58 protein-coding genes, 1 tRNA gene, 3 pseudogenes and 1 riboswitch (1 of these 63 running past the window's edge) are annotated in these 55,238 nt (G+C 72.7%); of the genes and pseudogenes, 24 read left to right on the top strand and 38 right to left on the bottom strand.

Annotated features, from left to right (window positions below; translation table 11 throughout):
* From ACWD6N_RS04835 to ACWD6N_RS04845, 3 genes are all read right to left on the bottom strand, one after another.
* Positions 1-438, bottom strand: a 438-nt coding sequence (locus ACWD6N_RS04835) for a GNAT family N-acetyltransferase (RefSeq protein ID WP_450004517.1), incomplete at its 3' end; no start/stop codon positions are given.
* Positions 439-735: 297 nt separating this feature from the next.
* The gene (gene thrC / locus ACWD6N_RS04840) at positions 736-2,022 is read right to left on the bottom strand and encodes a threonine synthase (RefSeq protein WP_354963541.1); all 1,287 of its coding nucleotides are present in this window, start codon (positions 2,020-2,022) and stop codon (positions 736-738) included.
* Between the two features lie 10 nt (positions 2,023-2,032).
* Positions 2,033-2,168, bottom strand: a riboswitch (SAM riboswitch).
* A gap of 123 nt (positions 2,169-2,291) precedes the next feature.
* The gene (locus tag ACWD6N_RS04845; protein ID WP_354963540.1) at positions 2,292-3,260 is read right to left on the bottom strand and encodes a DMT family transporter; all 969 of its coding nucleotides are present in this window, start codon (positions 3,258-3,260) and stop codon (positions 2,292-2,294) included.
* A 91-nt stretch (positions 3,261-3,351) separates the two neighbouring features.
* Between ACWD6N_RS04845 and ACWD6N_RS04850 the strand changes: the two genes are divergently transcribed.
* Together ACWD6N_RS04850 and ACWD6N_RS04855 are read left to right on the top strand one after the other, a co-directional pair.
* Positions 3,352-3,657 (top strand): ArsR/SmtB family transcription factor, encoded by a 306-nt coding sequence (locus ACWD6N_RS04850; RefSeq protein ID WP_354963539.1) that lies wholly within the window; start codon positions 3,352-3,354, stop codon positions 3,655-3,657.
* 70 nt (positions 3,658-3,727) lie between these two features.
* Entirely contained in the window at positions 3,728-4,405 is a 678-nt protein-coding gene (locus ACWD6N_RS04855; protein WP_354963538.1) for a DUF4232 domain-containing protein, read from the top strand.
* Here the strand turns inward: ACWD6N_RS04855 and ACWD6N_RS04860 are convergent.
* On the bottom strand, positions 4,400-5,296 hold the full coding sequence (locus tag ACWD6N_RS04860; protein ID WP_354963537.1) for an ABC transporter permease: 897 nt from the start codon (positions 5,294-5,296) through the stop codon (positions 4,400-4,402). The genes ACWD6N_RS04855 and ACWD6N_RS04860 overlap by 6 nt on opposite strands.
* Entirely contained in the window at positions 5,296-8,160 is a 2,865-nt protein-coding gene (locus tag ACWD6N_RS04865; protein WP_387324386.1) for an alpha/beta fold hydrolase, read from the bottom strand. Before ACWD6N_RS04865 ends, ACWD6N_RS04860 begins: the two co-directional genes overlap by 1 nt.
* A gap of 373 nt (positions 8,161-8,533) precedes the next feature.
* On the opposite strand from ACWD6N_RS04865, the gene ACWD6N_RS04870 reads away from it, so the two are divergent.
* From ACWD6N_RS04870 to ACWD6N_RS04915, 10 genes and pseudogenes are all read left to right on the top strand, one after another.
* The gene (locus tag ACWD6N_RS04870; protein ID WP_387324384.1) at positions 8,534-9,727 is read left to right on the top strand and encodes a hypothetical protein; all 1,194 of its coding nucleotides are present in this window, start codon (positions 8,534-8,536) and stop codon (positions 9,725-9,727) included.
* Positions 9,714-12,107, top strand: a complete 2,394-nt coding sequence (locus ACWD6N_RS04875; protein WP_387324381.1) for a sensor histidine kinase — start codon at positions 9,714-9,716, stop codon at positions 12,105-12,107. Before ACWD6N_RS04870 ends, ACWD6N_RS04875 begins: the two co-directional genes overlap by 14 nt.
* Positions 12,026-12,400 (top strand): hypothetical protein, encoded by a 375-nt coding sequence (locus ACWD6N_RS04880; RefSeq protein ID WP_387324378.1) that lies wholly within the window; start codon positions 12,026-12,028, stop codon positions 12,398-12,400. The genes ACWD6N_RS04875 and ACWD6N_RS04880 overlap by 82 nt, the downstream gene beginning before the upstream one ends.
* Positions 12,397-12,873 (top strand): roadblock/LC7 domain-containing protein, encoded by a 477-nt coding sequence (locus ACWD6N_RS04885; protein WP_354963533.1) that lies wholly within the window; start codon positions 12,397-12,399, stop codon positions 12,871-12,873. Before ACWD6N_RS04880 ends, ACWD6N_RS04885 begins: the two co-directional genes overlap by 4 nt.
* Entirely contained in the window at positions 12,870-13,349 is a 480-nt protein-coding gene (locus tag ACWD6N_RS04890) for a DUF742 domain-containing protein (RefSeq protein ID WP_354963532.1), read from the top strand. The genes ACWD6N_RS04885 and ACWD6N_RS04890 overlap by 4 nt, the downstream gene beginning before the upstream one ends.
* Complete coding sequence (locus ACWD6N_RS04895; protein ID WP_387324373.1) at positions 13,327-14,091, top strand: GTP-binding protein; 765 nt, start codon at positions 13,327-13,329, stop codon at positions 14,089-14,091. Before ACWD6N_RS04890 ends, ACWD6N_RS04895 begins: the two co-directional genes overlap by 23 nt.
* A gap of 38 nt (positions 14,092-14,129) precedes the next feature.
* Positions 14,130-14,651, top strand: coding sequence for a hypothetical protein (locus ACWD6N_RS04900; protein WP_354963530.1), 522 nt, complete (start codon positions 14,130-14,132; stop codon positions 14,649-14,651).
* Between the two features lie 35 nt (positions 14,652-14,686).
* Positions 14,687-15,281 (top strand): annotated as a pseudogene (locus tag ACWD6N_RS04905) (AAA family ATPase); the annotation flags it as partial.
* 92 nt (positions 15,282-15,373) lie between these two features.
* A pseudogene (locus ACWD6N_RS04910) lies at positions 15,374-16,933 on the top strand (AAA family ATPase); the annotation flags it as partial.
* Positions 16,934-17,038: 105 nt separating this feature from the next.
* A complete protein-coding gene (locus ACWD6N_RS04915; RefSeq protein WP_387324370.1) occupies positions 17,039-17,971 on the top strand; it encodes an SMP-30/gluconolactonase/LRE family protein in 933 nt (310 codons plus the stop codon).
* Between the two features lie 50 nt (positions 17,972-18,021).
* Here ACWD6N_RS04915 and ACWD6N_RS04920 read toward each other — a convergent pair whose 3' ends face one another.
* The 19 genes from ACWD6N_RS04920 to ACWD6N_RS05010 form a co-directional block, all read right to left on the bottom strand.
* Positions 18,022-18,375, bottom strand: coding sequence for a gas vesicle protein K (locus tag ACWD6N_RS04920; RefSeq protein ID WP_354963527.1), 354 nt, complete (start codon positions 18,373-18,375; stop codon positions 18,022-18,024).
* Entirely contained in the window at positions 18,372-18,584 is a 213-nt protein-coding gene (locus ACWD6N_RS04925) for a gas vesicle protein (RefSeq protein ID WP_354963526.1), read from the bottom strand. Before ACWD6N_RS04925 ends, ACWD6N_RS04920 begins: the two co-directional genes overlap by 4 nt.
* On the bottom strand, positions 18,581-19,408 hold the full coding sequence (locus ACWD6N_RS04930; RefSeq protein ID WP_387324368.1) for a GvpL/GvpF family gas vesicle protein: 828 nt from the start codon (positions 19,406-19,408) through the stop codon (positions 18,581-18,583). The genes ACWD6N_RS04925 and ACWD6N_RS04930 overlap by 4 nt, the downstream gene beginning before the upstream one ends.
* A complete protein-coding gene (gene gvpJ, locus ACWD6N_RS04935) occupies positions 19,392-19,775 on the bottom strand; it encodes a gas vesicle protein GvpJ (protein ID WP_121657174.1) in 384 nt (127 codons plus the stop codon). Before gvpJ (ACWD6N_RS04935) ends, ACWD6N_RS04930 begins: the two co-directional genes overlap by 17 nt.
* A 1-nt stretch (position 19,776) precedes the next feature.
* Positions 19,777-20,109, bottom strand: coding sequence for a gas vesicle protein GvpO (locus ACWD6N_RS04940; protein WP_354963524.1), 333 nt, complete (start codon positions 20,107-20,109; stop codon positions 19,777-19,779).
* Complete coding sequence (locus ACWD6N_RS04945; protein WP_354963523.1) at positions 20,075-20,398, bottom strand: gas vesicle protein GvpG; 324 nt, start codon at positions 20,396-20,398, stop codon at positions 20,075-20,077. Before ACWD6N_RS04945 ends, ACWD6N_RS04940 begins: the two co-directional genes overlap by 35 nt.
* A 3-nt stretch (positions 20,399-20,401) precedes the next feature.
* A complete protein-coding gene (locus ACWD6N_RS04950) occupies positions 20,402-21,157 on the bottom strand; it encodes a GvpL/GvpF family gas vesicle protein (RefSeq protein WP_354963522.1) in 756 nt (251 codons plus the stop codon).
* Between the two features lies 1 nt (position 21,158).
* Complete coding sequence (gvpJ, locus tag ACWD6N_RS04955; protein ID WP_449941336.1) at positions 21,159-21,509, bottom strand: gas vesicle protein GvpJ; 351 nt, start codon at positions 21,507-21,509, stop codon at positions 21,159-21,161.
* The gene (locus tag ACWD6N_RS04960) at positions 21,506-22,729 is read right to left on the bottom strand and encodes an SRPBCC family protein (RefSeq protein WP_354963521.1); all 1,224 of its coding nucleotides are present in this window, start codon (positions 22,727-22,729) and stop codon (positions 21,506-21,508) included. Before ACWD6N_RS04960 ends, gvpJ (ACWD6N_RS04955) begins: the two co-directional genes overlap by 4 nt.
* 2 nt (positions 22,730-22,731) lie before the next feature.
* Positions 22,732-23,151, bottom strand: a complete 420-nt coding sequence (locus ACWD6N_RS04965) for a hypothetical protein (RefSeq protein WP_354963520.1) — start codon at positions 23,149-23,151, stop codon at positions 22,732-22,734.
* Between the two features lie 275 nt (positions 23,152-23,426).
* A complete protein-coding gene (locus ACWD6N_RS04970; protein WP_354963519.1) occupies positions 23,427-23,936 on the bottom strand; it encodes a GNAT family N-acetyltransferase in 510 nt (169 codons plus the stop codon).
* 140 nt (positions 23,937-24,076) lie between these two features.
* Positions 24,077-24,883, bottom strand: a complete 807-nt coding sequence (locus tag ACWD6N_RS04975; protein WP_354963518.1) for a hypothetical protein — start codon at positions 24,881-24,883, stop codon at positions 24,077-24,079.
* 51 nt (positions 24,884-24,934) lie between these two features.
* Positions 24,935-25,534: a DUF3618 domain-containing protein gene (locus ACWD6N_RS04980; protein ID WP_354963517.1), complete on the bottom strand. Its 600-nt coding sequence runs from the start codon at positions 25,532-25,534 to the stop codon at positions 24,935-24,937.
* Positions 25,535-25,556: 22 nt separating this feature from the next.
* Complete coding sequence (locus ACWD6N_RS04985) at positions 25,557-25,952, bottom strand: phage holin family protein (RefSeq protein ID WP_354963516.1); 396 nt, start codon at positions 25,950-25,952, stop codon at positions 25,557-25,559.
* On the bottom strand, positions 25,949-26,635 hold the full coding sequence (locus tag ACWD6N_RS04990; RefSeq protein WP_354963515.1) for a hypothetical protein: 687 nt from the start codon (positions 26,633-26,635) through the stop codon (positions 25,949-25,951). The genes ACWD6N_RS04985 and ACWD6N_RS04990 overlap by 4 nt, the downstream gene beginning before the upstream one ends.
* A 192-nt stretch (positions 26,636-26,827) precedes the next feature.
* On the bottom strand, positions 26,828-27,232 hold the full coding sequence (locus ACWD6N_RS04995) for a DUF3263 domain-containing protein (RefSeq protein ID WP_354963514.1): 405 nt from the start codon (positions 27,230-27,232) through the stop codon (positions 26,828-26,830).
* Positions 27,233-27,337: 105 nt separating this feature from the next.
* The gene (locus ACWD6N_RS05000; RefSeq protein WP_354963513.1) at positions 27,338-28,354 is read right to left on the bottom strand and encodes an ABC transporter permease subunit; all 1,017 of its coding nucleotides are present in this window, start codon (positions 28,352-28,354) and stop codon (positions 27,338-27,340) included.
* Positions 28,351-29,361, bottom strand: coding sequence for an ATP-binding cassette domain-containing protein (locus ACWD6N_RS05005; RefSeq protein WP_354963512.1), 1,011 nt, complete (start codon positions 29,359-29,361; stop codon positions 28,351-28,353). The genes ACWD6N_RS05000 and ACWD6N_RS05005 overlap by 4 nt, the downstream gene beginning before the upstream one ends.
* Positions 29,362-29,481: 120 nt before the next feature.
* Positions 29,482-30,267 (bottom strand): DeoR/GlpR family DNA-binding transcription regulator, encoded by a 786-nt coding sequence (locus ACWD6N_RS05010; RefSeq protein WP_354963511.1) that lies wholly within the window; start codon positions 30,265-30,267, stop codon positions 29,482-29,484.
* Positions 30,268-30,465: 198 nt separating this feature from the next.
* On the opposite strand from ACWD6N_RS05010, the gene ACWD6N_RS05015 reads away from it, so the two are divergent.
* From ACWD6N_RS05015 to nagA, 3 genes are read left to right on the top strand one after another with little or no spacing between them, the layout of a single operon-like run.
* Positions 30,466-31,395 carry an SIS domain-containing protein gene (locus ACWD6N_RS05015; protein WP_387324358.1) on the top strand — a complete coding sequence of 310 codons (930 nt, stop codon included), beginning with the start codon at positions 30,466-30,468 and terminating at the stop codon, positions 31,393-31,395.
* 55 nt (positions 31,396-31,450) lie between these two features.
* The gene (locus ACWD6N_RS05020) at positions 31,451-32,416 is read left to right on the top strand and encodes an ROK family protein (RefSeq protein WP_387324355.1); all 966 of its coding nucleotides are present in this window, start codon (positions 31,451-31,453) and stop codon (positions 32,414-32,416) included.
* Positions 32,413-33,522: an N-acetylglucosamine-6-phosphate deacetylase gene (gene nagA, locus ACWD6N_RS05025; RefSeq protein ID WP_387324352.1), complete on the top strand. Its 1,110-nt coding sequence runs from the start codon at positions 32,413-32,415 to the stop codon at positions 33,520-33,522. The genes ACWD6N_RS05020 and nagA overlap by 4 nt, the downstream gene beginning before the upstream one ends.
* 120 nt (positions 33,523-33,642) lie before the next feature.
* Here nagA and ACWD6N_RS05030 read toward each other — a convergent pair whose 3' ends face one another.
* On the bottom strand, positions 33,643-34,866 hold the full coding sequence (locus tag ACWD6N_RS05030) for a DUF4032 domain-containing protein (protein WP_387324349.1): 1,224 nt from the start codon (positions 34,864-34,866) through the stop codon (positions 33,643-33,645).
* A gap of 120 nt (positions 34,867-34,986) precedes the next feature.
* Between ACWD6N_RS05030 and ACWD6N_RS05035 the strand changes: the two genes are divergently transcribed.
* Both ACWD6N_RS05035 and ACWD6N_RS05040 read left to right on the top strand, forming a co-directional pair.
* Positions 34,987-35,703 carry a phosphatase PAP2 family protein gene (locus ACWD6N_RS05035; protein ID WP_387324635.1) on the top strand — a complete coding sequence of 239 codons (717 nt, stop codon included), beginning with the start codon at positions 34,987-34,989 and terminating at the stop codon, positions 35,701-35,703.
* Between the two features lie 9 nt (positions 35,704-35,712).
* Positions 35,713-36,951, top strand: a complete 1,239-nt coding sequence (locus ACWD6N_RS05040; RefSeq protein WP_387324346.1) for an APC family permease — start codon at positions 35,713-35,715, stop codon at positions 36,949-36,951.
* Here the strand turns inward: ACWD6N_RS05040 and ACWD6N_RS05045 are convergent.
* Positions 36,832-38,850 carry a potassium channel family protein gene (locus ACWD6N_RS05045; protein ID WP_387324343.1) on the bottom strand — a complete coding sequence of 673 codons (2,019 nt, stop codon included), beginning with the start codon at positions 38,848-38,850 and terminating at the stop codon, positions 36,832-36,834. The genes ACWD6N_RS05040 and ACWD6N_RS05045 overlap by 120 nt on opposite strands.
* Positions 38,851-38,943: 93 nt before the next feature.
* Here ACWD6N_RS05045 and ACWD6N_RS05050 point away from each other — a divergent pair, with 93 nt between their 5' ends.
* Together ACWD6N_RS05050 and ACWD6N_RS05055 are read left to right on the top strand one after the other, a co-directional pair.
* Positions 38,944-39,426, top strand: coding sequence for an MSMEG_6728 family protein (locus ACWD6N_RS05050; protein WP_354963504.1), 483 nt, complete (start codon positions 38,944-38,946; stop codon positions 39,424-39,426).
* 30 nt (positions 39,427-39,456) lie between these two features.
* Positions 39,457-40,983, top strand: coding sequence for an FAD-dependent oxidoreductase (locus ACWD6N_RS05055; protein WP_450004518.1), 1,527 nt, complete (start codon positions 39,457-39,459; stop codon positions 40,981-40,983).
* Between the two features lie 893 nt (positions 40,984-41,876).
* On the opposite strand, the pseudogene ACWD6N_RS05060 reads toward ACWD6N_RS05055, so the two are convergent.
* The 3 genes and pseudogenes from ACWD6N_RS05060 to ACWD6N_RS05070 form a co-directional block, all read right to left on the bottom strand.
* Positions 41,877-42,755 (bottom strand): annotated as a pseudogene (locus ACWD6N_RS05060) (serine/threonine-protein kinase); the annotation flags it as partial.
* Positions 42,756-42,767: 12 nt separating this feature from the next.
* Positions 42,768-43,541, bottom strand: a complete 774-nt coding sequence (locus ACWD6N_RS05065; RefSeq protein WP_387324633.1) for an enoyl-CoA hydratase/isomerase family protein — start codon at positions 43,539-43,541, stop codon at positions 42,768-42,770.
* Positions 43,542-43,670: 129 nt separating this feature from the next.
* Complete coding sequence (locus ACWD6N_RS05070; protein WP_387324338.1) at positions 43,671-46,064, bottom strand: M4 family metallopeptidase; 2,394 nt, start codon at positions 46,062-46,064, stop codon at positions 43,671-43,673.
* 168 nt (positions 46,065-46,232) lie between these two features.
* Here ACWD6N_RS05070 and ACWD6N_RS05075 point away from each other — a divergent pair, with 168 nt between their 5' ends.
* Positions 46,233-46,793 (top strand): protealysin inhibitor emfourin, encoded by a 561-nt coding sequence (locus ACWD6N_RS05075; RefSeq protein WP_354963500.1) that lies wholly within the window; start codon positions 46,233-46,235, stop codon positions 46,791-46,793.
* 23 nt (positions 46,794-46,816) lie between these two features.
* Here the strand turns inward: ACWD6N_RS05075 and ACWD6N_RS05080 are convergent, their stop codons facing one another.
* From ACWD6N_RS05080 to ACWD6N_RS05095, 4 genes are all read right to left on the bottom strand, one after another.
* Positions 46,817-47,455 (bottom strand): histidine phosphatase family protein, encoded by a 639-nt coding sequence (locus ACWD6N_RS05080; RefSeq protein WP_354963499.1) that lies wholly within the window; start codon positions 47,453-47,455, stop codon positions 46,817-46,819.
* Between the two features lie 68 nt (positions 47,456-47,523).
* Positions 47,524-48,189 carry a DUF998 domain-containing protein gene (locus ACWD6N_RS05085; protein ID WP_387324335.1) on the bottom strand — a complete coding sequence of 222 codons (666 nt, stop codon included), beginning with the start codon at positions 48,187-48,189 and terminating at the stop codon, positions 47,524-47,526.
* Positions 48,190-48,200: 11 nt separating this feature from the next.
* Positions 48,201-48,620 carry a VOC family protein gene (locus tag ACWD6N_RS05090; protein WP_354963497.1) on the bottom strand — a complete coding sequence of 140 codons (420 nt, stop codon included), beginning with the start codon at positions 48,618-48,620 and terminating at the stop codon, positions 48,201-48,203.
* A 35-nt stretch (positions 48,621-48,655) separates the two neighbouring features.
* A complete protein-coding gene (locus tag ACWD6N_RS05095) occupies positions 48,656-49,054 on the bottom strand; it encodes an AraC family transcriptional regulator (protein WP_354963496.1) in 399 nt (132 codons plus the stop codon).
* Between the two features lie 378 nt (positions 49,055-49,432).
* Between ACWD6N_RS05095 and ACWD6N_RS05100 the strand changes: the two genes are divergently transcribed.
* Positions 49,433-49,876 (top strand): HIT family protein, encoded by a 444-nt coding sequence (locus ACWD6N_RS05100; RefSeq protein ID WP_354963495.1) that lies wholly within the window; start codon positions 49,433-49,435, stop codon positions 49,874-49,876.
* Between the two features lie 883 nt (positions 49,877-50,759).
* On the opposite strand, the gene ACWD6N_RS05105 is transcribed toward ACWD6N_RS05100, so the two are convergent.
* Positions 50,760-51,092 (bottom strand): hypothetical protein, encoded by a 333-nt coding sequence (locus tag ACWD6N_RS05105; protein WP_387324330.1) that lies wholly within the window; start codon positions 51,090-51,092, stop codon positions 50,760-50,762.
* Positions 51,093-51,112: 20 nt separating this feature from the next.
* Positions 51,113-51,625 carry a membrane lipoprotein lipid attachment site-containing protein gene (locus ACWD6N_RS05110; protein WP_387324328.1) on the bottom strand — a complete coding sequence of 171 codons (513 nt, stop codon included), beginning with the start codon at positions 51,623-51,625 and terminating at the stop codon, positions 51,113-51,115.
* Positions 51,626-52,459: 834 nt separating this feature from the next.
* Here ACWD6N_RS05110 and ACWD6N_RS05115 point away from each other — a divergent pair.
* The gene (locus ACWD6N_RS05115) at positions 52,460-52,864 is read left to right on the top strand and encodes a hypothetical protein (protein ID WP_354963492.1); all 405 of its coding nucleotides are present in this window, start codon (positions 52,460-52,462) and stop codon (positions 52,862-52,864) included.
* 86 nt (positions 52,865-52,950) lie between these two features.
* Here the strand turns inward: ACWD6N_RS05115 and ACWD6N_RS05120 are convergent, their stop codons facing one another.
* The gene (locus tag ACWD6N_RS05120) at positions 52,951-53,199 is read right to left on the bottom strand and encodes a hypothetical protein (protein WP_354963491.1); all 249 of its coding nucleotides are present in this window, start codon (positions 53,197-53,199) and stop codon (positions 52,951-52,953) included.
* A 37-nt stretch (positions 53,200-53,236) separates the two neighbouring features.
* Positions 53,237-53,884, bottom strand: a complete 648-nt coding sequence (locus ACWD6N_RS05125) for a 2'-5' RNA ligase family protein (RefSeq protein ID WP_354963490.1) — start codon at positions 53,882-53,884, stop codon at positions 53,237-53,239.
* A gap of 88 nt (positions 53,885-53,972) precedes the next feature.
* On the opposite strand from ACWD6N_RS05125, the gene ACWD6N_RS05130 reads away from it, so the two are divergent.
* The gene (locus ACWD6N_RS05130; protein ID WP_354963489.1) at positions 53,973-54,200 is read left to right on the top strand and encodes a hypothetical protein; all 228 of its coding nucleotides are present in this window, start codon (positions 53,973-53,975) and stop codon (positions 54,198-54,200) included.
* A gap of 73 nt (positions 54,201-54,273) precedes the next feature.
* Here ACWD6N_RS05130 and ACWD6N_RS05135 read toward each other — a convergent pair.
* A tRNA-Thr gene (locus ACWD6N_RS05135) sits at positions 54,274-54,350 on the bottom strand.
* Between the two features lie 351 nt (positions 54,351-54,701).
* On the opposite strand from ACWD6N_RS05135, the gene ACWD6N_RS05140 reads away from it, so the two are divergent.
* Positions 54,702-55,238 carry the beginning of an ABC transporter ATP-binding protein gene (locus tag ACWD6N_RS05140; RefSeq protein WP_354963488.1) on the top strand. The gene runs 555 nt beyond the window's last position, so only the first 537 of its 1,092 coding nucleotides appear in the window; the start codon lies at positions 54,702-54,704; its stop codon lies beyond the right edge, outside the window.

Here is a 55,238-nt window from a genome sequence, read left to right on the forward strand (position 1 = left end):
GTTGCCGTCGGCGACCCGGTGTGGCTTGACGACCGATATGGTCCATAAAGAACCGCCGGGCAGCGCGGAGACCGCCATGCCGAGCACCCGCTTGCGACCGCGCTCGCGCAGCAGACGTACGCCGTGCGCCAGCAACTCCCGGCCGACGCCCCGCCGCCGCAGCGCCGGGTCCACCACCACCTCCGCCGTGGCGTTGTCGGTGTTGTCCAGTTGCGGAAGCTCGAGCTGGAGGTATCCGGCCGGCACGCCGTCCAGCCGGGCCAGCGCCCAGAGGGTCTCGGTGCCGGGCATCGGGGTGTGGAAGAACGCGTCGAAGCGCCGCCGGCAGAAGGGCGGGAAGTCCGGCAGGTCGGCGTCGTTGGCCGCCGCGCCGATCCGGAACGCCTCGTCGACCGCGGCCCGGTCGGCGCCGTCGAATGACGCGATGGTGATGTTCATGCCGCCGAGCGTGCACCTCGGAAACGCGATCGGGCCAGCGAATTAATCGCTGGCCCGATCGGACGTGGTCGGGAGGGACACTCGCACAACGCCTCCGGCGTTGGGTCGCAAGAACTTCAAAAGTCTCCGGCGAAATGCCCTCCCGCACGGAGCATCTTGCGCCGTCCGGTTCCTGCCGTCAAGTCCAGAGCGGCGGGTTTTCCACACTCACAGCTAAATGCCAGTTACCCGGCGGATCGGCCCGATCCCCCATCCGGGCGATCCCCCATCCCCGGCACGGGTGGGAACGAACCTGGGTCAGCCCAGGAGGCCGGCGTCTCGGGCGGCGCGGAGGGAGGGCTTGATGTGGTGCGTCGGGCCGACCTGGTTGGCTACCGCGTCGATGGTCTTCAGGCCCTCGCCGGTGTTGAACACGACCGTCTCCGCCGTGGGGTCGAGCCGGCCGGACTCGACCAGCTTGCGCAGCACCGCCACGGTGACCCCGCCCGCGGTCTCGGCGAAGACCCCGGTGGTACGTGCCAACTGTCGGATGCCGGCGCGGATCTCGTCGTCGTCGGCGTACTCCATCCAGCCGTCCGTGCGGCGGACCGCCTCCAGGGCGTAGAGGCCGGCGGCCGGGTCGCCGATGTTGAGCGACTTGGCGATGCCGGTGGGCTTGACCGGGGTGATCGTGTCGGTGTCGGCGTGCAGGGCGGTGGCGATCGGGTTGCAGCCGGCGGACTGGGCGCCGAAGACCTTCCAGCCGCCGGCCGGCGCCTCGACCAGACCGATCTCGACCAGCTCGGAGAACGCCTTGTCAATCTTGGTGAGCAGCTCGCCGCTGGCCATCGGGATGACCACCTGGGCCGGGATCCGCCAACCGAGCTGCTCGGCCACCTCGTACCCGAGTGTCTTGGAGCCCTCGGCGTAGTACGGCCGGACGTTGACGTTGACGAACGCGGTGTCCTCGAACTCGTCGGTCTCCACCAGCTCGCCGCAGAGCCGGTTCACATCGTCGTACGAGCCGTCGATGGCGACCAGGTCACCGCCGTAGACCGCGGTGGTGATGACCTTGCCCTGCTCCAGGTCGCTCGGGATGAAGACCACCGAGGGCACCCCGGCGCGGGCGGCGTGCGCGGCCACCGAGTTGGCCAGGTTACCGGTGGAGGCGCAGGCGAACCGGGTGAAGCCGAGCGCCCGGGCGGCGGTGAGCGCCACCGATACGACCCGGTCCTTGAACGAGTGGGTCGGGTTGGCGCTGTCGTCCTTGACCCAGAGCGGCGCGGTGATGCCCAGTTCGGCGGCGAGGTGCGGGGCCGCTACCAGCGGGGTGAGCCCCGGGTTCAGGGTGACGCGGGTGGACGGGTCCTGACCGGCGGGCAGCAGCGCGGCGTACCGCCAGATGTTGTCCGGGCCGGCCTCGATCCGCTCACGGGTGACCGTGGCCAGGGCTGTGGCGTCGTAGTCGACCTCCAGCGGGCCGAAACACTCGTAGCAGGCGTGCTGGGCGGCGAGCGGGTAGCGGGCCGAACAGGCGCGGCAGACCAGGGCGCGGGCGGGGCTGGCGGAGGTGTCGATGCCGGAGGCGGCGAGCGTCGACGTCATGTCGAGGGTCCTCTCATCTTTCCCCGCATCGCACGGTGCGGCGGGGACGGAATTGGCACCTGCCCCGCGGGGCGCTCAGCGGTGAGCGCGCGGGGTGGTTGCCGGGGCGTCGTCGGGCCGTATCCCTCAGCCCCTCTGGATGAGGTATTCAGTTGTGCCGCCGAGTCTAGGCAATGCGGCGACGGGAGGCTCCCGGCGTCCCGCCAGGTGAGCGATCGGCCGGCGGCGGCCGGGACGACCTGCGCCGTCGATCTGACTCGGCCGGCCGGTTAGCGGGCCACCACCGCGACCGGGTCGACGACCGCCGTCCGGTCGACGACGGCGGTCGCCTGGTCCGCGGGCACCGCGGCGGTGCGGGCGCGGGTCGCCACGTTGGCGGCGACCAGGGCGGCGATGGTGATCGCGGCCCCGACAAGCTCGACCGGCTCGGGCCGGTAGCCGCGGGCGATCTGCACTGCGAAGGTGGTCACCGGGACCAGGTTCATGAAGAGCGCGGCGTTGGCGGTGCCGAGCCGCTGCACGCCGGTGTTCCAGGCCAGCACCGCGACCACGGCGCCCACGATCACGGCGTACGCCAACTGCGGCGCGACCGCCACCAGGTCGGCGGCTCCCGGCGCGTGCTGCCAGCCGATGCCGTCGGCGAGCACGCTCGCGGCGAGCATGGCGGCCGTGCCGGCGAGCGCGGTGAGGGTGGTGTACCGCAGCGGCGACCAGCCGCCGAACCGGCTGGCGCCGTGGGTGTAGATGGCCCAGCCGAACACCGCGCCGATCATCATCAGACCGCCGAGGCCGAACTGACCGAGCCCGGCCAGGCTCCCGCGCGTGATCACCAGGCCGACGCCGAGAAGCGCCACCAGGGAGAGGGCCAGCAGGAGCGGCTTCGGGCGTACGCCGTCGCGGACCCAGCGGACCAGCTGGGTGATGACCGGGGTGGTCGCCACGAAGAGGGCGACCTGCTGCGGTGCGGCGTGTTCGAGCGCCAGGTTGGTGAGCACGTTGAAGCCGGCGAAGCCGACCGCGCCGAGCACCGCCACCTCGACCGCCCGGCCGCCGAGCCGCAGCGCGCCGGCGCCCTCGCGGAGCAGCAGGATGCCGACCAGGATGACAGTGGCCAGCAGGTAGCGGGCGGTGGTCAGGTTGAGCGGATCGACCCAGGTCAGCGCACTGGCCAGGATCGGGAACATCACTCCCCAACTGAGCACGGCGAGTAACGGGTAGGCGGCGGCGCGGGATCGCATCGTCAGCTCCAATGTTCGAGTACTTTCGAACCAACGACACCGACCCTAGGGAGATGTTCGACGATTGTCGAACAACGGTTACACTGGTCACATGGAGCCGCACGAACCCGACCTGGCCGCCGTACCGGTCACCGCCGTGCTGGCCGCACTCGCCGACGACGTGCGGCTACAGATCGTGCGGGCGCTCGCCGAGGGCGGCGAGCGCGCCTGTGGCACGTTCGAGATCGGCGTCTCCAAGGCGACCCGCAGTCACCACCTGAAGGTGCTGCGCGAGGCCGGCCTGACCCGCACCCGCGCCGCCGGCACCAGCCGCTACGTCCGCCTCCGCCGCGACGAACTGGACCGCCTCTACCCCGGCCTACTGGACGCGGTCCTCACCCAGTCCAACCGAGGCTGACGTCCGCGAGAGCTGCCGATAGCGAGGGGCCGGGCGGCGGTGGGAAGCCCACATGGGCAAGGATCGGTGAATGATCTTCCACGACGCTGCGACAGCGCGACGGACCAGCGCGGCGGTCGTCATGGTGCTCGCGCTCGGCGCCTGCGCCCCCGCCGACCATCGCGGCCAGGCCGGGGACGGCCCGAGCCCGCCGCCGGCGGTCACGAACGGCCGGCCGGGCGCGCCCAGCCCGACGGCGAGCGTCGACCCGCTGGCCGGTTGCCCGGAGTCCGGTGTCCGGATCCGGTCGACCGGGTCGGACGCCGCCATGGGGCTGCGCGCCCTCGGCCTGGAGCTGGTCAACTGCGGCGACCGCCCCTACCGGATCAAGGGATACCCGGCGCCGCGGGTACTGGACGAGGACCGCAAGCTGATCATCCTGCGCGTGCTGCCCGGGGCGAAGGGGATCACGTCGGGCTTCGACCAGCCGCCCCGGGAGGTCACCCTGCAGACCGGGGAACGGGCCACCGCCGCGGTGCTCTGGCGCAACCTGGTCACCGATTCGAAGGTGGTGGCCACCAACGGGGAATACCTTCGGGTCGCACCCGCCGCCGGGCAGCCGGCCGAGGACGTCGACCCGGACGGCCCGATCGACGTGGGCAACACCGGCCGGATCGGCGTCAGTGCCTGGAAGAAGGCAGAGCCGTCCACGCCGGTGCCGACGCGGCCCGCCCCACCGCCGGTGAGCCCATCGGACAGCCGGCTATGAGGTGATGTCCTTGCGGGTGAAGCGCCAGAACGCCAGCCCCCAGAACAGCGTCGCGTAGCTGATCGCCGAGATGCAGCCGCGTACCACGTCGTCGGTCTGCACCGGGGTGGAGAGCAGTCCCAGCCAGGCGGTGCTGAAGTGGGTGGGCAGAAAGTCGCGCAGCACGCCGAGGGCGGTGATCTGGTCCAGGATGCTGGACAGGATCCACAGCAGCACCGCGCCGCCCACCGCGCCCAGCGCGGCGTCCGTGGTCACCGACAGCAGGAACGCCAGGCCGGCGACCACCAGCAGGACGACCGCCAGGTAGCCGAGCACGGCCAGCAGCCGGAGCAGCCCCTCGGTCGGCTCCAGCTCGGCGGCGACCGTGCTGCGCAACGGCGACCAGCCGTACCGCAGGGTGCCCGCGGCCAGGGCCGTGCCGGCCAGCAACAGCAGGGCCAGCCCCGAGTACGCGAGCGCGACCACCAGCTTCACGGTGAGCAGCCGGGCCCTGGGCACCGGGATCGCCAGCAGGTAACGCAGGCTGCCCCAGCTCGCCTCGCTGGCCACCGTGTCGCCGCAGAACAGCGCGACGACGACCACGAGCAGGAACGACGCCGACACGAAGATCGAGAACAGGGTGAAGTTGAGCCCGCCGGACGTGGCCAGGTCGACCAGACTGGCGAACTCGTTGTTGCCGTTGTCGTCGTCGCCGCCCGAGTTGAACTGGAAGGCGACCAGGATGATCAGCGGCAGCAGGACCATGAACCCGAGCGCCAGCTGAGTCCGCCGCCGGGACGCCTGCCGGCGGAACTCCGCGCCGAACGGCATCGTCGCCGACGGCCGGTAGCCCCGGGCCGCACCGGCCGGATCGGTGACGCCCATCGGCGTCTCGACGGAAGAGCCAGCCATCACCGGTCACCGCTTCCCCGAGAGTTCTCGCCCACCAGGGCGAGGAACGCGTCCTCCAGGCGGCGCCGGGGCACCACCCGGTCCACCCCGATGCCGGCGCGCACCAACTCGGCCACCACGTCGCTGCGGGCCGTGCCGTTGGTGTCGACCACCAGCTGACCGTCGCTCTCCGGCAGCACCCGGACCCCGTGCAGCCGGTCCAGCACCGCCCGCGCCGCCACCGGGTCGGTGACGTCGAAGAGGACGCTCGGCGACTCGCCCACGATCTCCTCCACCGGCCCGGACGCCACGATCCGGCCCTTGTTCACCACCACCGCGTGCGTACAGGTCTGCTCCACCTCGGCCAGCAGGTGGCTGGAGACCAGCACGGCCCGGCCGTCCGTGGCGTACCGCTGGAGCACCCGGCGCATCTCGGCGATCTGCGGCGGATCGAGCCCGTCGGTCGGCTCGTCCAACACCAGCAGCTCCGGCAGGCCCAGCATGGCCTGCGCGATGGCCAGCCGCTGGCGCATCCCGTGGCTGTAGTTCTTGATCTTCCGGTGCACCGAGTCGCCCAGGCCGGCGATCTCCAGTGCCGCGTCGAAATGCGCGTCCTCCCACGGCCGCCCGGTGGCCCGCCAGTACGCCTTCAGGTTGTCCAGACCCGACAGGTGCGGCAGGAAACCGGGCCCCTCCACCAGCGCGCCGATCCGGGACAGCACCGGCGAGCCGGGCACCAGCCGTCGGCCGAAGACGTAGATCTCCCCGGCGGTCGGCTGGGTCAGCCCCATCAGCACCCGCAGCGTGGTGGTCTTGCCGGCGCCGTTCGGCCCGAGCAGGCCCACCACCTGACCCGGATGGACCTCGAAGTCCACGTTCGACACCGCGACGAAGCCGTCCGCGTACTCCTTGCGCAGCCGGCGCACGGCCAGCGGCGTGCCCGCGTACTCCGGGTGCACGGAGCGGTCCTGCCGGCGGTGCCGGCGGCGGACCACGGCCACGACCACGACGAGGCCGATCGCGATGGCGGCGAGCAGGCCGGCGAGCACCCAGCGCCAGATCGTCGCCGTGGTGGGGATCGGCTCCCCGCTGACCGTGGGCAGGCTGACCGCGCCGTCCGCCGCCACCGTGTAGACGGTGGGCTGGGCCGGCGTGGTGTACGCCTGGTCGGAGCTGGCCACCACCAGCCGCAGCTGGTGACCGGCCTCGACCCGGCGGACGATCCCGGGCAGCGTCACGGTGACCGGGCGGGCGTCCTGCACCCGCTGCGGCAGGCCGGTGAGCCGGACCGGGGCGACCAGCCCGTTCGGCAGGGTGGCCGCGCCGTCCGGGTCGACGTCGTAGAGCTTGACGAAGAGCACCGCCTCGCCGGTCGGTGAGGCGGCCCGCAGGGTGACGGTGGGGGCGCCCGCCACGTCGACCGCATCGGTCAGCGGCGCCGACTCGAAACGGGCGTGCTGGCCGGGCACGTCGCCGGCCACCCCGTCCAGCAGCGAGGCGAGGCCGCCGGCGAACGGCACCGAGGAGATGGCGGCCGGGTTGCCGTTCGGGGGGTTCGCGATCGGCTGGGCCGGGCCGGCGACCGTGACCTCCCGGCGGGCAGTGCCAACCAGGCCCGGGTAGTCGGTGCGGCGGAAGCCGGTCGCGACCAGGCCCCGGTCGAGCGCGTCGAAGCCGGCGATCCGCGACCAGGTGAAGTCGTCGCCGGGCGCGTCGCCCTCGCCCTTGACGTAGTGGTCCAGCCACTGGACGGTCAGGAACTTCACCCGGTCCGAGTCCGAACGGGGGCCCGCACCGCCGTCGTGCCCGCCGGTGAACCAGGCGACCCGTACCGGCGTGCCGGCGGCGGCGATGCCCTTCGCGTTGGCGTCCGCCTCGCCGAGGGGGAAGAGGGTGTCCGCCTCGCCCTGCACCAGCAGGGTGGGCGCCGCGATCCGGTCCAGCACGCCCGCCGGGCTGGACCGGCGCAGCAGGTCCACGGCGGCCTGGTCGGCCCGGCCGGTGGTGGCGATCCGCAGGTACGCGGCGCACACGTCGGCGGCGAACCGGCCGCAGGACGGGTCGGCGGCACCCGCCGGAACGCCACCGGGACCGGTGCCCGGGCCGGCGCCCGGCCCCGGGCTGGGCGGGCCGGCTGACGCGGGTGCTCCCTCGGGCTGGGCGGCGGTCCCTCCGGAGAGCCCGGCCGGGCCGGTGCCCACGTTGCCGCCCCCACCGAAGAAGAGACCGGCCCAGCCCTTCTTGAACACGCCCTCGGTCGGCGCTCCGCCGGTGCTCTCCGGCAGGAACGCCCGGGACAGGTCGTTCCAGGTGATCATGGGGACGATCGCGTCCACCCGGCGGTCCTGGGCGGCCAGCAGCAGCGCCAACCCACCGCCGTACGAGCCGCCAACCACACCGACCTTCGGGTCGCCGGCGCCGTCGGTGCGCACCTCCGGCCGGGCGGCCAGCCAGTCCAGCAGTCGTTGCGCGTCGCGTACCTCGTAGTCCGGGCTGTCCAGGTGGATCTCGCCGCCGCTGCGGCCGAAGCCCCGCGCGGTCCAGGTGAGCACCGCGTAGCCGCGCCCGGCGAACTCCTCCGCGTCGGAGCGCACCGACTCCTTGGTGCCGCCGAACCCGTGCGCCAGCAGCACCGCCGGCACCTTCCGACCGGACGAGGCGTCGGTCGGCAGGTAGAAGGTGGTGTCCAGGTCCACCGGCTGGTCGCCGGCCGGTCCGGAGCGGACCGTGAGCATCGCGCTCTCGGTGCGTACGCCCGATCCCCGCGGCCACACCGCCCAGGTCACGGCAGCCGCCAGGAGCACGACGACCGCTGCTGCGGCGATCGCTCGGCGGCGGGTGGGCAGGGCACGCCGGAACCACGCGGCCGGCGACGGCGATCTCATGCGGCACACGGTACGGGCCGCAGGCTGAGCGTTGGCTGAGATCCGCCGTACGTCCGTCCGGTTGCCCCGATCGGCGATTCGGCTAGATGCGACCGCGCACCGTCGAAGGCTGCGCAGTGAGTTGAGTTCGGATCACGTGAATTCCGATCTTCGGCGGATATCCACCTCGATCCCTTCATGTCACACCCCCGATGGAACACAACGTGCCGGCGACCCGGACGAACGGTGACATCGCTCGAAGTGACGCAAACCTGACTGAGCAGCACCCGGTTCGCCCACGGACGATTCGGCTAGTTTTCCGGTCCGGTGCACGGGACTCGTCGGCGAACCCGACACCGCGCCGATCCCCCGCCCGACGCCGGAGGAGACACACATGACAGTCCCCGCGCCACGGGCCCGTCGACGGCCGTCCATGTGGGGCCGACTGCTGCCGCTGCTGCTCGTCGCGGCGCTGCTGGCGCCGGTGGGTCTGCTCCTCACGCAGACCTGGCGGCAGACCGGTGACAACCGCGACCTGGCCGCCCGGGAACGGCTCGGCGTGCAGTACCTCCGCGCCCTCGCCCCGGTCACCGACGCCCTGGTCGAGGCCCAGTCCGCCGCGGTCAACGGCCGCCCCGCTCCCGGCGAGGCGCTGACCCGCGCGGTCGAGGACGCCGCCGCGGTGGACGCCCGGATCGGCACCGAGCTGCGCAGCCAGGAACGCTGGGCCGGGCTGCGGGCCAAACTGGAGGCGCTGCGCGATCGCAGCCCCACCGACCCCGAGTCCGCCTACACCGCGTACGGCGAGGTCAGCGATCTGCTGCTGGCGCTGCATCGCAAGGTCCGGGAAAGCTCGGGGCTGGTTCGCGACCCGGGTGCCGACTCCTTCTTCCTTCAGGACAGCGCCGGCCAGGAGCTGCCGGAGGCGGTGGTGTTCGCCGGCCGGCTCGCCGACCTGGGCACGCTCGCTCCCCGCCGGCCGGCCGCCGAACAGACCCGCAGCCTGATCGAGCTGACCGGCCTGCGGGTGGCCGCCCTGGCGCCCGCCACCGACCTGGTCGACAACCTGCGCTCCGCGGTGGACAGCTCGGAAAGCACCGACCTCGGCGCGAACGTGCTCACCCCGCTGGACACCTACCAGCGCTCGGTGGAGGCGCTGGCCGCGCACTCCGCCCCGGCCCCCGGCACGGGCGCGGTGCACCCGGCCCGGCTGGCCGCCGCCCGGCTCGACACGCACACGGCCGCCCTCCAGCTCCAGCCGGTCATCCTCAGCGAGCTGGACGCCCTGCTGGTCGAGCGGATCGACGGGCTGGACCGGGACCGCTGGCTGACAACCGGCGCCGGGGTCGCCGCCGTGCTGCTGCTGGGTTGGCTCGCCGCGCTGCTGCTCGCCGCCGGCCGTCGGGCCCGTCGCCGAGCCGCGATGCCCGCAGCGCCCATGGTGAGCCGCGACATCCCGCCATCGGGCGACGCCTGGCAGTCGGCGATCCGCACCGGCCGGCCCGGTGACCCGCGATCGCTGCAACCGGTCGGCGCGACGCGCGACCCGGAATCCGCCCAGTGGGGGCCGTCCGATGCTGCTCGGTAGGCTCCGGATCCGCGGCAAGCTCGCGCTGCTCGTGGTGATCCCCCTGCTCAGCATGGTCGGCCTCGCCGTGCCTGTGGTGCTCGACCGGGTGGCCGCGGCCCAGCGCTCCAGCGACATCGCCGAGCGGGTGCGACTCGCCAGCCGGGTCGGCAGCCTGGTGCAGGACCTCCAGCAGGAACGCATCCTCTCGGTCGGCTTCCTGCTCGGCCGAGTGGAACGCGCCGAACTGGTCCGCAAGACCGCCGACGTGGACGACCGGGTCGCCGACCTGCGGGCCGAAGGGAGCGACGCGCTGACCGACCAGGTCGAGCACGCCCTGTACGGGGTGTCCAGCCTCATCGACCTGCGGACCGCCGTCCTCGCCCGGGCCGCGAACCCGATCCAGGTGATGGACGCGTTCGGCCCGGTCAACCGAGGAATGATCGAGTCGCTGCGGCTGGCGTTCAGCGTGGACACCGACACCCGGCCGGGCCGCCAGGTGCTGGCCCTGGACGGGCTGCTGCGCGCCGACGAGGGGCTGGGCGCGTGCGCCACCCTGATCGTGCTGGTCAAGGCGACCGGCAGCGCGCAGGCCAGCGCCGGGTACGTGGCGTGCATGGCCGCCCTCCAGGTGGACAGCCAGCGCTTCCGCAGTCTGATCACGCCCGAACAGTTGACGGTGGCCCGGCTCAACGACGTGGCCGTGACCGCCCGTACCAGCGCCGACTTCCTGGTCACCAGCGCCCGGGACCCGGCCGGTGCGATCCGCGACGTTCCACTGGACGTGCTCTTCCCGTCCGTCCGCTCGATGATCCGGCTCGGCCAGTTCGTGGAGAAGAAGCTGGTCGCCGACGTACTCGCCGAGGTGACCGCCGAGCAGCGGCGAGCGCTGACCGCCGCGTACCTGGTCGGAGGCGCCGCGGCGCTGATCCTGGCGTTGGTGGTGCTGCTCAGCACGGCCGTCGCCCGTACGGTGGCCCGGCCGTTGACCCGGCTCACCCGCTCCGCCGACCGGGTCGCCCGGGTCGCCGAGGCGGAACTGGTCCGGGTCACCGACGACGAGGCGGAGAGCGCCCAGCCGGTCCGGCTGGATCCGGTGGACATCCGGGCCAACGACGAGATCGGCGACCTGGCCCGCGCCTTCGACCGTGTGCAGAGCACCGCGGCCCGGCTGGTCGAGCGGCAGGTCGCCGGTCGGCGCAACGTGGCGCAGATGTTCGGCCACGTCGGCCGACGTACCCAGAACCTGGTGGGGCGGCAGCTCGCGCTGATCGACCGGCTGGAGCAGCAGGAGGTCGACCCGGGCCGGCTGGAGCACCTGTACCGGCTCGACCACATCTCCAGCCGGCTGCGCCGCAACGCCGGCAGCCTGGTGGTGCTCTCCGGCTCGGCCGGGGCGGACGCGCACACCGCGCCGGTGCCGCTGGCCGACGTGGTGCGGCTGGCGCTCGGCGAGATCGAGGACTACACCCGGGTGGAGGTGCGGGTGCCGGCGGGCATCTCGGCCGCGCCGGCCGTGGTCGGCGACCTCGTTCTGGCGCTGGCCGAGCTGATGGAGAACGCCACCATCTTCTCCCCGCCGCACACGCGGGTGCTGGTGGCCGGTGAGGCGTCCGGGCTCGGTGCCCGGATCACGGTGGTGGACCGCGGCATCGGGATGACCGAGCAGCGGCTGGCCGAGGAGAACGCACGGCTCACCCGGCGGGAGCGCCTCGACCTGACACCGACCGAGGTGCTCGGCCTCTTCGTGGTGGGCCGGTTGGCCCGCCGCCACGGCTGGGCGGTGAGCCTGACCGCCACCGACGGCGGCGGGGTGACCGCCCAACTGGAGATCCCACCGGCGTCGCTGGTGCTCCGCCGCGCCGACCGGGCCGGGGCCACCGTCGCCCGGGCCACCGTGCCGGACCGGGACCGGCGCTCGCCGGCCGCGCTCGGCCACAGCCGGGGCGCACGATCCCTCACGGCCACCGCGGCACCGGCCGGCTTCGACTCGGACGTGCTCAGCCGGGCCACCCGCAGTCTGGAGTCCGGTGCGTCCTGGGACGCGTTCGGCGCCGGGGAACCGGTCGGCACCGGCGCCAACACGACGTCACCCGCACCGGTCGACCTCCCCACCACCGAGTCGGGCCTGCCCCGACGACCGGGGCGTGGGGCGACCGGTGGCGGCCCGGGCATCGCCGCCGCCGGCATCCGCCACCCGGGCCGCACCGTGCCGGCGCCGGCACCGGCACCGGACCATCGGGCACGCCGACCGGCCCGCGGGTCCGGCAGCGGCTGCCCGGGGCCAGCCTGCCCGCCGCCTCCGCGCCGGTCGGCCCGGTGGACGCCACCGGCGCCGACCCGGCCGCCGCCCGCGCGCTCGTCGAGGCGTTCCAGTCCGGCGTACGACGGGCGGAGCTGAATGCCGCCCCCGGCAACGGCCACCCGGGCGTCACGGTCGACCCGCGCACCAGTCCGGGTGGTCCCGCCCCCGCGGTGGCCGACAGCAACGGGGCGACGCCGGGCCGGCCACTGCTGAGCCGGCGGGTGCCCGGGGCGAACGTCACCGCCACCGCGCCCGCCCAACCGGCCAGTCCGCACCTCGGCGACCCGGCCGAGGTCCGCGATCTCATCACCGATTTTGAGGCGGGCGTCGCCCGCGCTCTCCGCGAAGTCAGCCCAGACCGCCGGAACGAAGAAGGATCAGCCCAGTGACCAGCCCCTTCCTGCACGACAACGTCGACCACCAGAGCCAGTCCGGCAACGGCGGGGACCTCAGTCCGGAGGCCCGCACGTTCAACTGGCTGCTGGACTCCTTCACCTCCAGCACGGCCGGGGTGCTGGAGGCGATAGCGGTCTCCTCCGACGGGCTGTTGATGGCCATGTCGGCCATCAAGGACCGGTCCAACGCGGAGCGGTTGGCCGCCGTGGTCTCCGGCATGACCAGCCTCGCCGGCGGGGCGGCCAGCTGGTACGCGCTCGGCGGCCTCAACCGGGTCATCGTCGACATGGCCGACGGTTACCTGCTGATCAGCGCGATCAGCAGTGGATCAGTGCTCGGCGTGGTCGCGGACCGGTCGGCGAACCTGGGCACGGTCGCGTACGAGATGACGCTCTTCGCCGGGCGTGCCGGCGGCGCCCTCACGCCGCGGCTGATCGTCGAGTTGAAGAACGCCGTCCAGCAATGACCCGCGACGTCGCCGGTGAGGACCCGGACCCGGGACCCGGGGCCCGGATCCGTCCCTACCTGCGAGCGGCGCCCCCCACCGACGGCGGCGGGTCCCCGGAACCAGCGCCGGAGGCGGGTGTCGGCTGGCCGGCCGGTCCCCGACCGTTCGTGCTCACCTCCGGACGGGTGGCGGGCGCGGACCCGGCGATCGGGCTGGAGTCGCAGGTGACCCTCCGCCCGGACACCGGCCCGTGGATCACCCCGCCGGCCGTCCCGCTGGCACCGGAGCTCCAGGCGATCATCGCGCTCTGCGCCGAGCCGATCTCGGTGGCCGAACTCTCCGCCCGGACCCGGCTGCACTTCGGCGTGACCCGGGTCCTGGTCGGCGACCTGCGTGCCGCCGGGCACCTGGATGTGCACGTCACCGAAGCCGACCACGCCTTCGACCCCGACCTCATCCTGCGAGTGATTGATGGACTCCGTGCGATCTCCTGAATGGCCGGTCGCCCCGCTCGGGGGACTCGCCGGCAACAGCGCCGCCGCCCGCTACGGCACGTCGCCGGGCATCGGCCCCGCGCTCGGGCGCACCGGCCAGCCACCGGCCGCGCCACCTCCGCCGTACCGGCTGCCGACCAGCACCGGGGCGACGCCACCACCGGCCCACCGTTCGCCGGCCGCACCGCCCGTCCCGGTCAAGATCCTGATTGCCGGCGGGTTCGGGGTGGGCAAGACCACCACGGTCGGGGCGATCTCCGAGATCGCGCCGCTGACCACCGAGGCCGAGATGACCAGCGCCGGGATCGGTGTGGACGACCCGGGCGGCCGGTCGACCAAGACCACCACCACCGTGGCGATGGACTTCGGTTGCGTGACCATCGACCGAAGCCTGAAGCTGTACCTGTTCGGCACTCCGGGGCAGGCCCGGTTCGGCTTCATGTGGGACGACCTCGCCCGGGGCGCGCTCGGCGCGCTGGTGGTGGTCGACAGCGCCCGGCTGGACGACTGCTTCCCGGCGATCGACTTCTTCGAGCGGGCCGGTCTGCCGTTCGTGGTCGGGGTCAACGCCTTCGACGGGCGGCTGGCCCTGGAGCTGGGTGAGATCCGGTGGGCACTGGCCATCGGAGATCATGTACCTCTGGTGCAGTTCGACGCCCGGGATCGGCTCTCGGTGCGGGACGCCCTGCTGGTCGTCCTGGATCGTGCGCTGGACCGGGCCACCCGGGACAGGAGGGCCTGAGCCGACCGGCTCCGGCCGTGGCGGGAAGGGGTGATCTGGTGAGGGGCGACCTGGACGAGACGCTGGCCCGGCTGGCCCGGCGCGAGGAGGCGCTGCGCCGGCGGGCCAACGACCGTGACGAGAGCGCGACACCGCCGGGTCCGGCCGGTGGACCGGCCAACCTCGGGAGCGGCCACACCGACGCCCGCAATGCCGGGCTGGGGCGGCACGCTGGGCGGGACACCGCCGGCGAGGTGGCCGGCTGGGGGCCGGTCGAGGAGGTGGCCGAGGTGGTACGCCAGGTCGTCGGCGCCCACCCGGGGCTGGCGGTGACGGTGCGCGTCGAGCACGGCGGGCGGACGTACCCATTACTGATCTCCTGGGACGGCCCGCACGTCACGGTCGGTCCGGAACCCTCGGCGGCCCCGGTGGAGCCTCCGCCGGCCTGGCCGCTGTCCGGCCGCACGGTGCCGGCCTGGGCACCCGGCCCGAACGGGCTGACCCCGGACCCGGCCGCCCGGCTGGCCGAGCTGATCCGGCGGGACCCGTCGCTGCTGGACGAGCTGGATCCACGGCGCTGACGCCGGGACTGGCTGGCGGCGGCTACGGTCGGGCGGTGGCGCAACCCGACCTGACTCTCACGGCCAGCCTGCGGCCGGCGGCGCTGGACGCCCGGCGGGGCGTCGTCCGCCTGCACCCGGAGGTGCTGACCGCGCTGGGTCTACGCCCCGGCGACCCGGTCCGGTTGGTCGGCCGACGGGAGACCGCCGGAATCGTGGCGGCGGCCAAGCCGGGCGCGAGCCCCGTCCTGCTGTACGCCGACGACCTGACGCTGGGCAACCTCGGCCTCCACGACGGCGGTCAGGTGCGGGTGACTCCGGTGCCGCTGACCCCGGCGAGCCGGGTCACCCTGACCGGGCCGGTGGAGGTGGTCGCGGCGGTCAGCCCGGAGATGCTCCGGCTCGCCCTGCTGGGCAAGGTGGTCACCGCCGGCGACGACGTCTCGCTGTTGCCGCAGGACGTGCTGCCGGACGCCTCGGTACGCAGCCTCATCGAGGCGGCTCGGCGCAGCCTCGCCAACACGGTCGGGTTCGCCTGGACCAGCACCCTGCTCACCGTGGTCGCGGTCGAGCCGGCCGCTGGCGCACTGGTCACCATGGACACGCTGGTCGGCTGGGAGCACGGCCCGGCCACCCACGGCGCCATCCCCGGTCGGCTCGCCCCGGCCGAGCGGCCTTCCGGAGGGCGCCGGTCGGCTGAGACTCCGTCCGGTGCGGCCATGGGCCCGACGGAGGAGGACGACGCTCCCGACGTCGACGAGCTGCCGGGGCTGCGGGCCCAGGCCGAGGAGCTGACCGAACTGCTCGACCTCGGCTTCCACCACCGGGAGGTGCTGGGTCGGCTGGGCACCACCATCTCGCTGGGAGTGCTGCTCAGCGGGCCGGCCGGTTCGGGAAAGTCGGCGCTGGTCCGGGCGGTCGCGGCCCGGGTCGGTGCCCGCGTACACCCGCTCTGGGCGCCCGAGGTGGTCGCGCTGGCCAACCAGGCCGCCGCCGACCGGCTGCGCGCCGTGGCGGCGGCGGTCCGCGCCGGCGGGCCGGCGGTCCTGCTGGTCACCGATGTGGAGGCGCTCGCCCCGGCGGACGAGCCCGGCCCGGTGGCGACGGTGTTCCGCCAGGTGCTCATGGAGACCGTCCGTTCGGGTGCGGCCGTGGTGTGCACCACCGGCCGGCCGGAGGCGGTCGACCCGGCGCTGCGCGCGCCGGACCTGCTGTCGCTGCGGATCAGCATCCCGCTGCCCGACCCGGCGCTGCGCCGCGAGCAGCTCACCGTGCTGACCCGGCAGGTGCCGCTGGCCGATGACGTCCGGCTGGACGAGGTGGCCGGGCGTACCCCTGGATTCGTCGCGGCGGACCTGGCTGCGCTGGTCCGGGAGGCTGGGGTACGCGCGGCGCTGCGGCAGAAGTCGGCCGAGACGCCGACCGTGTCGATGGCCGACTTCACCGCCGCACTGGAGGTGGTCCGGCCGACCACGATGGCCGCGTCCACGCTGGAGCTGGCCTCGGTGACCCTGGACGACGTGGGTGACCTGGTCGAGGTCAAGCAGACGCTCAGCGAGTCGGTGCTCTGGCCGCTGACCTACCCGGACACCTTCGCCCGGCTCGGCGTGCAGCCGCCGCGCGGTGTGCTGCTCTACGGGCCGCCGGGCTGCGGCAAGACGTATCTGGTCACCGCGCTGGCCGGCTCGGGTCGGGCGAACGTGCTCTCCGTGAAGGGCGCGGAGCTGCTCTCCAAGTGGGTGGGTGAGAGCGAACGCGCGGTCCGTGAGCTGTTCCGCCGGGCCCGGGAGGCGGCCCCGACGCTGATCTTCCTGGACGAGGTGGACGCGCTGGCGCCGGTCCGCGGGCAGGCCACCGACGGCGGGACCACCGACCGGGTGGTCGCCGCCCTGCTCACCGAGCTGGACGGGGTGGAGACGCTGCGCAACGTGGTGGTGGTCGGCGCGACGAACCGGCCGGACCTGGTCGACCCGGCGCTGCTGCGGCCGGGCCGGCTGGAGCGGCTGGTCTACGTGCCGCCGCCGGACGGGGAGGCCCGCATGGAGATCCTGCGGGCCGCGTCCCGGCACGTGCCGCTGGCGCCGGACGTCGACCTGGCCGCGCTCGGTGGGGAGTTGGACGGGTTCTCCGCGGCCGACTGCGCGGCTCTGGTCCGGGAGGCGGCGCTCGCCGCGATGCGTGAGTCGCTGGCCGCGGCCACGGTCACCGCCGCGCACGTCGCCACGGCCCGGCGCCGGGTCCGTCCGTCGCTGGACCCCGCGCAGGTCGCCTGGCTGGCCGGGTACGCCGCCGAGCGAGGGTGACGCGACCAAACTGATCCGGCAGTCAACCTTTCGTCGTACCCAGGGTGTTCCTAGGACGTCACATTCCTCTGTGGAGCGATCCACTGCGACGTCAGGCGGTGTTTCTTGCGCAAGCTGCTCTCGCTTCTCCTCGTTTCCCTGGTGGCGGCGGCCACCCTCACCACGGTCGGCTCGCCGGCAGCCGCCCACCCGGCAAAGCCGTTCCCGGCCCGGATCGCCCTGCCCAACGGGTTCACTCCCGAGGGGCTGACGATCGGTCGGGGCACCACCGTTTACGTCAGCTCCATCTTGGACGGAGCGGTGTGGCGCGGTGACTTACGCACCGGCCGTGGCTCGGTGCTGATCCCGGCCGTGCCGGGCAAGGACAAGGCCGGTCTCAAGCTCGATCAGCAGGGCCGGCTGTGGACCGCCGACTTCTCCGGTGGCGGTGCCAGCGTCTACGACGCGGGGACCGGCAAGCTGCTGGCCCACTACCAGTTCACCGACGAGCCGGGCAGCTACGTCAACGACCTCGTGATCACCAAGCGGGCGGTCTACTTCACCGACTCGGGCCGGCAGGTTCTGTACGTGGTGCCGCTGGGCCACGGTGGCCGGCTGCCGGCCGCCACGGCCTCCCGGGTGCTGCCGCTCAGCGGACCGGCTGCGACGCCGGACGCCTACCACAACGGGATCGTGGCACTGCCGGACGGCGATCTGCTGGTCGCACAGATGCTGCCCGGTCGGCTGGTACGCATCGACCCGCGCACCGGCCGCAGCCGCCTCGTCGACCTCGGTGGCTACTCGGTGGAGCGGGCCGACGGCCTGGTGCTGCGCGGCCACACCCTCTACGTGATCCGCAACCTGACCAACGTCATCGCGGTGGTCCGGCTCAACCACGGTTACACCGCCGGGGCGGTGCAGCGGGAGATCACCGGTCCCCAGCTGCGGTCGCCGGCGACCGGTGACCTGCTCGGCTCGGCGCTGTACGTGGTGAACGGCCGGTTCGACGTGGAGTCCACGCCGGACACCGACTACGACATCGTCCGGGTACCGGCCTGATCCACCGGTCGGCGGCGACCTCTCCGGGGGTTGCCGCCGGCCGGCTCGGGTCACTCGGTGGGGAGCAGCGGGCCGAGGGGGCCGAGATCCAGGTTGAGGTCCTCCGGGGCCAGGCCGAAGTGTTCGCGCAGCCCGGCCATCTGCTCCTCCAGCGCCATCAGCGTCACCCCGATCCGCTCGATCTGCTCCTCGGTCAGGTCACCGAGGTCGACCCGGCGCAGCGCCTGCCGCTCCATCAGCTGCCGCAGCAACTCCACGATCGTGAGCACCAGGCTGGCCAGCCCTCGCTCGACCGAGTCGCGGTCCACCGCGATCCGGCGGTCCAGCGGGGTGACCCGGGGCGGCTGCCACGACTCCGCGCCCAGCGCGGCGGCCAGCTCCGCCGCCTCGTCCCGCCCGGTCATCCGGCGTCCTCCGGCGGGGCCAGCGCGCCGACCGAAGCGACCAGCGCGCGCAACGAGATCCGGACCAGGTCCACGTCGGCAATGGCCAGGGTGAGGTCGCCGCTGATCACGACCCCGGTGGCGAGCACCCTGTCGAGCAGGTCCACCAGGGCGACCGGCCGGTAGGCCAACGGATCGTCCGCGCTGCTCGACGCGAGCGCGCTGGTCACCACGGCTCCCGCACGGTGAGCGCCGGCTCCGGCCGTTCCGCGACGAAGGAGTACGCCGGCCACGGCCCGGTCAGCTCCAGCCGGATCTCCGGATGCCGGCTGCCCAGCGCGCCGACGAGCTCGGTGAAGCCGGGCAGCGCCGCGAGGTCCACCAGGTACGCCCCGTTGAGCACCATCGGGGTGGACGCACCGGAGAGCCGCCGGTCCTGCGGCGCGTGCCGCCGGCCCGCCACGGCCAGCTCGCACAGCGCGGCGTGCACCGTGTCCGCCGCCGCGCCCGCCGCCTGCTGGCCTTCCTCCCGGGCGGTCAACTGTGCCCGACGCCGCCGCAGGTACGCCGTCCCCACACCGCCGGCCCCGACGGGTTCGGCGCTCGCCGGAGCCACTCCCGGCACCAGGTAACCCTTCACACCCCACTCGCCGCGTCCGGTGAGGCGGTCCAGGGTGGCCTCCAGCTCGGTTCGGCACGCGGCGAGTGACCTGGCCACCCGGCCGTCGTCGGTGTGCACGGTGGCGAGCCGGGCCGGCACCACCGGCCCCCGTCGGGCCAGTGCCTCGACCACGCCGTGGTGTGCCCGGGCCGCCCGCTCCAGCCACGCCAGATCCTCCAGGTTGCGGCGCAGCGGCTGCTCGCCGTACTCGTCCAGCGGCGCGGTGCTGACCACGCCGACCAGGCCGGAGGTGGACACCGCCCGGACCGGAGCGCCGTCCATCCCGGCGATCGCCGTCAGCGCCGCCGGATCGGCGTCCCGGACCACGCCGTGCAGCCAGGCCCCGGCGACCGGGGCGGACCCGGCGGCGGGCACCTCAACCGTCGAACTCATTCCACTCCTCTAGTTCGGCGTCCCGGCGGCGCGCCCGGGCCGCCACCCGGGGCCGGCGCTCCGCCTCGACCTGCTCCGGGTCACGCGGTCCCGGCTCCACCGGGGGCCGAGCCCGCGAGCTGAGCCACGGATCGTGCTCCCACCAGTCGATGCCGATCTGCCGCGCGGTGTCGACCGACGCGATGACCAGCCGCAGTTTCAGCGTCAGCAGCTCGATGTCGAGCAGGCTGACCCGGATGTCACCGGCGATCACGATGCCCCGGTCGAGGACCCGCTCCAGGATGTCGCCCAGGTTGGCCGGCTCGTGGCCGGCGGGCAGGACCTGGCCGGAGTTCTGCACCACCGACGGCGGCTGCGCAGCGGTCATTTCAGCCCACCTCACCCTTCCCGCGCTGGTAGCGCCGCACCCGTCGGTAGCCGAGCAGCCCACCCTCGATGTCCAGCTCCACCTCGTAGAGGCCGAGCAGATCGACGGAGGCGGGAATCCGATGCGCCTCCACCAGCTCCACTCCGACCAGCCAGCCGTCCTCCGTGGCCTCCAGCGACGTGGTCCCGGACGGCTCCCGGCCGGTCAGCTCGACGAGCTGTCGCAGCCCCGCCCGAGCCGCCTCGGCAGCCGACACCGGCTCCACGTACTCCTCATCGGGATAGTCCTCGGCGGCCGGATCACGCCGTCGAGCCCGGACGTCGTCGTCGGTCATCGCGCGCACCTCCCTCGCGTGCCGGGCCACGCCGGGCCGGGCGCGCCCGCGCTCCGGCCCGACCCGCGCCCCCGGTCAGCCGGTCCAGCACCCGCTGCTCGGCCCGGTCGCGTTCCTCCGCGCTGAGTTCACCGGCGGCAGCCGCCGCGTCCAGTTCCTCCAGCTCGCGCCGGACGTTCACCGGGTTCCGCTGCCGCGACTCGGCCTCCCGGGCGACCACCGCGACCACCGCGGTCAGGCCGCGCACCGGCGCGTACGGCAGGGTCAGCAGCGCCCAGAGCAGGTCCACCGGTCAGCCCGCCAGCTGGTGCGCGCTGACGAAGTCGTACGGGGCGAGCGGGCCCAGCAACCGCAGTCGTAGCAGGCCCCCGCGGTGCTGCGCGTACTCCTCCAGGGCGTCGACCAGAGCGGCCTCCTGGTCGGCGTCGACCAGCAGGGCCAGGTGCGCCGCGTCCAGCTCGTGGCTGGGAGGGCGTGGCTGCGCGGACACGACGTACTCGGCCGTGGCGTCGAGCAGCCGCCGGTTCTCCGCCTCGCGGCGCAGCTCCACCGCCTGGCTGATCAGCTCCCCGAGCCGGATCCGTGGCTCACGGCTGGCCGCCTCGGGCCGGCCGCGTACCTGTTCGGCGAGCCCGGCGGCGGTCGGATTCTCGTCGAGCACCCCGCGCAGCAGCGTCCGCTCATCGAAGCGACCGTGCACGACGTACTGCACCCGGCCCTCGTACTCGGCCAGCGCTGCGGCGAACCGGTCGTGGTGCGGCCGGAGCAGATCGATCACCGCGTCCGGCCCGGTGACCACGGTGCCGAACCGCACCGGCAGCACCGGCGCCACCGCCGCCGTCCCGTCCAGCAGTTCCTGGTACGCACGCAGATCCGCCGACCGGCCCAGCGGCGCCTCCAACGGCACCTCACTGACCAGCGCGCCGAGGTCACCGTGCCGGATCACCGCCACCTCGCCCGGTGGATCGCCTACCCCGGCCGCGTCGGGCGTCGCCTCCACGTCGGCGGGCACCACGCCGTAGATGAACAGTCCCGTCTCGTCCGCCATCTCAGCCCCTCCCGAGGTCCCGCACGTTGCCGGCCACGTCCCCGACCGAGCCGGTGACGTCCCGGACGGCGCCGGTAACGCCGCCGACCAGACCGGCAAGGCCTTCGCCCTCGTCCGGAGCGAGGTCCAGCCGGTCGACCGCCTCGGCGAACCGCAGGTACGTCTCGATGCTCGCCACCACCACCCGGGCGTTGATCTCCACCAGTGGGATGCCGACGACGCCGACGGTCACCTGCGCGTCGATCACCACGCCCTTGTCGAGCACGGTCTCCACCACGTCGGCGAGCCCGCCGCCGGAGCCCACACGCTCCAGGGCCCCGCCGGCACCGCCCTCGTCGGATACGAGCGTCACTCGTCCTCCTCCCGGCGGCGGCGCACCACGGGTCGGCGCGGCGGTTCCGGTCCGCGTCGGACCGGCGGCCGGGGCCGCTGCGGCTCCTCGCGCGGCTGAGCGCGGCGGGCCCGCTCGGGAGCGCGACGACGGGGGGCCGGCGGCGGTTCCTCGTCGGGTTCGTCCGCGTACCCCTCGTCGTAGCCGTCCTCGTACGCCTCGTACTCCTCGTCGTACTCCGGCTCGGCGGGCCGGCGGGGTGGCCGCTGGCGCAGCCGCCCGGCGGGCCGTCGGCGCGGCCGCTCCTCCTCCGCGCTCGGCTCCTCCTCGGCGAACTCGTCGGCCTCGGGACCGGTCGGCGCCCCACCGCCCCCGCCCGGGCCGCGCTGGTCCCGTTCGCGCTCCTCGCGAAGGGCCGTCTCGTTGTCCTTGACCACCTGGGAGTCGCGAATCTCGCCCCGCCAGCCCTCGACCTGGTCCGGGTCGAGCGCCACCTCGGTCATCACGTGCCGGACGAAGTGCTTCAGCTCCAGCCGCACCCGCCGGCCCTGGGCGCGCCACAGGTTGCCGGTGTGCTCGAAGAGGCCCTGCGGGTGGTACTCCAGCACCACCAGGATTCGGGTCAGGTCCGGGGTGATCTCGTGGAAGCTGACGGTGCCGTCGACCGAGCCCTTCTCACCCTTGGACCGCCAGTGGATGAGCTTGTCCGGCACCTGCCGGACGATGGTCGACTCCCAGGTCCGGTGCGACCAGAAGACCTGCGCCTTCCAGGTCAGCTTCTCGTCCGAGTCCGTGTCGACGCTCTCGACCTTCTTCATGAAGCTCGGGAAGTCGCCGAACTGCGTCCACTGGTTGTACGCGGCCCGCACCGGCACGCCCACCTCGATCGTCTCGACGATGTTGGTGACCTTCTTCTTGCCGCCCTTGCCGCCGCCCTTTCCGCCCGCGCGGCCGAGAGCCGACATCACCTTCTCCTTACCGCCGGCCATCCCGGCGTGCACCATCGCCTTCATTGGTGAGCCGCCCTCGGCGAGCTTCTGTGCACCGGTGGCGGCGGCGATCAGGCCCGGTCCGCCGCCCTGGCGCGCGTACTCGCTGAGCCGGCCGGTCGCGCCGGTGATCCGCTCGGTCACCACCGTCATCGCCCGCTCGCCGATCGCCTCGGCCAGGTTCCGCACCTCGTCGGCCAACTGGCCGCGGAGCTTCTCACCGATCCCACCCGGGTAGGTGTTCCCCGCCATGGTCACCGCCCCCGCCGCTGCCCGGCCGCCGCGTCGTCCCGGTCGGTCTGGTTCGCCGTGTCGCGGTCGGTGTCGCGGCCCGTGTCGTTGTCGCCGGCGCCGCTCTGGTCTCCGGAGCGGCGGCGCAGCGCGTCGGCCGAGTCGCGCAGCCGACCGGTGAGCGCGTCGACGCCGCTGCCGGCCGCCGCGGTGGCGGCGGCCCGGCCCGCGTTGACCAGTGGCCCGCCGAGTCGGCTCAGGTTGCTCAGTTGGGGGGACGAGTGCAGCACGTTGGTGCCCCGCTTCAGCAGCCCGGCGGGGTCCCGGCTGGCTCGGCCGGCGGCGACCGCGGCGGCCAGGGTGAGTGCGGTACGCAGCTTGCGGCGACGGCCCAGCAGGTAGCCGAAGCCCACCGCCAGCCCGATTCGTGTTCCGGTCTTCATCAGTTCTCCTTCGCTCCCCGGAGGGTGCGGACGCCTGCCCGGTGGGGGCCGGAGAAGGGCTACCGGGGAATAGCGCGAACCATGCCTTCAATCAGGCGTCCGTATCTGCGGACCCGGCGGGCAGTACCCGACGGCATTCCACCGAAACCGTTCTGGCGATTTCCATCCGCGTCGACGAACACCATCCGGAAACGCGGGATTGGACGCCCCAGAACGGACGTCCAGGTGGTAACCACCAGGGAAAACGACAGAGAAGACGAACCTTAAGAATCGCTTCAGAGTGCTGGCGGCGTCGAATCCAGGCAGATTTCGGCGCGCACCTTGCCACCATCCTCGCGCAATGTGGCGCCGCACTTTTTCAGTACGCCGACCGCGCCGATGTTGTCCGCGGTCGTCTCCGCCACCACGGCCCGCATGCCCGCCCGGGCGGCGGCGTTCAGCAACTCGCGCAGGGCGGTCGCGCCGATCCCCTGCCCGCGAGCCGAACGACCGAGCCACATCCCGGTCTCGACCGTGCCGGGCTCGTCACAACGCGTCATCCGAACCATGCCCGCCACCTCACCGCCGACGAGGATCGCGTACATCTGGGAGCGTGTCGGGCCGTCCAGGCCGCCGAAGCTCGCGCGGTGAAAGTCCCGGAAAGCCTCGCGGCGGGCGAGCGACCAGCCGGCGGGAGCGTCGACCGGAGGCATCACATCACCTGGCTCGGCCTCGGCAGCCGCTACGGAGAGCAATGGCTCCAGGTTCTGCTCATCCACCGGCTCCAACCGGACCGCACCCGCCACGTGCCGCAGTCTGCCGCCCTGATCGGCCGAAGTCCACCCCATTGGGCATCCACTGGCGGTCCGGCTACCGGTACCGACCGGTCGGACCGCCCGAGTGTCCACCTCACGCTCTGTTGCCAACCAGTCGAGTCGCGGGGCCCTCAGGTCGCCGCCCCGAACTCGCAGAACACCACCGAGGCATCGTCGGTGGGCTTGTGCCGGCGCAGCCGGTCGGGGTGGTCGCGCTCGGCCTCCCGGACCCGGTCGAGCAACGCGCCCGGGCCGTCGGCGCTCAGCATGTCCAGCAGCCCCGCCCAGTCGGTCAGCCCGAACTGGTCGACAGCGCTGGACGCGCCGTCACTGAGCAGCGCCGCCCGACGCACCGCCGACGGCCCCCGCTGGGGCACCGTCCCGGTCACCGCGTGGAAGGCCGCGTCCGGGTCGGCCGCCGCCACCCAGTAGCCGTGTGTGCGGTTCATCCGTTCCCGCTGGACGCCCACGGCGTGCCGGAAGCGGGTCACCGGGTCCGCGTCGGCCGGCACGGTGGCGACCGTCCGGCGCAGCTCGGCCACCGCCGCCTCCAGCCGGTCGTCGGTCACCACGCTGACCTGGCCGGTGTCCAGCACCAGCGGGCTGTCGCAGAGCACCAGATGGTCCACCTTGTCACCGCAGTCCCGCAGTAGGCAGACCGTGCTGGACGGGGTACCGGGATGATCAAGGTCGCACTGCCCGCCGTGGTCGGCGCGAACGGCGAGAATGGCCGCCGCCAGGTTGCTGGTCAGCCTCGCCGACGGGCGCGCCGCCTCGGCCATGCCGATCCGGGCGGCCAGGTGCCGGACGTACCACTCCGGCCCGTGCACACAGCCGGTGTCGAAGCCCTCCGGCACGGTGGCGCCGTCCAGCACGCCGACCAGCGGGCCGAACCGGAAGACCAGGTCCTCGTTGACCGGCCGGCCCGGGGCTGGCACGGACGCGGAGCGTACCCGCATCATCGGTGCCAGCCCCGACGCCCGGCCGGGTCAGCGGTGCCGGAGATCATCGGCGGCCGCATACGCCTGCCCCTGCATTTGCCCGGCGGCTGAACGGCCCTGGTCGCGTACCGCGGACACCCCCTGCTCGGCGGTGGACCGCACCGACTGCGCCGCCTGCTGCGCGGGCTCCCGCAGGTTGTCCTGCATATGGTGGCCGATCTGGCTCGCCTGCCCGCGCAACTGGTCGGAGTGCTCGCTCACCATGCCCCGGGCGCGACCGGCCAGTTGCCTTTCCCGCCCACTCGACGGGAGCAGCGAGGCGGCCAGCAACCCGACGCCGAAGGCGACCACGCCGGCGGCCAGCGGGTTGCCCTGCGTCTGCTCCCGGGACTGCTGTCCGAGCGACCGGGTCTCGTCGCGTACCGAGCCGGCGACGTGTGACATCCGCTGGCTGGCCTCCTGCCCCATGTGGCTCGAGCTGCCCATCACCCTCTCCTTCGCTCGGGCGAACGCGCCGCGGGCCTGCCCGACGCGGTCACCGGCGATCCGACGCGGGTTGACCCTGTCGGCCAACGCGTCGACGTCACTGCTCAACTCGTTGCGGGTGGTCTCGATCTCCCGCCGGATCCGATCCGGATCACTGGACATGATCTGTCCCCTCCCGACTCGTTCACCGACCGCGCAGTGCGTCCGGCATCTCCCGGGCGGTCTGCTTCGTTCGCGGCAGCACCGCACGAGCCCGCTGCAGCTGGCTCCGGGCGTTGATGAAAAGGCCACCGGCCACGACCGCCCAGATCACCGCGACGATCAGTGCCGCCCAGCCCTGGTCCATCGTGTTGGACAGCCCCCACCACACCGCGTACGACACGAACAGGACGGCCAGGAACCCGGCCAGCCCCGCCCCGCCGAACATGCCGCCGGCCTTGCCGGCCTGGCTCGCCTCCTCGCGGAGCTCGGCCTTGGCCAGCTCGACCTCCTTGCGCATCAGCGTGGAGAGGTCCCGGGTGACGTCACCCAGCAGGTCGCCGACGGAGGCCTGGGTCCGTTCCTTCTCCGGGGCGCTCACGGTGCCACCCCGCCCGGCAGGTCCCGCTCCGGCCGACCGGCCGGCGACACGTTCTGGGCCCGAGCCGTACCGGTGTACGGCTGTTCGGGCTGGTAGGGCGCGTTGAACCCGCGATCGTAGGGCTCCGGGCCACCCCCGTCCGGGTGCCCGTACCCTGCTGCCGGGCCGCCTGACATCCCTGCGCCGCCAGCGCTGGTCAGGCCACGGGCGAGTCGCCCGACCAGCAGTCCGGCCACCGCCGCGCCGGCCAGGAACATCCCCGGGTTGCGTCGGGCGTACGTGCGGACCTCGTCCAGTACGTCCCCCGGCTCCCGTCCGTCGAGCCAGCCGGCCGCCCGTTGCGCGGCGTCCCCCGCCCGGCGAACCGCCTGGCCGGCCAGCCGGGAGTCACCGTCCTGCTCGGCCATCGAGTTGAGCCCCTGGCCCAGGTCGCGCAGACCGTCGACGGCCCGCTGCTGTTGCGATCTGGCCTGCTCACGCAGCTCGCTGGTGGCCTCTCCGGTCAGGTTCCGGGCCTGCTGGCGCGCTTCCGCGGCCACCTGCCCGCCCTGCTCGGCGGCGGTATGGGCCACCTGTCCACCGGCCTGCGCGGCCTGCTGTCCGACCCGGGACGCCTCCTGCCGAGCCTGCTGCGCGGTGCCGGTCGCACCCTGTGGTGGCCGGCTCGGGTTGGTACCCGTCATAGCCCGCTCCCTCCATCGGCCCGGAGCCGCATGGCAGCGCCCGGGACGCTCCCCGCCTACCCGCCGAATCTGGTGCCATGCTTCCACCGGTCTGGACGGACCGGGCACCGGGGACGCCGTTCCCGGTGCCCGGTCAGCAGACGGCCGGGACCCGGACAATCAGGAGTTGAGGCCGGTGTGCGGGCGGTGGCGTCAGCGGCGGCGATCGCGGGCGCGCGATGAGCGGAGCCGGCGGAGCCGGCCGATCAGCACGGGGTCGGCGGCCAGCGCCGCCGGGTTGTCGAGCAGCCCGTTGAGCAGTTGGTAGTACCGGGTCGAGGAGACCCCGAAGGTGTCCCGGACGGCCTGCTCCTTGGCACCGGCGTGCCGCCACCACTGCTGCTCGAAGGCGAGGATGGCCTGTTCCCGCTGGGTCAGCCCCGCCACCGGCCCGGTCGGTTCGGCATCGTCCCCGGCGGCCTGCGCGGGGTCGGCGGTGCTCTCGACGGGCGGCGCCGGTCGGGGTGTCGGAACGGTCGGCCCACCACCGACCGGTGCCTCACCCGGGCGAGCGTCGGTGGACGGCTCGGGGGAGACCGGGGTGGCGTCGGCGGGCATGGCGTTCAGCCTAGCCAGGGTCGGCCCGGGTCGCAGCAGCCGGCGCGGCCGGCCCCGCACGCCGGGAAACCCGACGGCCGGGCCGGCCGCGCCGCGCCGCGTTGGTCAGGAGATGTCCCGCCGGCGCATCGCCCAGAGCGCCGCGCCGAGGATCACCACCAGCCCGACGGAGAGCAGCACGGAGGACTGCTGCCAGGTGATGTCCAGCGTGTCCGGTTTGCACTCACCGTAGTAGGTGGCGTTGCAGGAGTTCCAGTTCTGGAGGGTGACCTTCTTGGTCATCCACGCCAGCGCGTACGTGGGCAGCAGCCATGCCTCGGCGAACCGCACGCTCGCCATCGACAGCAGGATGCCGAGACCGAACTGGCCGACCACCATCACCGCCACCACACCGCCGAGGGCCATCGCGGTGTGCCGACCCAGCGAGGCCAGCGCGAAGCCGATGGTGGTGACCACCAGCACCAGCACCACGCCGCGCAAACCGGTGAGGGCGAACGACTGCCAGGCCCCGGACGTCATCTTCTCGGTGTTGCCCCGGAAGGTGGCGACCGCCCAGAACCCGGCGAACCAGAGCACCGCCGCGGGCAGCGTCACCGCCAGAATGCCGGTGAGCAGCGCGGCCAGCTTGGTGAGCAGGACGGTGAGCCGCTTCGGCCGCCAGAGCAGCAGGTTCATCATCCCGCCGGTGTTCCACTCGGCGCCGATGAAGGACGCGCCAACCACGAACCCGACCAGGGCGAGGATCGCCGCGAACGGGATCAGCGTCTCGTCGAACGTCTGCCGGAAGTTGAACGTCGAGGGCAGGAACCACTCCGCCTGGATCTGGTCCCGCGACGGAGCCGTGATCACGGAGCAGTCGTCGGGGTAGCGGCCGTCATTCGGCTTGTTCGCCGCCTTGGCCTGCTCGCAGCTGACGCGCTCCTGCTCGCTCCAGCGCAGCTGCTCCTGGTACTGCTGGTCGGCCTGGCGCTCGGCCCGGGCCAGCTGGCCGGCGTCGATCTTCTGGTTGGTGAGGAAGACCCCGACCACCACCGCGGCTAGCACGAGCAGGCCGAGCAGCGACATGTAGCGGGTGAAGCGCCGCTTGGCCAGCCGGCGCAGCTCCGTACGATAGAGGCTCACGCGCCCCACCCTCCTCCGGTGGCGTCGGGCTGCCCCGTCCCACCGACCTTCATGGACTCGTCGACCTGCCGGTGCTGGCCGGGTACCGGTGCGGTGGCGGTCAGTTCGAGGAAGACGCTCTCCAGGTCGACGGCGACCGGGGCCAGCTCGCTGACGTAGAGGTCGTGCTCGGCGAGCAGCCGGGTCACCGTGGCCGGCTTGTCGACGCCAGCCAGCATCAGGTGGTCCGGGTGGCCGGTGACCCGCATCCCGGCCCGGGTGAGCGCGTCGGTGGCCGCGGGCAGGTCGCTGACCGCCTCCAGCCGGACCCGGACCGCGCCGGACGAGTGCTGGGCCAGCACCTCGTCGACCGGGCCGAAGGCGACCCGCCGGCCCAGCGAGATGATGGTGACCGAGTCACAGATCAGCTGGATCTCGCCGAGGATGTGGCTGGACAGCACCACGGTCATCCCGGATTCGGCGAGCGTCCGCATCAGCGTGCGCATCTCTCGGATGCCGCCCGGGTCAAGGCCGTTGGCCGGCTCGTCGAGGATGAGCAGCTTCGGGTTCTTCAGCAGCGCGGAGGCGACGGCCAGCCGCTGCTTCATGCCCAGCGAGTACGTCTTGACCCGCTCGCCGGCCCGGTCGCGCAGCCCGACGAGCTCCAGCACCTCGTCGACCCGGGTGGCCGGCACCTCACCCGCCCCGGCCAGCAGGGACAGCGTGTCCCGGGCCGAGAAGTGCGGGAAGAACTGCGGGCTCTCCACGATCGCGCCGACCTGGCCGGCGACGCTGGCCAGCGCACCGGGCACCTCGTGCCCGAGCAGTGCCATCCGGCCGCCATCGGGCCGGATCAGGCCGAGCAGCGTACGCAGTGTGGTGGTCTTCCCGGAGCCGTTGGGGCCCAGGAAGCCGTGCACCTGCCCGGCGTCGACCCGCATGTCGAAGCCGTCGAGCGCGTTGCGGGTGCCGCGTCGACGACTCTTGTACGTCTTACGTAGACCTTCGATCTCCAGGACAGCTGGCAAGCTGCACCTCCCCCGATGGTGGGCGTGACAGCCGACACCATACGCGGTATGCAGACGCGCGCAATACGCGGTATGCATCGACGCGCCGGTAGACGCGTTTCATCGACGGAAAGTGACAGGTCAGGCGCAGACGACCTGCACGCCGGCAGCACGGAAGGCCTCCACGACCTCCGGGGCGGCGCCCGCGTCGGTCACCAGCGTCTCCACCCGGTCGACCGGGCAGATCCGGGCGAAGGCGTGACCCCCCAACTTGGACGAGTCCGCGATGATCACCACTCGCTTGGCGCGGGCCACCATGAGGTTGTTCATCGCCGCCTCCCCCTCGTGGTGGGCGGCGGCGCCGAGCTGCGGGTCGATCGCGTCCACGCCGAGCAGCGCGACATCCAGGGTGACCTCACGCAGCAGCGCCCCGCCCAGCGGGCCGACCAGCTCGAACGACTTCGGGCGCACCACCCCGCCGGCCACCACGACCTTCATCCGGGATCGGACCAGCAGCTCGTTGGCGATGTTCAGCGCGTTGGTGACCACGGTGAGCTGGGCACCCTCGGCGCTGGTGTTCAGGTCTGGCCGGACGGCCAGCGCCCGGGCCACCTCGGTGCTGGTGGTGCCGCCGTTCAGGCCGACCACCGTGCCGGGCGTGACGAGCGCCGCGGCGGCGGCGCCGATCCGCTGCTTCTCCGCCGAGTGCTTGGCCGTCTTGTAGCGCAGCGGCAGGTCGTAGGAGACCCCGTTGGCGACGGCGCCACCCCGGGTCCTGGTGATCATCTGCTGCTGGGCGAGCTGGTCGAAGTCGCGCCGAATGGTGGCCTGGGAGACGTCCAGCCGCTCGGCGGCCGCCTCGACGCTGACCCGGCCGTTGTCGGTCAGCATCTCGAGCAGGGCGTTCCATCTGGCGTACCGGTCCACCGCGGGGGCCCTCCCAGTGACTGCACGAACGGTGATTGATTGCGTGCACACTAGTGCGCGAAACTAGGTGGCGCAAAAGACCGGCCTGCGCGATCGGCCGGTCGGTTGCCACGACCACCCGGGTTCGCGCAGAATGACGCGCGAAATACGGGTGTAACGAGCCGTATTGCGCATCGGCCGGCCCTGCGAGGAGTTCCCATGGCTTACGTGGACGCGGAGATCGCGAGTCAACCCGACTGCTGGCGGGAGGCGGCCGATCTGGCCGGCGTCGTACGCGGTGACCTGCCGCGCCCCGGTGAGCGGGTCGCCGTCGTCGGTTGCGGAACGTCGTGGTTCATGGCGATGGCGTACGCGGCCCGCCGCGAGCAGGCCGGCCAGGGCGAGACCGACGCGTTCCAGGCGTCCGAGTTCCCCACCGGCCGCCACTACGACCGGCTGATCGCCATCACCCGCTCCGGCACCACCACCGAGGTGCTGGACCTGCTCATCGCACTACGCGGGCGGGTGCCCAGCACCGTCATCGTCGGCGATCCGGCGTCCCCGGCGGTCGACCTGGCCACCGCCGCGGTGACCATGCCCTTCGCCGACGAGCGGTCGGTGGTGCAGACCCGCTTCGCGACCACCGCGCTCGCCCTGCTCCGGGCCCACCTCGGCGACCCGGTGACCGCGCTCGCCGCCGACGCCGAGGTGGCGGTGCGCGCCCCGCTGCCGATCGACCCGACAACCATCGGGCAGGTCACCTTCCTCGGTCGGGGGTGGACGGTCGGGCTGGCCAAGGAAGCCGCGCTGAAGTGCCGCGAGGCGGCCACCTTCTGGGCCGAGGCGTACCCGGCGATGGACTACCGGCACGGGCCCATCTCGATCGCCGCGCCCGGCCGGCTGGTCTGGGCGTTCGGCGAGCTGCCCGACGGGCTGCCCGAGGATGTCGCCGCCACCGGCGCGGCCTTCGTGCACAGCCGTACCCACGGCTGCCGCACGGTGCTGGGCAGTTGGGCCGCCGGTCGTACCCCGGTCGATCCGATGGCCGACCTGATCCTGGCCCAGCGCTTCGCGGTCGCGCTCGCCACCAGCCGGGGCCTCGACCCGGACGCACCCCGACACCTGACCCGGTCGGTGGTGCTGGCGTGAGCGCGAGGAGTGAGCCGGGGTTGCGAGCCCCGCAGTCGCGAACCGAGATGGCGCCGTGAGCGACGCCGTGCCCGCCGACCCGGTGGTCGTCGCGCTGGACGTCGGCGGCACCGGCATGAAGTGCGCCCTGGTCCGGCCGGACGGCGTCGCGGTACGCACCGAACGGCACCCCACCAACGCCGCACGCGGCCCGGCCGCCGTGGTCGGCACCATCCTGGACGTCGCCGAAGGGCTGGCCGACAAGGCCCGCGCCGACGGGCTCACCCCGGTCGCGCTCGGCATCGCCGTGCCCGGAGTGGTGGACGAGGCGGGCGGTGTCGCGGTCTGGTCGGCGAACGTGGGCTTCCGGGACGTACCGCTGCGGGACCTGGCGGTGGCGCGGCTCGGCCTGCCCACGGCGCTCGGCCACGACGTGCGGGTCGGCGGTCTCGCCGAGGCCCGACTCGGTGCCGGGCGCGGCACCGGGCACGTTCTCTTCGTGGCGATCGGCACCGGCATCGCCGCCGCGCACGTGGTCGACGGCACGGCCGCCGTCGGCGCACACGGCGCCGCCGGGGAGATCGGCCACATCCTGGTCCGTCCCGACGGGCCGCGCTGCGGCTGCGGCCGGCCCGGCTGCCTGGAGGCGGTCGCCTCGGCCGCCGCGATCGGCCGCCGCTATGCCGAGCTGGCCGGCGAGTCGCCCGACGGGCCGGTGACGGCGGCCGAGGTGGCCGAGAGGGCCGCGGCCGGCGAGCCACTGGCCGGCCGGGTCTGGCAGGAGGCGGTCGAGGCGCTCGCCGACGGCCTGGCCTCCGGACAGGCGCTGTTCGACGTGGCGACCATCGTGCTCGGCGGCGGCCTGGCCCAGGCCGGGGACCGGCTGCTCGTCCCCCTGCGGGCGGCGCTGCACGAGCGGATGACCTTCCACCGGGAGCCGCGGCTGGTCGCGGCGGCCCTCGGCGACGAGGCCGGCTGCCTCGGCGCCGCCCTGCTCGCCCTGGACGCCGCGCGCGTCCGTGACCATCAGGAGAAGCGATGACCGTACGGGTGAACGGCCGAGTGGTGACCCCGAACGGTGTCATCCGGCAGGGCTGCGTCGAGTGGGCCGGTGACCGGATCACCGCGGTGGCGGAGTATCCGTCGGTCCGCGACGGGCACTGGATCCTGCCCGGCTTCGTCGACATGCACACGCACGGCGGTGGTGGGCACACCTTCACCACCGGGGACGCCGACCAGGCCCGGGCTGCTGCCGGCTTCCACCTGGCGCACGGCACCACCACCCTGCTGGCCAGCCTGGTCAGCGCTCCCTTCCCGCTGATGCGTGCCGCCACCGAGGCGTTCGCCCCGCTGGTCGACGAGGGCGTGCTGGCGGGCATCCACTTCGAGGGGCCCTACCTCTCCGCCGCCCGCTGCGGTGCGCAGAACCCGGAGTACCTGCGCGACCCGTCCACCGACGAGCTGGCCGAGCTGATCGAGCTGGGTGCGGGCGCGATCCGGATGGTCACCCTCGCCCCGGAGCGCGACGGCGCGCTGGAGGCGATCAAGCTGCTCACCGCCCAGCGGGTGGTGGCCGCGGTCGGCCACACCGACGCCACGTACGACCAGACCCGCGCCGCGGTCGCCGCGGGAGCGAGCGTCGGCACCCACCTGTTCAACGGCATGCGGCCGGTGCACCACCGCGAGCCGGGTCCGGTGGTGGCCCTGCTCGACGCGCCCACCGTGGTCTGTGAGCTGGTCGCCGACGGGGTGCACCTGCACGACGGCACGCTGACCTTCGCCACCTCGACCGCGGGCCCGGACCGGGCTGCCCTGATCACCGACGCGATGGCCGCCGCCGGGATGGCCGACGGTGAGTACGAGCTGGGCGGCCAGGCCGTCACGGTGGCCGACGGGGTGGCCCGGCTGGCCCGCGACGGCACGATCGCCGGCAGCACCCTGACCATGGACGCCGCACTGCGGCACGCCGTGGACGCCGGCATCCCGATCGCGGACGCGGCCCGGATGGTGGCCACCACCCCGGCCCGCGCCATCGGCCTGGGTGACCGGGTCGGCGCCCTTCAGGTCGGCCTCCGCGCCGACCTGGTGGTGCTGGACGAGGACCTGAACGTGGTCCGGGTGCTGCGCGGCGGCTCCTGGGTGGAGTGACGCCCGCTGCTCCGCGGGCGTAGGTGCGGCCGGTCGGGGGCGATCCGGGGCGAGGTCGTCAGCGACCGCCACTTAAGGGCGGCCATCGCGGCGTCGTCGCCGGTGCGACGATCACCGCGGTCAGACGATGGTGGGGACCTCGACGCCGAGCACGGCCTGCTCGTCGGGGCGGTGCACCAGCACGTCGACAAGGTACGACTGGACGGCGTGGCGCATCCCGACGTCCCGGCCGGCCCGCTCGGAGAGCAGCCACTTGTGCTCGATGATCTGCGCGAACAACTCCTGCGGCTCCAGCTTGCGACGCAGGTGCGCGGGCACGGCCCGGACCACCGGCTCGAAGACCTCGGTCACCCACCGGTGCGCCGCCTGCTGCTCGTCGGCGAGGTCGCTCTCCGCCCGGTAGGCGTCCAGGTCGTTGAGCAGCTTGCGGGCCTGGTTCTCCTCGGCGTCCAGGCCGGTCAGCCGCAGCAGCCGCCGGGTGTGGTAGCCGGCGTCGACCACCTTCGGCCGGACCAGGTAGCGTCCGTCGTCGATGGTCGACATGGCCACCTCGGCCACGTCGAAGCCCAGCTCGTTGAGGCGGCGGATCCGACCCTCGATGTCGTGTCGGGCCTCCCGCTCGACCGCCTGCTCGTAGGTGATCTCGTGCCAGAGCCGCTCGTACCGCTGCACGACCTCCTCGCAGACCACCTCCGGGTCGATGGACTCGTGCAGCAGGCCAGCAGCCTGGAGGTCGAGCGCCTCGCCGAAGATGTTCACCCGGGCGATTTCCAGGTCCTCACCGCGCTGGCCGTTGGAGAGCGAGGTGTGCAGCGCACCCGTCTCCGCGTCCACCAGGTACGCGGCGAACGCGCCCGCGTCCCGCCGGAACAGCGTGTTGGACAGCGAGCAGTCGCCCCAGAAGAAGCCGGTGAGGTGCATCCGCACGATCAAGGCGGCGAGCGCGTCGAGCAGACGGCTCATCGTCTCCGGTCGCAGCGTGTGCGAGAAGAGCGCCCGGTAGGGCAGGGAGAACTGCAGGTGCCGGGTGATCAGCACCGATTCGAGGGGCTCCCCGTCCTCGGTCTGCCGATCGGCGACGACCGCCACCGCCTCGACCGATGGGAAGTCGATCCGCTCCAGCGCCCGGAGCAGGTCGTACTCCCGCTCGGCGATCCGCTCGCGAGTCTCCTTGAACGCGTACACGTAGTCACCGAGACGGACGAACCGGACGATGTGCCGGGAAATGCCCTTCGGCAGGGCGACCAGGTGCTGGGCAGGCCACTCCTCCAGCGGTGTCGACCACGGAAGGTCGAGCAGCGCCGGGTCCACGAGGGCAGAGGTGATCCGCACGGGCACAAGCATGCCGCCTCGCCCCCCGCATCCGCCTCCCATCGTGGCTGGGCCCACAGCGCCGCACACCCCGGCCTCGCCCGAGGCCGGTAGCGTGGTCCCGTGCTCAAACCCATGGCGGTACGACGTGACCTGCGGCTGCGGCCGGTTCGCCCGGCCGGCTGGTGGTTCGACGCGCTGCTGCTGGTCGGGTTCGGCGCGTTGACCCTGGCCCTCGCCGCAGGGGCGTTGCTCGGGTGGGACCTCGCGGTCCGCGAATGGGCCTACGCCCACCACCCCGCGCCGATCTACTGGACGGCTCGGGTGTTCAACTTCCTCGGGCAGGGTGGCTGGTTGCTGATGCCGCTCTCCGGGGCGCTCGCCCTGGCAGTGGCGTGGCGGGCCCGCACAGTCCGGCCGCTGCTGCTGGTGGCGGGGGCGTTCGTGCTCCTGTACCTGACGGTCGGACCGCTCAAGGTCCTGACCGACCGGGCCGCGCCCAGCTCGGATCTGCCGCCGGCCCAGTCCGTCCGGATCTTCAACGACCTGCCGCCCACCGAGTACGGCCTCTCCTACCCGTCTGGGCACGTCGCCAACGCGATCGTCTGGTACGGGGTGATCGCCGTACTGCTGACCGCGCTGACGGCCGGGCGACTGCACCCGACCGTGCACCGGCTGGTCCGATTCGCCCCGCCGGCGATCCTGCTGGTCACCACCACCTACCTGAACTTCCACTGGCTCACCGACGGAGTGGCGGCGCTGCTGCTGGGGCTGTTCCTGGACCGGCTGCTGCACCGGGTGCCCTGGGACGACGTGCCGCTACCCGGCCGGCTACGCGAATGGGACCGGCCGTTCACCTCGTACCCCTAGGGTTCGGCGGTGGATCAACTGGCGCGCAGGCTGGGCGTACCCGATGCGGTGGTCATCGGGCTCGGGTCGATGCTCGGCGCCGGCGTCTTCGTGGTGTTCGCCCCGGCCACGGCGGCGGCCGGCGGCGCCGGGCTGCTGCCCGCGCTGGCGCTCGCCGGTTTCATCGCCTTTTGCAACGCGACCAGCTCGGCGCGGTTGGCGGCCCGCTACCCGGAGTCCGGCGGCACCTACGTCTACGGCCGGGAACGCCTCGGGCCGTTCGCCGGGTTCCTGGCCGGCTGGGGTTTCGTGGTCGGCAAGACGGCGAGCTGCGCGGCGATGGCGCTGACCATCGGCGCGTACCTGTGGCCCGCTCAGGCCCGGCTGGTCGCGGCCGCCGCGGTGCTCGCGGTGACCGCGGTGAACCTGCGCGGCATCGGTAAGACGGCCACCGTCACGAAGCTGCTGGTCGCGGTGGTGCTCGCGGTGCTGACCCTGGTCGCGGTCGTCGGCGTCGCCGGCGGTGATGTCGCCCTGGGCCGGCTCGGCGACCCCGGCGGCTCCGGCCGGGGCGTGCTCACCGCCGCCGGGCTGCTGTTCTTCGCCTTCGCCGGGTACGCCCGGATCGCCACCCTCGGCGAGGAGGTACGCGACCCGCGACGGACCATCCCCCGCGCGGTGCCGCTGGCGCTCGGCGCGGTGCTCGCGATCTACCTGGTGCTGGCCGTCGTCACGCTCGGCGTACTCGGCGCCGACCGGCTGGCCGGTTCCGCCGCGCCCCTGGTCGACGTGGTGACCGCCGCCGGACTGCCCGGGCTGACCTGGGTGGTCCGCGCCGGGGCCACGATCGCGGTCACCGGAGTGCTGCTGTCGCTGGTCGCCGGGGTCGGCCGGACCACGCTGGCGATGGCCCGCCGCCGCGACCTGCCCGGCGCGCTGGCCGCCGTGCACCCCGTGCGCCAGGTGCCGCACCGCGCCGAGCTGGCGGTGGCCGCCGTGGTGATCGTGGTCGTACTGCTCGGCGACGTGCGGGACGCGATCGGTTTCTCCAGCTGCACCGTGCTGGTCTACTACGCGATCACCAACGCCGCCGCGCTGACCCTGGGCCGGGACCCGGGCCGGCGGATACCGGTTCAGGTGCTCGCCGGCCTAGGGCTGGTCGGCTGCCTGCTGCTCGCGGTCAACCTGCCGCTGGGCAGCGTGCTGGCCGGCTTCGGCGTGCTCGCCGTCGGCGCCGCGTGGCACCTCGTGCGGCAGCGGAGTCGCTGACCGGTCAGGCACCGGATGGGCCGCGCCGGGGGCCGCGGCGGCGACCTCCCAGTCCGCCGGCCCGGGCGTCGAGCGGGATGCCGCCGGCGGGGTCGACTCTCCGCCGAGAACCGGCCCGGCCGGCCGGGGAACCGCACCGGTGCGGGCGGGCGGGGCACACTGCCTGGTCAGCCAGTCCAACCCACGTCGGCGGGCGACCACGGTGAGCCGATCACCCGCGAAGATCACCTGGCGGGGATCGAGGTCCTTCCACCAGATCGTCTTCGCCCCGCCGGCCGGCGTCCGTGCGATCAGTCGGACCTGCCCGTCGCGGTTGACCACGTCGAGCGGCCGACCGTCCAGCTCGGAGCCGGGCGCGACCGGCACCTCGGCGACCGGCAGCGCGTGCCGGTCGACCGGGATGGTGGTGATGACCGCCCGTTCGGTGAGAGCCCCGATGAAGGCCGGGGCCGCCAGGTACGAGACCGAACGGGACACCCCCAGGGCGAACGTCTCCTCCACCCGCTCGGCGAAGTCACCGTCGAAGAGCCGCAGCACCACCCGCAGATCGGTGCGGAGGTCCCGGGCGGCCAACGCCGCCTCCAGGTTGGCCACGTCGTCGGTGGACGCCACCACCAGCGCCTGGCAGTCGGCGACCGACGCGGCGGCAAGGGTCTCCGGCAGCGCGGCGTCCCCCACGATCAACGGCACCTCCAACTGCCGCGCCAGGGTGCCCCCGCGCGGCTCGGGGTCCTTGTCGATCGCCACGACCTCGACGTCGTACTCGCGGAGCTGCGCCATCACCCGGGTGCCGACGTTGCCGAGGCCGATCACCACCACGTGCCCGGCCCGGGCCGGTTGCAGCTTGCCGGTGTGCAGGGCCAGCCGCGCGTTGACGATGCCGTCCACCACCACCGCGGTGATCAACGGGATCAGCGCCAACCCCGCGAGGTTGAGCACCACCTGCATGATCTGCGCGTCGGCCGCCTTGTCGGTGTCCGGATCCGCACCGCTGAGCGTGGTGACCAGCGTCAGGTACAGCGCCTCCACCGGGGAGACGTCCTCCGCCCGGGAGATCAACGCGCCGAGCACCGCGATCACCGCGAGCACCAGCATCACCGCGATGCCGATCTTGCGGGTGGCGAAGCCCCGTACGGCCCGCAGCAGCACCGCCATCGGCCGTCGTCGACGGCGGGCCCGGACCAGCCGGCGCGCGGCCACCTCGGTGGCCGGTGGCTGGCCGGTCGCCTCGGCGAGCACCAGGTCGGCGCCGGCCTGCTCGGCCGGCAGCAGCTCCACCCCCTGCGCCTCGCTGAAGTCCGCCAACGCGCAGACCACGTCCTGCGGTCGGACGTCGGCCCGCCGCGCCACCCGCAGCGTCTTGTCCCGGTGCTGGAAGGAGTTCGGGTCGACCTCGCCCAGCGCGGCGGCCACGAACGCCGGCGCGGCCATCTCGGCGTCGGAGAGCACCTCGACCGGCGCCTTGAGCAGCTTGCGCACGCCGTCAGCGAGGGTGCCGTTGAACATCCGCAGCACCTGACGGACCCGCTGGTCGACGGCCTGTGCGCAGAGCGCGGCGTGCAGGTTGCCCACGTCGTCCTGGTGCAGCAGGGCCAGACCGGTCGCCCCGGCCAGACCGGCGGCCTCGAAGGTGGCCACGTCCAACCGCTCCGACCGGACCACCCGCACGCCGCGCAGCCCGGCCACGTCCGGCCCGTTGCTGCGGTAGCGCTCCGGCACCACCACGGTCACCCGGGCCCCGCCGGCCGGCAACTCGGATTCGAGCATCGCCCGGGCCACGTAGTAGGCCAGCGCGTCGCGCCCACAGATCACGTAGTGCGGTCGCGGATCGCCGGCGGCTCGCAGCCGCCAGTTCCACTCGACCGCCCGTCGCGCCCGGTCCCGCCACGGCTCCGCCATGCCCGGATCGTAGCCAGCACGGCCACGGTGGGGGACCCCGTCCGGATCATCCCGACCAGGCATGCCGGCCCAGGCGGCGGGTAGAGCAGCGGCATGCAGACCTTCCTCCCGTACCCGGACTTCCTGGCCAGCGCCCGCACGCTGGACCAGAAGCGGCTGGGCAAGCAGCGGGTGGAGGCCATCCAGGTGCTGCGCGGGCTGACCCGACCCGGGTACGGCTGGCGGAACCACCCGGCGGTGAAGATGTGGGCCGGGTACGAGGAGGCGCTCACCCGCTACGGGCTGGACATGTGCGCGGTCTGGTCCGAGCCGGGCAGGGCCGACACCTGCGCCACCACGCTGACCGTCGACCTCACCGCCGCCTGCGGCGCCGGCGTCGTGCGTACCCAGGACGAACTGGCCCGGGCCGGTGAGCTGCCACCCTGGCTGGGTCGCGACGACCTGCACCTGAGCCACCGTTCGTCGCTGCTGCGCAAGGACCCCACGCACTATCGCCCGATCTTCGGCGACGACGTCCCGGAGGACCTGGAGTACGTCTGGCCCGCCTCCGACCGCACCCGTCGCTGCCTGCCGTAGAAAAGGGCAGACTGGGACGGGGAGGCGGTCATGGCGCTGTCGCAAGTGGTGGGTCGGCTCATCGGCGTACGCCAGCATCAGGTCGACCCCGGAGGCGGTGGCGCCGACCGCGTGCCGGGACCGGTCGCGGCGGTGGTGGTCGGTGGCGGCATCGCCGGCATGTCGGCGGCCGCGGTGCTGGCCGAGCGCGGTGTGGAGGTGACGGTGCTGGAGGCGGCGCCCACCCTCGGCGGACGGCTGGGCGCCTGGCCGGAGGCGCTCGCCGACGGCAGCCAGCAGAACGAGCACGGCTTCCACGCGTTCTTTCGGCAGTACTACAACTGGCGGTCCATCCTTCGCCGGGTCGACCCCGACCTGGGCTTTCTGAAGCCGATCCCGGGCTATCCGATCCTGAGTGCCCGGTGGCCGACCGAGGAGTTCGGCAAGCTGCCGCCCGCACCGCCGGCGAACCTGCTCGCGCTGCTGCTGCGCAGCCCCAGCCTGCGCCTGGCCGACCTGCGGCTGATGGACCGGGGCGCCGCGCTGCCGCTGCTCAGCTACGACCCGGTACGCACCTACGCCGAGCTGGACGCCACCACCGCCGATCAACTGCTGGCCTCGCTGCGGCTGCCGGACCGCGCCCGGGCGATGCTGTTCGAGGTCTTCTCACACTCGTTCTTCAACCACGAGGCGGAGATGTCCGCCGCCGAGATGGTCGCCCAGTTCCACTTCTACCTGCTCGGCAACCCGGAGGGGCTGGCCTTCGACTGCCCGGACGAGGACTACGCCACCGCGATCTGGCAGCCGCTGACCCGGCACGTGGAGAAGCACGGCGGCCGGGTGCTCACCCGGTCCGCGGCGACCGGGGTGCACCGCGACGCCGACGGTTGGCGGGTGACGACCGCCGACGGCGGCAGCGACCGGGCGCGCCACGTCGTGCTCGCCCTCGACCCGCCGGCGCTGGCCACGCTGGTCACGGCCTCCCCCGACCTGGCCGGGCAGGCACCGGAGCTGGTGGCGCGGATGCCCGCGTTCGGCACGCCCGGCCCGCCGTACGCGGTGGCCCGGTACTGGTGCGACGGGGACGTGGCCGCCGGTCGGGCGGTGTTCAGCGGGGTGTCCCGGCAGCCCACGTTGGACTCGGTGACGCTCTACCACCGGTTGGAGAACGAGTCGCGGCGCTGGGCGCGGCGGACCGGCGGTTCGGTCATCGAGCTGCACGCGTACGCCTGCGAGCCGGACGTGCCGGCCGAGGAGCTGGCCGAGCGGATGCGCCGTGAGCTGGTGGCGCTCTGGCCGGAGGCCGCCGGCCTGCGGGTCCGCGAGCTGCGCGCCCGGGTGGAGGCGCAGGCACCGGCGTTCACCCCCGGCAGCCACGCCTGGCGACCGGGGGTACGCACCGACGCGACCGGCCTCTACCTGGCCGGAGACGGGATCGCCACGGACTTCCCGAGCGCGCTGATGGAACGCTCCGCGGCGACCGGGATCATCGCCGCGAACCACATCCTGCGGGCGGAGGGCGGCGCGACCGAGCCGGTGTGGTCGGTACGACCCCGGGGCCTGTTGGCCGGGCGGTGATCAGCGGCCGTCGGGGCCGGGGGGCCGCGTCGGGGGTACGCCTTTGACGTGGCACCCGCACGCCCCCGGTCAGCCGCACGCTCCTTGACCTTCGGCTTCGGGCGGCCGTTGGCGCAGTGCACACGGACCTCACTGCGGTGCTCGTCGGAGGTCAGCTCGACCTCGACCCGCTTCGCCGGACCCGGGTCGTACGCCTCCGCCCGGTAGCCGGGCGCGGGCGCCACCGCGAGCACCTCGGCCGACGCCCCGAGGCAGCGGACGGTGACCGTCCCGCCCCGGGAGTCCACCGGCACCCCAGGTCGGGGAGCGGGCGTGGGTGCGGCGGTGGTCGGAGTCGGGCCGGCGGGCGGGGCGGTTGGGCTCGGGATACGCGTGCCGCCCGGATCGGTCGGAGGGCTGGTCCGGGCGCTGGGCGCGGCGGCGCTGGCCGGCGGGGCGGCGGGTGGGGCTGCGGGTGGGCGGGGATCGGCCAGGTCGGATGACTCGGCGGTCCTCGGCATCGCCACGGTGGTGGCGCCGCCCGGCCCGATGCCGGTCCGCGGCGCGTCCGCCCCCTGTCGCCGCGTGCCAGGGTCGCCGAGTGACCCGCCCATCGCCACCGCGGCGACCACCGCAACGCCGACCGCCAGCACTGCCCGCCCCCACCGCCAGGACCGGTGCCGCGCGGCACCGGTCGTCCCGGCTGCCGCACTGCCAGCCGGCTCGGCCGGCCTGCTGAACGAGGTGTCCGCCACCTCGGGAGGTCGCGCGTCCGAATTCGGCCGGCCCGCGACGGCAACGGCCGTCCCCCCGATGGCGGTCGGTTCGCCGCTCGCCTCCGGGGCGGCGGCCGGTCCGCGCCGGACGGCGGTCCGCTCGCCGGCGGCGAGCAGGATGCGGGCCGCCTCGGTGGCCGGCGGCCGGTCGGCGGGATCACGCGCCAGACACCAGCGGTACAGCCGGCGGATCTCGGCCGGCACTCCGACGATCTCGGGCAGCGGGTCGGGCTCGACATGCGCCGGCACGCGGAGCGTCCCGGCCCACGTACCGGGCGGCCGGCCGGTCAGCACGCGGTGCACGAGCAGGCCGAGGGCGTACACGTCGCAGGCCGGCAGAACCTCGCCGCCCTCCAACCGTTCCGGGGCGAGGTAGGCCGGCGTGCCCAGCAGCCGCCCCTCGAAGTCGAATTCCGGATCGCCGACGGCCGCCGCGATACCGAAGTCGAGCACCTTCGCGCCGGTGGGGGTGAGCATCACGTTGCCCGGCTTGATGTCGCGGTGCACCAGTTCCTGGGCGTGCGCGGCAGCGAGCGCGGTCGCCACCTCCGCGCAGACCCGCAGGCCGGCGCGGGGTGGCAGCGGCCCGGCGTCCAACCGCTGTTCGAGGGTGTGGCCGCCGAGCAGCTCCATCACCACGAACGGGACGTGGGCGCCGTCGAGCCTCGACTCGCCGTAGTCGTAGACGCTGGTGACGTGCGGGTGCGACAGCCTGGCGGCCGCCTTGGCCTCGGCCCGGATCCGCTGCCGGGCGTTGGCGTCCGAGGCGACGAGCACCTTCACCGCCACGTCCCGTTCGAGCACCTCGTCGAACGCCCGGTGCACCGCGGACATGCCGCCACTGCCGAGGCGCTCCAGGAGCCGGTAGCGGCCCGCAAGCAACTGATCACGCTGCACGACGGACAGCCTGCCGTACCGCCCCGGCGGGGCGCCAGCCGGGATCGAGATCGTCGAATGGCGGGAGCCGGCCAGCCTGCACCGCTTCGTGGCGGAGCCGGACCTTACGGCGACCGGCACGGCTGCGACGGGTCAGTCCCCGTCCGGCGGACGCCAGGCGAAGCGGGGCGTCCGGCGCTCGGCTACCGCTGCCACCCCCTCCCGGGCCTCACCGCTGGTCGCCACCTTCCGGTGCCACCAGGCGATCCGCGCCGGCCCGGCCCGGTCGTCCACGATCTCCTTCGCGGCGGCGACGCTCAACGCCGACCGCTGGGCGATCGCCGCGGTGAGGTCGTCCACCCGCGCGGCGAGCCGGTCAGCCGGCAGCACCTCGTCGGCCAGGCCGACCCGCAGAGCGCGCTCGGCGTCGATCAGCTCGGCGGTGAACAGCAGGTGCTTCGCGGCGGACGGGCCGACCAGCCGGGTCAGCCGGCGGGTGGTCGGCGCCGGGTAGACCAGTCCCAGCCGGGCCGGCGGTACGCCGAACCGGGCGTCGTCGGCGGCGATCCGCAGGTCGCAGGCGACCGCGAGTTGGCAGCCACCTCCGACGCAGGCGCCCCGGATCGCCGCCACGGTGGGCTTCGCGAAGCGGGCCAGCCGCTCCTCGGCGGCTACCGCGATGCTGGCGTCACCGGCGTCCAGCAGCTCGGCGAGGTCACCGAGGTCGGCGCCGGCGCAGAAGGCGTCGCCCGCGCCGGTGAGCACCAGCGCCCGTACGCCGGGGTCCGGTTCCAGCCGGTCCAGCAGTTCGGGGAGCTGTCGCCACATGGCCGCGGTCATCGCGTTGCGGCGGGCCGGGTTGTGGATCACCACGGTCGCGACCGGTCCGGTCACCTCGACGGTCAACTCCGCGTCCGACACGTCCACCCCTTCCCGCGCCACCGTCCGACGCCGCCGATACAGCACTCCGGCGACGTGCGCCGTGCGGCGACCATAACGGCGCGGACCCGGCGACCACCGTTGAGGGGTGGCCGCCGGGCCCTCGCGTCGGTCAGGTCAGGAGACGGTGACCGCGGTGTCGTCGACCACGAAGGACGTCTGCAGCGAGGAGTCCTCGGTGCCGGTGAACTTCAGGCTGACGGTCTGACCGGCGTACGAGGCCAGCGAGAAGGAGCGCTGGGTGTAGCCGGCGGCCTTGTTCAGGTTGGAGTAGGTCGCCAGCGTGGCCAGCACGGTTCCACCGGAGTTCAGCACCTGCACGCGCAGCGTGTCGTACGCGACGCTGCTGGTGGTCTCGGCCGAGTCGATGTGCAGCCAGAAGCTGAGCGTGTAAGACGAGCAGCCGGACGGCAGGCTCACCGACTGGGCGAGCGTGTCGGTGTGGCTGCTGCCGTACCCGTCCAGCCACGCCTTGTACGAGCCGGTGCGGGCGGGCTGGCCGCTGGAGGTGGTGATCACGCCGGAGGTGGCCGTCCAGCCGGTCCCGCCGGACTCGAAGCCGGGGTTGGCCAGCTTCTGGCCCGGCGCGGTGCAGCCGCCGCCGGTGCCGTTCACGGTCAGCGTGTACGTCGCGCTCCGGGTGACCGAGCCCGCGCCGTTCACGGTGACCGAGTAGGTGCCGGGCGGGGCGCCCGCCGAGGTGCTGATGGTGAGGGTGGACGAGCCGCCCGAGGTCACCGAGGAGGGGCTGAACGCGGCGCTCGCCCCGGTCGGCAGGCCGGACGCGGAGAACGTCACGGTCTGCGCCGAGCCGCTGGTGGTCGCGGTGGCGACCGTGGTGGAGGCCGAGCCGCCCGGGTTCACCGAGCCGGCGGTCGGCGAGAGCGACACGGAGAAGTCGTTGCCGGTCGAGCAGGGCGCGTCGTTGCCGGCCACGTTCACCGCGGTCCAGGCGGCCTGCACGGCCTTGTACTCGGCGGAGCAGCTGCCGTACAGGTCGGTGGCCGCCCGCAGGCTGTATGCCCGGGCGGTGTTCGCCGGGTTGCTGGTGCTGACGTACGCCGTGTTGGAGGTGAAGTAGACGTCCAACGCCCGGAACCAGATCTTCTCCGCCTTGGCCCGGCCGATGCCGGTCATCGCGGGGGCGGAGCCGCACACCGGCGAGGTGCCGTACGCGGTGGCGCCGGTGCCCTCGGCGAGGTTGAAGTAGAAGTGGTTGGCGACCCCGGAGGAGTAGTGCACGTCCTTGTTCTTGGTGCTGGTGGACCAGCAGCTGTCGGACGAGCCGTCCAGCGACGGGTTGTACATGTAGCGCAGCGGCGTGCCGTTGCCGTTGATGTTGATCTTTTCGCCGACCTGGTAGTCGCCGGGGTCGGCGGACGTGTTGGCGTAGAACTCGACCATGTTGCCGAAGATGTCGCTGGTGGCCTCGTTGAGGCCTCCGGACTCACCGGAGTAGGTCAGGTCGCCGGGGACCACGTTCTCGGTCACGCCGTGGCTCATCTCGTGGGCGGCCACGTCGAGCGAGACCAGCGGGCGGGAGTTGCCCGAGCCGTCGCCGTAGGTCATCCGGGAGCCGTCCCAGAAGGCGTTGACGTAGTTGTTGCCGTAGTGCACCCGGCTCGGCACGCCGGTGCCGTTGCCGAAGATGCCGTTACGGGCGTGCACGTTCTTGTAGTAGTCGAACGTCTTGGCGGCGCCGAAGTGGGCGTCCACACCGGCGGACTGCCGGTTGGAGTTGGCCCCGGTGCCCCAGGTGTTGTCCGCGTCGGTGAAGGTGGTGCAGCTCGACGTGCCGTTGTTCATGTCGCAGGTCGAGCCGTTGCCGTGCGACGGGTCGATCATCTGGTACGTGCTGCCGGAGAGCGTCGTGTCGATGGTGACCGTGCCCGAGTAGAGGCTGTTGCCGGTGCCGGCCACCGCCTCGATCTCGTCGTACGACCCGATGGCCCCGCCGGTGGTGGCGTCGGTGATCACGTGCAGCCGCGACGGGGTCTGCCCGTCGGGCTGCCAGCCGCTCACCACCGTCTCCCAGGCCAGCCTGCCCCGACCGGAGCTGGCGTCGACGAACAGCTCCGGAATGCCGACGGCTTCGGCCTTGCCGGTGAACCCGGCACGGGCCGCCTTCTTCGCCGCCGCAGCGGTGACCTTGGCCGTGGTGCCGATGGTCAGCGGCGCGGCCAGGCCGACCGAGCTGCCGGCGTAGCTGCCGTTCGGCGCGGCGTGGATGACGAAGTCACCACCGTAGACGCGCAGCCCCTGATAGCTCCGGGTGTAGCGGGTGTGCGTGGCACCGGTGGCGTCGACCTTGGTGCTGTGCACCTGGTAGGACTCGGCGCTCGAACCCTGGACTGCACCGGGGTTCGTCCGAAGGACGGTCGCTGCCGGGGCCGGGGTGGAGGCGTCCGGAGCGGGGGCGGTGGGCGGAGCCGCATGCGCCGCGGTGGCGACGCAGGTCAGCAGGCCGCTGGTGAGCAGCGCTGCGCCGACGGCGGCGAGGGGTCGTTTCACGTGCCCTCCTGAAAGGAGAAAGATTGTGACGGGGGTAGTCACACATGTAGATATAACGATGTGTTGAGGAAAAGAGAAGGCCTGGACCGCTCCCAGACATCGACAGTGACCGTTCGGATGAGGGTGGCGACGAGGGAACCGTCGGCCGCAGCCGTACGTCCGAGCGGCATGAGACCCGCCTCGACGACCGGCGTCACCGCCGCGCTACTGGTCGCCCTCCTGGCCGGATGCACCAGCGCTGACCGAGCCGGCACCGCACCGGACCAGGCCACCGCCACCGTCGGCCCGGGACCGACCGGCCCGGCCACCGGCACCCCGCCGCCGACCGCCGTCCCCACCACTCCGGGCGTCCCCGTACCGACCGGCCCCGAGGCCACCGGCAGCGCGGCCACCCGCGTGATGCTGTTCCGCTCCGGCGGCTTCGCCGGGCGCGGCGACGCCGTGACAGTGGAATCCGACGGCAGATGGACACTGGTGGACCGGGCCGGCGGACGGCGTACCGGCCGGCTCGACCCCGCCGACCTCGGCCGGCTGCGCGGGCTCGCCGCCGACCCCCGGCTGGCCGCCGAGGCCCGCCGCCCGACCACACCCACCGGCTGTGCGGACGCGTTCACCTACCGGCTGACCGTCGGCGCCGTCGAGACCGGCTACGTCGACTGCCCCGCCGATCCCACCCCGCCCCCGGCCACCCGGGCGCTGGTCGAGCTGCTCCTGCGGGCCACCAGCTGATCGCCCGACCGGGCTCCGGCGACTCAGACCAGGTAGTCCGGCGGCAGACCCGTGCCGCGCAGCTCCGCCGGCAGGTGCGCCACATCGTTGAAGGCGACCAGGTTCGGCGGTGCGGCCGTCCCGTACCGGATGACGGTCAGCCCCGCGTTGTGGTGGTTCAAGCCCACCCACCGCCGCCCCGGTGCGTCCAGGGCGTGCCGGACCAGCCAGGCGATCAGAAAGCTGTGCGTCACGACCAGCTCACGGACCGGCTCGGCGCCGCCCGCGCCCTCGGCGTCACCGGCGACCGGGCCGGTCCACCGCCGTACCGCCGCCGCCGTCACCCGCGGCCCGTCGACCCGCTCGGCCGCCGAGAACTGGCCCAGGAACCTGGCGTACGCGGGCGGCAGGTCGGCGGCGTCCGTGTCGTGCGGGAGGTGGTCGCCGGCCAGCTCGCTCGCGTACACCGGAACCCCGGGCAGCGACGCGGCGACCAGCTCGGCGGTCTCCGCGGCCCGACGCAGCGGCCCGTGGTGCACGGCAGCGAACGACCGGCCCCGCAGCCGCTCGCCGAGCAGCCTGGCCTGCCGCCGGCCGCGCTCCGACAGGCCGGCCTCCGGCGACTCGGTCGCCGCGTCCTCCTGCTCCGCGTGCCGGGCGATGTACAGCAGCCGGGTGATCATGTCCCACACCTCAGCACACCGGGAGGCGCGGGATCTACCCCGCGCCTCCCGGTATGCCGCCAAACGTTTCAGTCCACCCGGCCGGAGGCCGCCCGCGCGAACGTGACCGACACCCAGAGCCAGCCGGCCGTCACCGCCAGGCCGAAGGCCACCATCACGGCCGGAGCCGGCCGGACGATCAGCGTCACCCAGGACACCGCGAAGAACGCGCCGGTCGCCAGGCTGTAACCCGCCCTGCCCCGCGCCCCGTGCCGCGCCGCCCGCCGGCCGACCACCACCGTCGCCGCGATCAGCGACACGAAGGAGACCGCCGCCACCAGGAAGTGCAGGCCGCCGTGCCAGCTGATCTGGCCGGCGCCCCGGGGCGTGCCGGCGGGAAACCCGTCGGCCGGGTCGGCACTGAAGATCCCCGCGCCCACCAGACCCAGCCCGTACAGGGCGAGCAGCCGGGACGGCCACACCGAACCGGCGCCGGTGGAGCGCCGGAGCGCCCCGGCGGCCGCCACGCACAGCACCCCGGTGGCCAGGAACGTGGCGATCTGGACCCAGCCCAGCTCACCGGTGCTCAACACGCTGACCGGGTGCCGCCGGAAATCGAAGCCGTCCCGGGCGAGCGCCTGGAGCAGCGCCGAGCCGGCGAAGATCGGGCCGGCGACGACACCACCGACCAGCAACGCACGGTCCCGGCCGGCGGTGGCCGGTCGGACCCCGGAGAGCGGAACCGCCTGGCTCATCGGTCTGCCCCTCAGGCCCGGGGGAACATCTGGCCGATGCGGATCCGGTTGCCGAACGGATCCCGGACGCCGAAGTCGATCCCGTACGGGCGCTCGGTCGGCTCGTCGGTGATCTCGACCCCCTTGGCCACCAGTTCCTCGTACGTCTTGTGGGCGTCGTCCGTGGTCATGAAGAGCGAGCCACCCAGCGCACCCTTGGTGAGCAGCTCCCGGACCTGCGCGGCGGTGGCCGGGTCCATCGCCGGCGGGCCCGGCTTCTCCAGCAGAACCTCGCGCTCCGGGTCGCCGGGCAGGTTGACCGTCAGCCAGCGCATGAAGCCGAGGTCCTGGTCGGTGTTGAGCTCCATGCCAAGCTTGTTCACGTAGAAGTCGAGCGCCTCGTCCTGGTCGAGGACGTAGATCTGGGAGCGGCTGATCGCGTTCATCGTCATGGGAACCACGCTAGACGCAGTGCCTGACCTGGTGCTTATCCAAAACTGCTGGGTCGGGTCCAAGCCTTGGCGAAGCAGGACGGCACGTTCACCGGCGCCGAGCGGCGGCGGAACTCCGAGGGCGACGCCCCGACGATCTGCCGGAACGTCCGGCTGAACGTGCCCAGGCTGCCGAAGCCGACGGCGTAACAGATGTCGGTCACGTCGCGATCGGTCTCCACCAGCAGCGCCATCGCCCGCTCGACCCGCCGACGTTGCAGGTAGCGGTGCGGGGTCTCACCGAAGGTGGCCCGGAAGGTCCGGATGAAGTGCGCCTCGGAGACGTGCGCGATCCGGGCCAGCGCGGGGATGTCCAGCGGCTGGGCGTACGCCCGGTCCATCGCGTCCCGGGCACGCAGCATCGCCCGGTTCGACTCCTCCACCGCGCGACTCATCGGCTCGCGTGCACCCCTTGGCTGGACGACATCGTCGCGGGTCGGCCGCCCACGCTCGTGCTGCCGCCCAGCATACGGCGGGTGCCGACGGTTACCGCTCGCGCGCGGTCGGGCAAAGCGACATAATGCGATACTTTGACATGCTTTACGCCGCACTCCTCGGCCGCACTTGCAGAGTGTCGGTTCTGGGCGATACGTATCAGCCGCCGGCTGCCCTACCCTGATGCGGGGACGAGCATTTGCGAACTCTCAAGAAAGCAGGGCATGAGGGGGCGACACCCAGGGACGCGAGCGAGTCACGCCCATCCGGAGAGGGAGTAGTTTGGCCAGGTCAGCCCACTTTGAGTGGCGGTCAGGGCAAGGCGGGATCCGTTCACGATGAACGTCAAGGCCGACTGTCCATTCTGCGAAATCGTTCTGCGCGAGACCCCGGACACCCGAGAGGTCTATCGCGACGAGCGCGTGGTTGCCTTCTTTCCACTGGAGCCGGCGACTTTGGGCCACACCCTCGTGGTGCCGCGTGATCACATCCCCGACATCTGGTCACTGGACGAAGAAGCCGCCGCCCACCTGGCGCGCATCACGTTGAAGCTCTCGCATGCGGTGAAGTGCGCGACCGAGCCGGAAGGATTGAACATAATCCAGTCGAACGGCGCGGTTGCCACCCAGACCGTGCCCCACTTGCACATCCATGTGGTCCCCCGCTGGTCCGGCGACCAAATGGGACGCATTTGGCCCTCAGAAACCAGTTACTCGGAGACGCAGAAGGATGACGTCTGGGAGCGACTCCGAGACGAGTGCCGGAAGGTTGGTGGGGAGTGATGCAACCGGTTGACGTGATAGCCGTCGATCCCGACGATCGGCGGAAGCACCTGGACTACATCCAGGCGGTCGTGACGCGTATGTCCTCAGCATCTTCGACGGCCAAGGGTTGGCTGCTCCCGGTGGTGACCGCAACGTACGGGTACGCATTGACCCGGAACGCAGACCTCGTTGCCGCGCTAGGAATCGCAGCCGCACTCCTGTTCGGTTTCCTCGACGCGAATTACCTGCGGCAGGAGAAGGCATACCGGCGACTCTATGACGCGGTAGCGCGTGGGACGCGAAACGTCCCCCTATTCTCACTCGACCCTTCTGACGCCGACGATCCGGTTCCTGCCGCGGCTACCCGCGGACAACGAATCCGATTGCGCCTCAGACGCTGGTTTCCCAACGCCACTGTGTGGCTCTCATGGTCAGTTGCTCCATTTTACGGAGCCCTCGTCGCCATCGGTTGCTCGATAGCTTTGTTCGCGTGATGGCGGTTCAACCTGCCCGCTTGCCCGACATCTCGGCGAGTTGCGCGCACTCCACCCCACGGCCGGCGCGGCTGCGCCGATCCCTCTGACCCCTACTAGCAAGCCCCCGGCCGACAGCTGACGTCCATCCCGACCTTCACTGGGTGTCGGGCTCACTTCGACCAGGCGACGTAAAGGTCGCGGCCGGCTCACGGCGACGCTCGCCGTGAGAAGCCGATGGAATATTGGAGCCCCCGGCCGGGATCGAACCGGCGACATCTCGCTTACAAGAACTCTGCGCTTCGTCCGGCGCGATCCGTGCACGTCTTTGACGTCGGGCGTTGGTCCGCAGCTTTCCGGCCTCGCCCCCACCCGTCTGGCCCTGTTGCTGTCATCGTTGCTGTCGACAGCATCAGGGCCACCGCCGCTTAGCGCTGGTCGACGGTCGACGCTTGCTGCCCGAGAAACTCGCGGAGGAGCCGGCAGAGGTTCGAGATGGCCCGCTTGTGGTCGGTATCGCTGACAAGGCGGTCCTCGGTGGCATCCTCACCGAAGGTCTCCGCTAGCACCAGAGACCAGAAGGCAAGGCTGCTGCCACGGTGGCGCACCGAGGCATTGTCCCTGACCACGACCTCTTCGGTGCGAAAGAACGACCGGGCGGCGAGGAGCTGCGCAAGCCGCAAGGCTGAGCTGCCCCAACGGTCCGTCAACGTCCATGGGCGTCCGGCCTCGGTCGTACCCGTCGTCACCCACTTGGTCACCCAACCGGTGTCCCTGTCCCCTACCGGGTGGGGCTACGACGGCCTTCGCCGGGAGCGGTCGACTCGGGTGCTGGCTTGCAGTCATTCGAGCACTTCGCGTGTGTCCGGCCAATGCCTCCCAGGACAACGGTGGACTCGCCCAGTTGGGCATAGAGGGATGTAATGCGGCTCTCCGGGACAGTCCGAGGACCGACGGAGAGTGCGGTGATCCGTAGATTGATGACGGACATCGCCCCGCTCTTGTCGCGCTCAAGCTGCCAGGTACCGGAGCCATCCAGGCGGTCTCGCGACTGGTCGAAGGGTGACGGTCGATACTTCTCCAGGTCACCCGAATAGAGCCTCTCAGCGATGTCTGACGCCTCGAAACTGCCGTCGGCCGCGAAGTGCAGGAGTGCACCACTCGCTTCATGCTGCCAAGATCCAACGACGTCGGCCGGCGTCATCGACGCCGCGGGCGCGTAGGTGCGGCATGACTCCCCGAAGCAGCCGGTGAGCATCGCGAGCAGAAGGATCGCGAGTACAAGCTTGCGCATGCCTGTCATCGTGAGCGCGATCGATCATCAGGCACAAATCACGTGCGCCGTCGTTGGGCAACGGCGCTTGCTGATTGCCTCTGGACCTGCGTGAAGGTCACCTTGACGGCTCGTTGGAACGCCGCGATGGGTCGACGCGCGACGAGGCCGTGGTGGGGATGCGGCGCGAGCATCACGGGCAGGCCCCACCTTGGCAACGCCGGCCCGAGGGGTCGCAGAGGCTGCGGGGTCAAGGGCGGCCCGCAGGGCCGTCGCGCAGCGATGCGAAGCGCCCTTGAGGCCGGAGGGGCGGCCCCGCATCCTCCGCGCCGCATCCCCACCACGGCCGGCGGTGACCCGTCCAACGGCGCGCCGGCACGACGGCCGCCGCGCCCCGGCCGGCTGCCGGCCCACCAACTCTCGCCCCCAACGCCCTGTCGTTCTGCGGCGGCCCTCCGGGCTTTCCCGCTTCCGCGCCAGCCGCTGGGCGTGTTGCGTGGCCGGAGCGGAGCGGCAGCGGAGTGCAGGCCGCGCGCCCTGGCGACGGCGCGTGCGGCCCGTTCAGGGCCGCCTTGAAGACGCACAGAAACTTTGAACCACTTCGCCGGCAGCCGGCTGTCCTGTCTCGGGACCTGCGTGACAGATCGGTCTCGGGACCTGCGTGACGCTCTGCGGAGCCTGGGATCCGCGACGCATCTCAGCTCCATCCACTAGGCGTTGGGCCGAGTAGCGCGGCGGTGTCGGCGGCGGGGCAAACGCCCCCATCAGCTCTCCGTAGGCTTCGGGCATGCTCCGGACTTCTCCAAGCGGTGGCAGGGCGTGGCTGGTGAGACTCAGCCGAGCAGGCTGCTTGTGATGGCCACTCCGCCACCGCCTTGCACGGATCCGGAGCAGACAGGACCGCAAGGGGCACCACCGCTGCCCGCGGAGTTGCCGCCACGCTCACCGTCGGCCAAACGTGGGCGGATCTCCGCCGGTATCGGCATCGCCCTCGCCGGCCACCTGCCCGCAAGCGGCCTATGGCTTCTCTCGTTCTACACGTTTGTCTACAACGCAAGCCCGGACTCGCTGTTCATGGTGGACTGCCTGGTAATACTCCTTCAGCTGGCCTTGTTCGCCTGCTGCGCCGTGACGGGCAGTGTGATGGTCATACGCGGCGATCGCGGCCTTGGACTGGGCCTGCTCATCGGTTGGGTGACCGGCATCATCGTGCTCGTGGCGGGCACCGCCCTAATCGCCTTCTCCGCGCCGGCTACCTGATCGTCTAGCCGCATCTGTCACGAAGGTCCCGAGACTAATCCGTCACAGAGGTCCTGAGACTCGACATCGCCGGCAGCCGGCCGGACTCACCTCGGGGGCTGTGTAGCTGCGTCGCCGGTCTGCTCGCGCCACTGGCCGCCGTCGGCCTGGACGAGACGCTTCACCATCTGCCGGGCCTCGTCCTCGGTGTCGAACTCCCACCGCAGCACCTTGCCCGTCTCTGAGTCGCCGGACCTGGCGACGACGTGCCACCGGACCTCGCGGGCGAGCCACACGTCACGCCGGGTCAATCGCCCCCAAGTCCCGTTCCACCAGCGCTCCACCAGCTCCTTCACAAGAAGATCGTACAAACGTTCTAATGCATCGCGCTGGTCACCGCCCGATACGCACCTGCTCCGACCGGATCCACTGATACATCCGGTAGTCGCGGTGGAACTCAAGGAGCCCTAGATGCTGAAGAGTCACCACGACCGGCTTCGCCTCCACTCGTGCCAGCGCTGCCGCGACGGGTTCCGCGGCTTGCGCTGTGTTGGAGTAGGCAAGGCTCACATGAGGGCGGTAGCCCTGGACGTGCTCGGGTGCCAGCTCGACGTTGCCGGTGCCCAGGACGCGGCTGATGACATCTCTTACCGCGTGACGTACCGCCGCGATGGGTGTTGGCGGGTTCGCAGGCAGGTAGACAGCCTCCGGTCTGACGACAGGGCGGTGGAAGGTGACGACCGGTGCGGGTAGCTCTGCAAGCTCTTCCCTGATCCCGTAGGTCAACCGGGCGACCTGCTCATCGTCCAGGTCGTCCACGAATCCGATCCCCTGCATGGTCAGGTGAAGCCACGTTGAGGGGATGAGGTCGAGCCCGGGAAACGGTCGTAGTGCCATCTGGTAGCGCTGCACCAGCTCCCCGAGCTTGGCGTACTCGCCCATCGTGAAGTGGCAGGCGTAGAAGTGCCGGCCCGCACGCCAGCCTGGCCGCCACCACCAGTGGTCCTTCATCTTGTCGACGTGCTCGATCGGAGGGGGCATCTTCTTCCCTGCCTAGAGGTCTGAGAGGCCCTCTGCGTCCTCGGGTTGTTGCGTCACGTCGTAGTCGTCGCGGGCCGCACTCGCCGAGGTGTGGGAGGACCATGACCTTGTCTTTCCCTCGAAGCGGGGCACCCCCATAGAGCCCACCAACCTCAGCCGCTCGTTCGCCCGGCTCCGCGAGGCCGCCGGACTGCCTGGTGTCCGCCTGCACGATCTCCGGCACGCCGATGTAAAGATCACCCTCAAGGTCTACGCTCACGCCAACCTCGATGCGATGCGTCAGGCGCTTTGCAAGCTCGACGGGAAGCTCTCGTGAATCGCGTTGCTGTCAGCGTTGCTGTCAACCGGCCGACCCATGGCAGTGCCCGTCGGGAAATGCCTGGTGGAATTGGAGCCCCCGGCCGGGATCGAACCGGCGACATCTCGCTTACAAGGCGAGTGCTCTGGCCAGCTGAGCTACAGGGGCGCGTGCGTCGAAGTCAGCATAGCGAGTGACGTCTGGATATCCCGCTCGCGAGGGCTCCCGAGCACGGGAAACGTCAACAACCCGACGCCAATACGGCCTCCCACGGACGCGCCATGCGTCGATTGATGCATGACCGTGCCCGACTGACCGTATTGCGTAGGCCGTGCGCCACTTCCGGTGCGCCCCCGCCTTGGCAGCGCGGGGAAACCCGTTTACGGTGCAGTGACACGGACGACAGGCCGGCCGCCACGCGATCGGCCCGCCGTCCGTTGACCGGCACGGACATGTGCCGGTCGCTCCTTCACTCGGATCGTCCGGCACGTTCCTGCCGGTGAAAGGAAGCGCTTCACCATGGCTACGGTCACCTATTCCAAGGCGTCCCGAATCTACCCGGGCACCGAGCGTCCCGCCGTCAACGAGCTGGACCTCGAGATCGGCGACGGCGAGTTCCTCGTCCTGGTCGGCCCCTCCGGTTGTGGCAAGTCCACCAGCCTGCGCATGCTCGCCGGGCTGGAGGACGTCGACGCCGGCTCGATCTACATCGACCAGCGTGACGTGACCCACCTGCCCCCCAAGGCCCGCGACATCGCGATGGTCTTCCAGAACTACGCCCTCTACCCGCACATGACGGTGTACGAGAACATGGCGTTCGCCCTCAAGCTGCGCAAGACCTCCAAGTCGGAGATCGACCGGCGGGTGAAGGAGGCGGCCGGGCTGCTCCAGTTGGAGGAGTACCTCGGCCGCAAGCCGAAGGCGCTCTCCGGTGGTCAGCGTCAGCGCGTCGCGATGGGCCGGGCGATCGTCCGCGAGCCGCAGGTCTTCCTCATGGACGAGCCGCTGTCGAACCTCGACGCCAAGCTGCGCGTGCAGACCCGTACCCAGATCGCG

The organism is Micromonospora sp. NPDC005163, from assembly GCF_053599835.1.

Bases quoted from the DNA above. Each gene is read 5' to 3' on its own strand.
- thrC (WP_354963541.1), bottom strand. From the start codon at position 2,022: ATGACGTCGACGCTCGCCGCCTCCGGCATCGACACCTCCGCCAGCCCC.
- ACWD6N_RS04845 (WP_354963540.1), bottom strand. From the start codon at position 3,260: ATGCGATCCCGCGCCGCCGCCTACCCGTTACTCGCCGTGCTCAGTTGG.
- ACWD6N_RS04850 (WP_354963539.1), top strand. From the start codon at position 3,352: ATGGAGCCGCACGAACCCGACCTGGCCGCCGTACCGGTCACCGCCGTG.
- ACWD6N_RS04855 (WP_354963538.1), top strand. From the start codon at position 3,728: ATGATCTTCCACGACGCTGCGACAGCGCGACGGACCAGCGCGGCGGTC.
- ACWD6N_RS04860 (WP_354963537.1), bottom strand. From the start codon at position 5,296: ATGGCTGGCTCTTCCGTCGAGACGCCGATGGGCGTCACCGATCCGGCC.
- ACWD6N_RS04865 (WP_387324386.1), bottom strand. From the start codon at position 8,160: ATGAGATCGCCGTCGCCGGCCGCGTGGTTCCGGCGTGCCCTGCCCACC.
- ACWD6N_RS04870 (WP_387324384.1), top strand. From the start codon at position 8,534: ATGACAGTCCCCGCGCCACGGGCCCGTCGACGGCCGTCCATGTGGGGC.
- ACWD6N_RS04875 (WP_387324381.1), top strand. From the start codon at position 9,714: ATGCTGCTCGGTAGGCTCCGGATCCGCGGCAAGCTCGCGCTGCTCGTG.
- ACWD6N_RS04890 (WP_354963532.1), top strand. From the start codon at position 12,870: ATGACCCGCGACGTCGCCGGTGAGGACCCGGACCCGGGACCCGGGGCC.
- ACWD6N_RS04895 (WP_387324373.1), top strand. From the start codon at position 13,327: ATGGACTCCGTGCGATCTCCTGAATGGCCGGTCGCCCCGCTCGGGGGA.
- ACWD6N_RS04920 (WP_354963527.1), bottom strand. From the start codon at position 18,375: ATGACCGGGCGGGACGAGGCGGCGGAGCTGGCCGCCGCGCTGGGCGCG.
- ACWD6N_RS04930 (WP_387324368.1), bottom strand. From the start codon at position 19,408: ATGAGTTCGACGGTTGAGGTGCCCGCCGCCGGGTCCGCCCCGGTCGCC.
- gvpJ (WP_121657174.1), bottom strand. From the start codon at position 19,775: ATGACCGCTGCGCAGCCGCCGTCGGTGGTGCAGAACTCCGGCCAGGTC.
- ACWD6N_RS04940 (WP_354963524.1), bottom strand. From the start codon at position 20,109: ATGACCGACGACGACGTCCGGGCTCGACGGCGTGATCCGGCCGCCGAG.
- ACWD6N_RS04950 (WP_354963522.1), bottom strand. From the start codon at position 21,157: ATGGCGGACGAGACGGGACTGTTCATCTACGGCGTGGTGCCCGCCGAC.
- ACWD6N_RS04960 (WP_354963521.1), bottom strand. From the start codon at position 22,729: ATGGCGGGGAACACCTACCCGGGTGGGATCGGTGAGAAGCTCCGCGGC.
- ACWD6N_RS04965 (WP_354963520.1), bottom strand. From the start codon at position 23,151: ATGAAGACCGGAACACGAATCGGGCTGGCGGTGGGCTTCGGCTACCTG.
- ACWD6N_RS04980 (WP_354963517.1), bottom strand. From the start codon at position 25,534: ATGTCCAGTGATCCGGATCGGATCCGGCGGGAGATCGAGACCACCCGC.
- ACWD6N_RS04990 (WP_354963515.1), bottom strand. From the start codon at position 26,635: ATGACGGGTACCAACCCGAGCCGGCCACCACAGGGTGCGACCGGCACC.
- ACWD6N_RS04995 (WP_354963514.1), bottom strand. From the start codon at position 27,232: ATGCCCGCCGACGCCACCCCGGTCTCCCCCGAGCCGTCCACCGACGCT.
- ACWD6N_RS05015 (WP_387324358.1), top strand. From the start codon at position 30,466: ATGGCTTACGTGGACGCGGAGATCGCGAGTCAACCCGACTGCTGGCGG.
- nagA (WP_387324352.1), top strand. From the start codon at position 32,413: ATGACCGTACGGGTGAACGGCCGAGTGGTGACCCCGAACGGTGTCATC.
- ACWD6N_RS05030 (WP_387324349.1), bottom strand. From the start codon at position 34,866: ATGCTTGTGCCCGTGCGGATCACCTCTGCCCTCGTGGACCCGGCGCTG.
- ACWD6N_RS05045 (WP_387324343.1), bottom strand. From the start codon at position 38,850: ATGGCGGAGCCGTGGCGGGACCGGGCGCGACGGGCGGTCGAGTGGAAC.
- ACWD6N_RS05050 (WP_354963504.1), top strand. From the start codon at position 38,944: ATGCAGACCTTCCTCCCGTACCCGGACTTCCTGGCCAGCGCCCGCACG.
- ACWD6N_RS05055 (WP_450004518.1), top strand. From the start codon at position 39,457: ATGGCGCTGTCGCAAGTGGTGGGTCGGCTCATCGGCGTACGCCAGCAT.
- ACWD6N_RS05075 (WP_354963500.1), top strand. From the start codon at position 46,233: ATGAGACCCGCCTCGACGACCGGCGTCACCGCCGCGCTACTGGTCGCC.
- ACWD6N_RS05080 (WP_354963499.1), bottom strand. From the start codon at position 47,455: ATGATCACCCGGCTGCTGTACATCGCCCGGCACGCGGAGCAGGAGGAC.
- ACWD6N_RS05085 (WP_387324335.1), bottom strand. From the start codon at position 48,189: ATGAGCCAGGCGGTTCCGCTCTCCGGGGTCCGACCGGCCACCGCCGGC.
- ACWD6N_RS05090 (WP_354963497.1), bottom strand. From the start codon at position 48,620: ATGACGATGAACGCGATCAGCCGCTCCCAGATCTACGTCCTCGACCAG.
- ACWD6N_RS05095 (WP_354963496.1), bottom strand. From the start codon at position 49,054: ATGAGTCGCGCGGTGGAGGAGTCGAACCGGGCGATGCTGCGTGCCCGG.
- ACWD6N_RS05100 (WP_354963495.1), top strand. From the start codon at position 49,433: ATGAACGTCAAGGCCGACTGTCCATTCTGCGAAATCGTTCTGCGCGAG.
- ACWD6N_RS05110 (WP_387324328.1), bottom strand. From the start codon at position 51,625: ATGCGCAAGCTTGTACTCGCGATCCTTCTGCTCGCGATGCTCACCGGC.
- ACWD6N_RS05115 (WP_354963492.1), top strand. From the start codon at position 52,460: ATGGCCACTCCGCCACCGCCTTGCACGGATCCGGAGCAGACAGGACCG.
- ACWD6N_RS05125 (WP_354963490.1), bottom strand. From the start codon at position 53,884: ATGCCCCCTCCGATCGAGCACGTCGACAAGATGAAGGACCACTGGTGG.